The sequence below is a fragment of the Streptomyces sp. NPDC005374 genome (genome assembly GCF_042872225.1).
Classification (GTDB): domain Bacteria; phylum Actinomycetota; class Actinomycetes; order Streptomycetales; family Streptomycetaceae; genus Streptomyces.
Window position 1 is genome coordinate 57672 of record NZ_JBIAKA010000010.1, and the last position, 54218, is coordinate 111889.

General features: G+C 71.4%; 60 protein-coding genes and 1 pseudogene (2 of these 61 cut by a window edge). 33 read left to right on the forward strand and 28 right to left on the reverse strand.

What is annotated here, in order from left to right; all coding sequences use genetic code 11:
• Positions 1-153 carry the end of a LacI family DNA-binding transcriptional regulator gene (locus tag ACFYRX_RS25330; protein ID WP_389103824.1) on the forward strand. 885 nt of this gene lie to the left of the window's left edge, so 153 of the gene's 1038 nt are visible here — the last part of the coding sequence; the start codon falls outside the window, past its left edge; its stop codon occupies positions 151-153.
• 63 nt (positions 154-216) lie between these two features.
• Here the strand turns inward: ACFYRX_RS25330 and ACFYRX_RS25335 are convergent, their stop codons facing one another.
• A complete protein-coding gene (locus ACFYRX_RS25335) occupies positions 217-765 on the reverse strand; it encodes an SMI1/KNR4 family protein (protein ID WP_389103826.1) in 549 nt (182 codons plus the stop codon).
• Positions 766-941: 176 nt separating this feature from the next.
• Here ACFYRX_RS25335 and ACFYRX_RS25340 point away from each other — a divergent pair, with 176 nt between their 5' ends.
• Positions 942-1565: a PadR family transcriptional regulator gene (locus tag ACFYRX_RS25340; protein WP_389103828.1), complete on the forward strand. Its 624-nt coding sequence runs from the start codon at positions 942-944 to the stop codon at positions 1563-1565.
• A gap of 66 nt (positions 1566-1631) precedes the next feature.
• On the opposite strand, the gene ACFYRX_RS25345 is transcribed toward ACFYRX_RS25340, so the two are convergent.
• Together ACFYRX_RS25345 and ACFYRX_RS25350 are read right to left on the reverse strand one after the other, a co-directional pair.
• On the reverse strand, positions 1632-2060 hold the full coding sequence (locus ACFYRX_RS25345; protein WP_389103830.1) for an SRPBCC family protein: 429 nt from the start codon (positions 2058-2060) through the stop codon (positions 1632-1634).
• 99 nt (positions 2061-2159) lie between these two features.
• Complete coding sequence (locus ACFYRX_RS25350; RefSeq protein ID WP_389104662.1) at positions 2160-2348, reverse strand: hypothetical protein; 189 nt, start codon at positions 2346-2348, stop codon at positions 2160-2162.
• A 198-nt stretch (positions 2349-2546) separates the two neighbouring features.
• Here ACFYRX_RS25350 and ACFYRX_RS25355 point away from each other — a divergent pair, with 198 nt between their 5' ends.
• The 3 genes from ACFYRX_RS25355 to ACFYRX_RS25365 all read left to right on the forward strand — a co-directional run bounded on the left by ACFYRX_RS25355 (position 2547) and on the right by ACFYRX_RS25365 (position 5417).
• Positions 2547-3110: a Clp protease N-terminal domain-containing protein gene (locus tag ACFYRX_RS25355; protein ID WP_389103833.1), complete on the forward strand. Its 564-nt coding sequence runs from the start codon at positions 2547-2549 to the stop codon at positions 3108-3110.
• 86 nt (positions 3111-3196) lie between these two features.
• Complete coding sequence (locus tag ACFYRX_RS25360; RefSeq protein WP_389103835.1) at positions 3197-4192, forward strand: DMT family transporter; 996 nt, start codon at positions 3197-3199, stop codon at positions 4190-4192.
• Between the two features lie 313 nt (positions 4193-4505).
• A complete protein-coding gene (locus tag ACFYRX_RS25365) occupies positions 4506-5417 on the forward strand; it encodes a DMT family transporter (protein ID WP_389103838.1) in 912 nt (303 codons plus the stop codon).
• Between the two features lie 38 nt (positions 5418-5455).
• On the opposite strand, the gene ACFYRX_RS25370 is transcribed toward ACFYRX_RS25365, so the two are convergent.
• Together ACFYRX_RS25370 and ACFYRX_RS25375 are read right to left on the reverse strand one after the other, a co-directional pair.
• Complete coding sequence (locus ACFYRX_RS25370) at positions 5456-6088, reverse strand: FMN-binding negative transcriptional regulator (RefSeq protein WP_389103840.1); 633 nt, start codon at positions 6086-6088, stop codon at positions 5456-5458.
• Positions 6088-6771, reverse strand: a complete 684-nt coding sequence (locus ACFYRX_RS25375; RefSeq protein ID WP_389104634.1) for a pyridoxamine 5'-phosphate oxidase family protein — start codon at positions 6769-6771, stop codon at positions 6088-6090. Before ACFYRX_RS25375 ends, ACFYRX_RS25370 begins: the two co-directional genes overlap by 1 nt.
• Before the next feature lie 35 nt (positions 6772-6806).
• Between ACFYRX_RS25375 and ACFYRX_RS25380 the strand changes: the two genes are divergently transcribed.
• The gene (locus ACFYRX_RS25380) at positions 6807-8138 is read left to right on the forward strand and encodes an aminotransferase class I/II-fold pyridoxal phosphate-dependent enzyme (RefSeq protein ID WP_389103843.1); all 1332 of its coding nucleotides are present in this window, start codon (positions 6807-6809) and stop codon (positions 8136-8138) included.
• Positions 8139-8151: 13 nt separating this feature from the next.
• Here the strand turns inward: ACFYRX_RS25380 and ACFYRX_RS25385 are convergent, their stop codons facing one another.
• Positions 8152-8337 carry a hypothetical protein gene (locus ACFYRX_RS25385; RefSeq protein ID WP_389103846.1) on the reverse strand — a complete coding sequence of 62 codons (186 nt, stop codon included), beginning with the start codon at positions 8335-8337 and terminating at the stop codon, positions 8152-8154.
• Positions 8338-8403: 66 nt separating this feature from the next.
• On the opposite strand from ACFYRX_RS25385, the gene ACFYRX_RS25390 reads away from it, so the two are divergent.
• Positions 8404-9306 (forward strand): LysR family transcriptional regulator, encoded by a 903-nt coding sequence (locus tag ACFYRX_RS25390; RefSeq protein WP_389103849.1) that lies wholly within the window; start codon positions 8404-8406, stop codon positions 9304-9306.
• Between the two features lie 12 nt (positions 9307-9318).
• On the opposite strand, the gene ACFYRX_RS25395 is transcribed toward ACFYRX_RS25390, so the two are convergent.
• Positions 9319-9786, reverse strand: coding sequence for a pyridoxamine 5'-phosphate oxidase family protein (locus ACFYRX_RS25395; RefSeq protein WP_389103851.1), 468 nt, complete (start codon positions 9784-9786; stop codon positions 9319-9321).
• Between the two features lie 136 nt (positions 9787-9922).
• Between ACFYRX_RS25395 and ACFYRX_RS25400 the strand changes: the two genes are divergently transcribed.
• Complete coding sequence (locus ACFYRX_RS25400; RefSeq protein WP_389103854.1) at positions 9923-10579, forward strand: isochorismatase family cysteine hydrolase; 657 nt, start codon at positions 9923-9925, stop codon at positions 10577-10579.
• On the opposite strand, the gene ACFYRX_RS25405 is transcribed toward ACFYRX_RS25400, so the two are convergent.
• Positions 10566-11051: a Rieske (2Fe-2S) protein gene (locus ACFYRX_RS25405; protein ID WP_389103857.1), complete on the reverse strand. Its 486-nt coding sequence runs from the start codon at positions 11049-11051 to the stop codon at positions 10566-10568. The two genes, ACFYRX_RS25400 and ACFYRX_RS25405, sit on opposite strands and share 14 nt — an antisense overlap.
• 167 nt (positions 11052-11218) lie before the next feature.
• On the opposite strand from ACFYRX_RS25405, the gene ACFYRX_RS25410 reads away from it, so the two are divergent.
• The 7 genes from ACFYRX_RS25410 (at position 11219) to ACFYRX_RS25440 (ending at position 17266) form a co-directional block, all read left to right on the forward strand.
• Positions 11219-11974: a HipA family kinase gene (locus tag ACFYRX_RS25410; protein WP_389103859.1), complete on the forward strand. Its 756-nt coding sequence runs from the start codon at positions 11219-11221 to the stop codon at positions 11972-11974.
• On the forward strand, positions 11971-12387 hold the full coding sequence (locus ACFYRX_RS25415; RefSeq protein ID WP_389103862.1) for a DUF3037 domain-containing protein: 417 nt from the start codon (positions 11971-11973) through the stop codon (positions 12385-12387). The genes ACFYRX_RS25410 and ACFYRX_RS25415 overlap by 4 nt, the downstream gene beginning before the upstream one ends.
• Before the next feature lie 153 nt (positions 12388-12540).
• The gene (gene fabG, locus ACFYRX_RS25420; protein ID WP_389103865.1) at positions 12541-13302 is read left to right on the forward strand and encodes a 3-oxoacyl-ACP reductase FabG; all 762 of its coding nucleotides are present in this window, start codon (positions 12541-12543) and stop codon (positions 13300-13302) included.
• Positions 13303-13314: 12 nt separating this feature from the next.
• Positions 13315-14079: an SDR family oxidoreductase gene (locus ACFYRX_RS25425; RefSeq protein ID WP_389103868.1), complete on the forward strand. Its 765-nt coding sequence runs from the start codon at positions 13315-13317 to the stop codon at positions 14077-14079.
• A 189-nt stretch (positions 14080-14268) separates the two neighbouring features.
• The gene (locus tag ACFYRX_RS25430) at positions 14269-15849 is read left to right on the forward strand and encodes an ABC transporter substrate-binding protein (RefSeq protein WP_389103871.1); all 1581 of its coding nucleotides are present in this window, start codon (positions 14269-14271) and stop codon (positions 15847-15849) included.
• A gap of 90 nt (positions 15850-15939) precedes the next feature.
• Positions 15940-16623, forward strand: coding sequence for a uracil-DNA glycosylase (gene ung / locus ACFYRX_RS25435; RefSeq protein ID WP_389103874.1), 684 nt, complete (start codon positions 15940-15942; stop codon positions 16621-16623).
• A gap of 124 nt (positions 16624-16747) precedes the next feature.
• The gene (locus tag ACFYRX_RS25440; protein ID WP_389103877.1) at positions 16748-17266 is read left to right on the forward strand and encodes a hypothetical protein; all 519 of its coding nucleotides are present in this window, start codon (positions 16748-16750) and stop codon (positions 17264-17266) included.
• 12 nt (positions 17267-17278) lie between these two features.
• On the opposite strand, the gene ACFYRX_RS25445 is transcribed toward ACFYRX_RS25440, so the two are convergent.
• Both ACFYRX_RS25445 and ACFYRX_RS25450 read right to left on the reverse strand, forming a co-directional pair.
• On the reverse strand, positions 17279-17818 hold the full coding sequence (locus ACFYRX_RS25445) for a hypothetical protein (RefSeq protein ID WP_389103879.1): 540 nt from the start codon (positions 17816-17818) through the stop codon (positions 17279-17281).
• A gap of 112 nt (positions 17819-17930) precedes the next feature.
• Positions 17931-18443 (reverse strand): DinB family protein, encoded by a 513-nt coding sequence (locus ACFYRX_RS25450; protein ID WP_389103882.1) that lies wholly within the window; start codon positions 18441-18443, stop codon positions 17931-17933.
• A gap of 119 nt (positions 18444-18562) precedes the next feature.
• On the opposite strand from ACFYRX_RS25450, the gene ACFYRX_RS25455 reads away from it, so the two are divergent.
• A complete protein-coding gene (locus tag ACFYRX_RS25455; protein ID WP_389103885.1) occupies positions 18563-19468 on the forward strand; it encodes a Gfo/Idh/MocA family protein in 906 nt (301 codons plus the stop codon).
• Here ACFYRX_RS25455 and lnt read toward each other — a convergent pair.
• From lnt to ACFYRX_RS25485, 6 genes are all read right to left on the reverse strand, one after another.
• Positions 19392-20957 carry an apolipoprotein N-acyltransferase gene (gene lnt / locus ACFYRX_RS25460; protein WP_389103888.1) on the reverse strand — a complete coding sequence of 522 codons (1566 nt, stop codon included), beginning with the start codon at positions 20955-20957 and terminating at the stop codon, positions 19392-19394. The two genes, ACFYRX_RS25455 and lnt, sit on opposite strands and share 77 nt — an antisense overlap.
• A gap of 64 nt (positions 20958-21021) precedes the next feature.
• Entirely contained in the window at positions 21022-21504 is a 483-nt protein-coding gene (locus tag ACFYRX_RS25465) for a nuclear transport factor 2 family protein (protein ID WP_389103891.1), read from the reverse strand.
• Between the two features lie 83 nt (positions 21505-21587).
• Entirely contained in the window at positions 21588-22760 is a 1173-nt protein-coding gene (locus ACFYRX_RS25470; protein ID WP_389103894.1) for an FAD-dependent monooxygenase, read from the reverse strand.
• 114 nt (positions 22761-22874) lie between these two features.
• A complete protein-coding gene (locus tag ACFYRX_RS25475) occupies positions 22875-23054 on the reverse strand; it encodes a hypothetical protein (protein ID WP_389103897.1) in 180 nt (59 codons plus the stop codon).
• A gap of 500 nt (positions 23055-23554) precedes the next feature.
• A complete protein-coding gene (locus ACFYRX_RS25480) occupies positions 23555-24430 on the reverse strand; it encodes an undecaprenyl-diphosphate phosphatase (RefSeq protein ID WP_389103900.1) in 876 nt (291 codons plus the stop codon).
• A 103-nt stretch (positions 24431-24533) separates the two neighbouring features.
• Positions 24534-25004, reverse strand: coding sequence for a winged helix-turn-helix transcriptional regulator (locus tag ACFYRX_RS25485; protein WP_389103903.1), 471 nt, complete (start codon positions 25002-25004; stop codon positions 24534-24536).
• Between the two features lie 93 nt (positions 25005-25097).
• On the opposite strand from ACFYRX_RS25485, the gene ACFYRX_RS25490 reads away from it, so the two are divergent.
• Positions 25098-26267 (forward strand): thiolase family protein, encoded by a 1170-nt coding sequence (locus ACFYRX_RS25490; protein ID WP_389103906.1) that lies wholly within the window; start codon positions 25098-25100, stop codon positions 26265-26267.
• Here ACFYRX_RS25490 and ACFYRX_RS25495 read toward each other — a convergent pair.
• Positions 26264-27046 (reverse strand): TVP38/TMEM64 family protein, encoded by a 783-nt coding sequence (locus ACFYRX_RS25495; RefSeq protein WP_389103909.1) that lies wholly within the window; start codon positions 27044-27046, stop codon positions 26264-26266. The genes ACFYRX_RS25490 and ACFYRX_RS25495 overlap by 4 nt on opposite strands.
• Before the next feature lie 328 nt (positions 27047-27374).
• Here ACFYRX_RS25495 and tuf point away from each other — a divergent pair, with 328 nt between their 5' ends.
• Positions 27375-28544: an elongation factor Tu gene (gene tuf, locus ACFYRX_RS25500; RefSeq protein ID WP_389103911.1), complete on the forward strand. Its 1170-nt coding sequence runs from the start codon at positions 27375-27377 to the stop codon at positions 28542-28544.
• Between the two features lie 152 nt (positions 28545-28696).
• Positions 28697-29488 (forward strand): spermidine synthase, encoded by a 792-nt coding sequence (locus ACFYRX_RS25505; protein ID WP_389104637.1) that lies wholly within the window; start codon positions 28697-28699, stop codon positions 29486-29488.
• Here the strand turns inward: ACFYRX_RS25505 and ACFYRX_RS25510 are convergent.
• A complete protein-coding gene (locus tag ACFYRX_RS25510; RefSeq protein WP_389103914.1) occupies positions 29450-30751 on the reverse strand; it encodes an MFS transporter in 1302 nt (433 codons plus the stop codon). The two genes, ACFYRX_RS25505 and ACFYRX_RS25510, sit on opposite strands and share 39 nt — an antisense overlap.
• A gap of 186 nt (positions 30752-30937) precedes the next feature.
• Between ACFYRX_RS25510 and ACFYRX_RS25515 the strand changes: the two genes are divergently transcribed.
• Entirely contained in the window at positions 30938-31375 is a 438-nt protein-coding gene (locus ACFYRX_RS25515; RefSeq protein ID WP_389104640.1) for a DUF4442 domain-containing protein, read from the forward strand.
• Positions 31376-31627: 252 nt separating this feature from the next.
• Here the strand turns inward: ACFYRX_RS25515 and galU are convergent, their stop codons facing one another.
• On the reverse strand, positions 31628-32596 hold the full coding sequence (gene galU, locus ACFYRX_RS25520; RefSeq protein WP_389103917.1) for a UTP--glucose-1-phosphate uridylyltransferase GalU: 969 nt from the start codon (positions 32594-32596) through the stop codon (positions 31628-31630).
• A gap of 481 nt (positions 32597-33077) precedes the next feature.
• Between galU and ACFYRX_RS25525 the strand changes: the two genes are divergently transcribed.
• Positions 33078-34844, forward strand: coding sequence for an RICIN domain-containing protein (locus tag ACFYRX_RS25525; RefSeq protein ID WP_389103920.1), 1767 nt, complete (start codon positions 33078-33080; stop codon positions 34842-34844).
• A 109-nt stretch (positions 34845-34953) separates the two neighbouring features.
• Positions 34954-35604 carry a DedA family protein gene (locus ACFYRX_RS25530; protein ID WP_389103923.1) on the forward strand — a complete coding sequence of 217 codons (651 nt, stop codon included), beginning with the start codon at positions 34954-34956 and terminating at the stop codon, positions 35602-35604.
• Between the two features lie 3 nt (positions 35605-35607).
• Here the strand turns inward: ACFYRX_RS25530 and ACFYRX_RS25535 are convergent, their stop codons facing one another.
• Positions 35608-36141 (reverse strand): gamma carbonic anhydrase family protein, encoded by a 534-nt coding sequence (locus tag ACFYRX_RS25535; RefSeq protein WP_389103926.1) that lies wholly within the window; start codon positions 36139-36141, stop codon positions 35608-35610.
• Between the two features lie 105 nt (positions 36142-36246).
• On the opposite strand from ACFYRX_RS25535, the gene ACFYRX_RS25540 reads away from it, so the two are divergent.
• The gene (locus tag ACFYRX_RS25540; RefSeq protein ID WP_389103929.1) at positions 36247-37002 is read left to right on the forward strand and encodes an acyltransferase; all 756 of its coding nucleotides are present in this window, start codon (positions 36247-36249) and stop codon (positions 37000-37002) included.
• 122 nt (positions 37003-37124) lie between these two features.
• Here the strand turns inward: ACFYRX_RS25540 and ACFYRX_RS25545 are convergent, their stop codons facing one another.
• Positions 37125-37982, reverse strand: coding sequence for an EamA family transporter (locus ACFYRX_RS25545; protein WP_389103932.1), 858 nt, complete (start codon positions 37980-37982; stop codon positions 37125-37127).
• A gap of 93 nt (positions 37983-38075) precedes the next feature.
• Between ACFYRX_RS25545 and ACFYRX_RS25550 the strand changes: the two genes are divergently transcribed.
• Positions 38076-38648 (forward strand): helix-turn-helix domain-containing protein, encoded by a 573-nt coding sequence (locus ACFYRX_RS25550; RefSeq protein ID WP_389103935.1) that lies wholly within the window; start codon positions 38076-38078, stop codon positions 38646-38648.
• 20 nt (positions 38649-38668) lie between these two features.
• Positions 38669-39226, forward strand: a complete 558-nt coding sequence (locus ACFYRX_RS25555) for a YbaK/EbsC family protein (protein WP_389103938.1) — start codon at positions 38669-38671, stop codon at positions 39224-39226.
• A 2-nt stretch (positions 39227-39228) separates the two neighbouring features.
• Here the strand turns inward: ACFYRX_RS25555 and ACFYRX_RS25560 are convergent, their stop codons facing one another.
• Positions 39229-40359, reverse strand: a complete 1131-nt coding sequence (locus tag ACFYRX_RS25560; RefSeq protein ID WP_389103940.1) for a cation diffusion facilitator family transporter — start codon at positions 40357-40359, stop codon at positions 39229-39231.
• Between the two features lie 9 nt (positions 40360-40368).
• Between ACFYRX_RS25560 and ACFYRX_RS25565 the strand changes: the two genes are divergently transcribed.
• Positions 40369-40728: an ArsR/SmtB family transcription factor gene (locus ACFYRX_RS25565; RefSeq protein ID WP_389103942.1), complete on the forward strand. Its 360-nt coding sequence runs from the start codon at positions 40369-40371 to the stop codon at positions 40726-40728.
• 13 nt (positions 40729-40741) lie between these two features.
• Here ACFYRX_RS25565 and ACFYRX_RS25570 read toward each other — a convergent pair whose 3' ends face one another.
• The 3 genes from ACFYRX_RS25570 to ACFYRX_RS25580 form a co-directional block, all read right to left on the reverse strand.
• Entirely contained in the window at positions 40742-41953 is a 1212-nt protein-coding gene (locus tag ACFYRX_RS25570; protein WP_389103944.1) for a 4-hydroxybenzoate 3-monooxygenase, read from the reverse strand.
• A gap of 81 nt (positions 41954-42034) precedes the next feature.
• Positions 42035-43675, reverse strand: coding sequence for an APC family permease (locus ACFYRX_RS25575; protein ID WP_389103947.1), 1641 nt, complete (start codon positions 43673-43675; stop codon positions 42035-42037).
• 132 nt (positions 43676-43807) lie between these two features.
• Complete coding sequence (locus ACFYRX_RS25580) at positions 43808-44227, reverse strand: CoA-binding protein (RefSeq protein ID WP_389103948.1); 420 nt, start codon at positions 44225-44227, stop codon at positions 43808-43810.
• Between the two features lie 192 nt (positions 44228-44419).
• On the opposite strand from ACFYRX_RS25580, the gene ACFYRX_RS25585 reads away from it, so the two are divergent.
• From ACFYRX_RS25585 to ACFYRX_RS25605, 5 genes are all read left to right on the forward strand, one after another.
• Positions 44420-45136: a hypothetical protein gene (locus ACFYRX_RS25585; RefSeq protein ID WP_389103951.1), complete on the forward strand. Its 717-nt coding sequence runs from the start codon at positions 44420-44422 to the stop codon at positions 45134-45136.
• Positions 45133-45675, forward strand: coding sequence for a SixA phosphatase family protein (locus ACFYRX_RS25590; RefSeq protein WP_389103954.1), 543 nt, complete (start codon positions 45133-45135; stop codon positions 45673-45675). Before ACFYRX_RS25585 ends, ACFYRX_RS25590 begins: the two co-directional genes overlap by 4 nt.
• 37 nt (positions 45676-45712) lie before the next feature.
• Complete coding sequence (locus tag ACFYRX_RS25595; protein ID WP_389103957.1) at positions 45713-46339, forward strand: YigZ family protein; 627 nt, start codon at positions 45713-45715, stop codon at positions 46337-46339.
• 232 nt (positions 46340-46571) lie between these two features.
• Complete coding sequence (locus ACFYRX_RS25600) at positions 46572-47735, forward strand: exonuclease SbcCD subunit D (protein WP_389103959.1); 1164 nt, start codon at positions 46572-46574, stop codon at positions 47733-47735.
• Positions 47732-50725: an AAA family ATPase gene (locus tag ACFYRX_RS25605; RefSeq protein WP_389103962.1), complete on the forward strand. Its 2994-nt coding sequence runs from the start codon at positions 47732-47734 to the stop codon at positions 50723-50725. Before ACFYRX_RS25600 ends, ACFYRX_RS25605 begins: the two co-directional genes overlap by 4 nt.
• On the opposite strand, the gene ACFYRX_RS25610 is transcribed toward ACFYRX_RS25605, so the two are convergent.
• On the reverse strand, positions 50679-51167 hold the full coding sequence (locus ACFYRX_RS25610) for an Lrp/AsnC family transcriptional regulator (protein ID WP_389103965.1): 489 nt from the start codon (positions 51165-51167) through the stop codon (positions 50679-50681). The genes ACFYRX_RS25605 and ACFYRX_RS25610 overlap by 47 nt on opposite strands.
• A gap of 94 nt (positions 51168-51261) precedes the next feature.
• Between ACFYRX_RS25610 and ACFYRX_RS25615 the strand changes: the two genes are divergently transcribed.
• Both ACFYRX_RS25615 and ACFYRX_RS25620 read left to right on the forward strand, forming a co-directional pair.
• Complete coding sequence (locus ACFYRX_RS25615) at positions 51262-51747, forward strand: rhodanese-like domain-containing protein (RefSeq protein WP_389103968.1); 486 nt, start codon at positions 51262-51264, stop codon at positions 51745-51747.
• 72 nt (positions 51748-51819) lie between these two features.
• Positions 51820-52335: an immunity 21 family protein gene (locus ACFYRX_RS25620; protein ID WP_389103970.1), complete on the forward strand. Its 516-nt coding sequence runs from the start codon at positions 51820-51822 to the stop codon at positions 52333-52335.
• 95 nt (positions 52336-52430) lie between these two features.
• On the opposite strand, the gene ACFYRX_RS25625 is transcribed toward ACFYRX_RS25620, so the two are convergent.
• Both ACFYRX_RS25625 and ACFYRX_RS25630 read right to left on the reverse strand, forming a co-directional pair.
• A complete protein-coding gene (locus tag ACFYRX_RS25625) occupies positions 52431-54122 on the reverse strand; it encodes a DUF885 domain-containing protein (protein ID WP_389103973.1) in 1692 nt (563 codons plus the stop codon).
• Positions 54123-54155: 33 nt separating this feature from the next.
• Positions 54156-54218, reverse strand: a pseudogene (locus ACFYRX_RS25630) (Lrp/AsnC family transcriptional regulator) (its annotated part continues 143 nt past the right edge of the window); the annotation flags it as partial.

The window sequence follows — 54218 nt, forward strand, 5'->3', positions numbered from 1 at the left end:
GTCGATCTGGTCGACCCGCCACTGACCACCCTCCACCTCGACAAGCGACGGCTCGGTGAACTGGCCATCCACCAGGTCGACCGACTCCTCACAGGGGAGCTGCCGCCCCCTATCGTCCTGACGCCGACCTTGAATGTCCGCGGCACGACGTGACCCACCTTTGACCTGGAAGTGAGCGGGAGGGCGGTGGGTTGGTCCGGCCGGCGTGACGCGCGCTTACGGGCTCGCCAGCCAATCGGTGTACCAGGTTCGGAAGCCGGAGCTCATCGGTACGAAGCCGCCCCAGTCAGGGTCGAGCTGCCAGACCTCTCCTGTGTGCGGGCCGTTCAGGATGAGGCGGGTGTAGATGCCGCAGCCCTGTTCGGCCAGCATGAGCGTGCCCCGGGTCGGAGCGACGGGTGTCCTGATCGGACCGGGCAGGGGTTCTGCGAGCGGGAACGGCTCGGCGAGGCGGCCCGGCAGCCGGTCCTCCTCCCACTCGGCGTCCGCAGCCCACCCCTCGTCGGCCTCCGGACGGGGGACGGTCAACGGCAGCACGCCGTGTTCGGGCCCGGCCGGGCCGTTGCCGACCTCCGCGACGAAGGACCGGTACTCCACCGGTAGAGCGATGCCGTGCGATTCCTCGAACGCCCGGATCTCCGTCTCCGGCAGCCGGGGCGCCAGCGCGTACCCATGCGTGTGCGCCCCGAATCGCTTCCGCTCCGGGTCCCGTGCAGCCATCTCCCGTATCCGTGCGCGAACGCCGTCCTCGTCCCAGTTCGCCATCCTGCGAGCCTAACGACGACGCCCGCGCCGCGGCCGCGCGGTGCGGCTGACTACGCGACCGTGTGCTGCGATGACACTCGGCACCGACCGAAGGGCATAAGGGCCTTGCCATGCGAACAGTACCGATATATCGTTGAAGCATCGCGACAGATCAACGATGGAATGGAGTGATTGCGATGCGTTCCCATGGATTCGAGCGTGGACATGGTGGTGCCGGTCGTCAGGGCCGAGGCGGGTTCGAGGGCCTGCGTGGCGCCTTCGGGCCTTTCGGCCCGGGTGGTCCCGGTGGTCCCGGCTTCGGCGGCCCGGGGTTCGGCCCTGGGCCCTGGGGGCCGAGGGGGAGGGGTGGACCCAGGGGAAGGGCGCGGCGCGGTGACGTGCGTGCCTCGATCCTGGCCCTGCTCAAGGACCGGCCGATGCACGGCTACGAGATGATCCAGGAGATCGCCGAGCGCAGTGGCGGGGCGTGGAAGCCCAGCCCCGGCTCGGTGTACCCCACCCTCCAACTGCTGGAGGACGAGGGCCTGATCGTCAGTGAGACCGAGGGCGGCAAGAAGCTGTTCTCGCTCACCGAGCCCGGCCGCACCGCGGCCGACGAGGGTCCCGACGCGCCCTGGGAGGAAGCCTCCCGAGGCATCGACTTCGAGGCGCTCGGCGAGATCCGGCAGGCCGGTTTCGGTCTGATGGAGGCCTTCGGCCAGGTCTGGAAGACCGGCAACAAGGAACAGCGCGACAAGGCGGTGGCCGTCATCAACGAGGCCCGCAAGAAGCTGTACCTGATCCTCGCCGACGAGCACTGACAGTCGGACGGCGATCGAGAGGCGCCCCGTGGAGCGATCCGCGGGGCGCCCTCATGTGTGCCGCGCTCACTCCACCAGTCCGGCCAGCTTCCGCAGCGACTCGTTCAGGGCGGCCGTTCCCGAGTCCTTCAGTTTGCCCGCCATCAGTGAGACGGCGGCGCCCGTGAACTCCCCGTCGATGCGGACCGTGGTGGCGTCGCCGTCGGGGGCCAGGGTGTAGCGCGTGGCGACGCTCACCGCCATCGGGCCCTTGCCCCGGATGGCGAACAGCCGGGCCGGCTCCACCTGGTCGATGGTCCACTCGACCTCGGCGGGGAAGCCCATCAGCTTCATGTTCTCCTGGAAGGTTCCGCCCACTTCGAGAACGGTCGGGCCGCCCTTGGGGAAGCTGGTGTGGGTCGCGTTCCACTCCCCGTACGAGGACCAGTCCGTGAGCTGTGCCCAGACCTTCTCCGCGGGGGCCTGGATACGTGCTTCCGCGCTGATTTCGGCCATGCGACCACCTCTTCGTAGCGGGCTGTGGTGTCGCGGAAAGTAGCCGCAGCGGGGGCAACATTCAATACTGATGAACCGTCAGAACATGTGGAGGCCCGCTCAGCCGACCTTCCGTATCACCGCCGCGTCGAAAAGGTCCCACGCGCGCGGGAACGTGCTCTCGTCGTGGCAGTGCCACGCCTCCCAGAACAGGTCGGCGAGCAGTGCGTCCTCCGGGGCGTACACCCGGTACACGTACTGCTTGCCGTCCACGGCCGGCAGCGCCACCAGCCAGCTCCTGCTCTCCACGCCTGTGTGGGACGAGTGGCGTCGCACTGCGGTTGCGCAAGGGGCGTACGGCAAGGCGGCGCGCGCCGATCGGGGCGGAAAGGCGTGATCTCATCCCCAGGGAGGAGATTCCGGCGCCCCGGGTCCGCACAGCGTGGGACCCGAAGATGCTTCCCCTCGGGGATGACTCGGTCCGGCGGGGCTGATGAGGTGGGGGATGTGCACCCCCGTATCCCTCGGCAGTCGGCTCGCGAACAGGGCGGCCCGCCGGTCGGCCCCGACAACGATGCCAGGCTCAGCGCGGAACTGGCGGCGGTGGTGTCCGGTGCCCGCAGACGCGCGCTCCGGGACGGGGACCGGCAGATCGACACGGCTCATCTGCTGCACTCGCTGCTGGACGCCGACGCCGAGGTGTACGCCGTTTTCGAGCGTGAGCCCCAGTTGTCCCGGCTGCTCGGCTATCTCGTGCAGCGCAGCATCGGCTACGGACTGCGCTGGCAGGGGGCCGTGGAGGACTCCGGCGCCGTCCCCGTCGTGGCGACGGCCGAGGGCTTCTCGCCGCTCGCCGCGAGCGCGATGGAAGACGCCTGCGCCCGCGCCGGGTCCCGTGGCGGCGGACCCGCCCGCGGGCTCGACCTGCTCGCGGCGATCCTGGTGGACCCGGGGTCCCGGGCCGTGGAGGTGCTCACCCGCGCCGGAATCGACGCCCGGGACGTGTTCGTGCGGCTCGACGAACGCCGACCGGGAGGCCTCTGGGGTCGCCCGCCGCATCTCGGCCACTGAGGCGGCCCCACCGGAGGCACGGTCCAGCCGCTGAGACAGGAGTCAACGGGGATGACGCTCATGTCGTCCCCTGTCATCATGGGCCGGTGCATACGTCAGGGAGCAGCAGTGCCGGTGACGGCAAGGGAGTCGGACTCGGTCTCGCGCTGGTGTCCGCGCTCGCCTTCGGCGGATCCGGGGTCGCGGCCAAACCGTTGATCGAGGCGGGGCTCGACCCGCTCCACGTGGTGTGGCTGCGGGTCGCGGGCGCGGCCCTGCTCATGCTGCCGCTCGCCGTACGCCACCGCGCGCTGCTGCGCCGTCGCCCCGCACTGCTCGCCGGGTTCGGCCTGCTGGGCGTGGCCGGTGTGCAGGCCTTCTACTTCGCCTCGATATCCCGCATTCCGGTCGGCGTGGCCCTGCTCGTCGAGTACCTCGCACCCGCGCTGGTGCTCGGCTGGGTGCGGTTCGTGCAGCGAAGGCCGGTGACCCGCGCGGCCGCGCTCGGTGTGGTCCTCGCGGTCGGCGGACTCGCTTGTGTCGTCGAGGTCTGGACAGGTCTGAGCTTCGACGCCCTCGGGCTGCTCCTCGCGCTCGGCGCCGCCTGCTGCCAGGTCGGCTACTTCGTCCTGTCCGACCAGGGAAGCGACTCCGGCGAGGTCCCCGACCCGCTCGGCGTCATCGCGTACGGCCTCCTCGTCGGCACCGCCGTGCTGACCGTCGTGGCCCGGCCCTGGACCATGGACTTCTCCGTCCTCACGCACCGGGCCGACATGAACGGCACCCCCGTCGCGGCGGGACTGCTGCTCGGCTGGATCGTGCTCGTCGCCACGGTCGTCGCCTACGTCACCGGCGTGGTCTCGGTGCGCAGGCTCTCGCCGGCGATCGCCGGTGTCGTGGCCTGCCTGGAAGCGGTCGTCGCGACCGTCCTCGCCTGGGTACTGCTCGGAGAACACCTCTCCGCACCGCAGATCGTGGGCGGCGCGGTGGTCCTGCTGGGCGCCTTCATCGCCCAGTCCTCGGCCCCGGCCAAGGGTTCCGCGGACCCGATCGCGACCGGCGGCACCGAAAGCCGCCTCGCCGCCCGGAAGACCGCCGCCTGAGCACTCCGCAGCGCCATGGGCTGTCGCGGTGCCCGCGAGGCGGAACCGCAGGCGGGACGTCCACGTGACCCTTCAGGGCGCCACCGGAATTGCGGTGGACGCCACCCGGCCCTCCTGGACTAGGCTCCGCGTCATGCACACACGCACGCGCATCGTTTCTCCGCCGGCCGCCTGAGGCGGGCTTTCCGGAGACCACGCCCGGCCGGTCGCCGGGCACAACGGTGCTGCCCGCAGACGAAGTCCGCGGACTCCGCCACCGAGCGGGCGTCCTCTTCCGAACTTCCGCGCCTCGGCGCGACTGCGGAGAGAACACGTGTCGCATGCTTCTTCAGGCCTGCCCATCCGGCGAGGCCTCGTCTACCTGATCATCGCCGGTACCACCTGGGGCACCGCGGGAGCGGTCGCCTCCCTGGCCTACCGCACCAGTGACCTGGGCCCGGTGGCCCTGTCCTTCTGGCGCTGCACGGCGGGCCTCGTCGTCCTGCTCGGCGTCAGTGCCGTACGGCCACGCGCGCGTACGGCCGTCTCCGAGCCCGCGGGCCGCAAAGCGCTGCGCGTCGGTGCCTCGGGTCTGGCGCTCGCGGTGTTCCAGACCGCGTACTTCGCGGCCGTACGATCCACCGGCCTCGCCGTGGCCACCGTCGTCACCCTCGGCGCCGGCCCCGTCCTCATCGCGCTCGGCGCACGCCTGGCTCTGGGGGAGCGGCTCGGGCGGAGCGGAGTCGTCGCCGTCGTCGGCGCGCTCGCCGGACTCGCCGTGCTGATGCTCGGCGGCGCGGAGGCGTCCGTGCGGCTCCAGGGCGTGCTCCTCGGACTGCTCTCGGCGGCCGGTTGCTGTGTGATGACCCTGATCACGCGCGCCGCCCGGGCCGGGTCCTCCGGTACGTCCCTCGGGGTGTTCGCGGTCACCAGCGTCTGTCTGCTGCCCTTCGCGCTGGCCGAGGGACTGGTCCCGCACACCACCCAACCCGCCCTGCTCATCGTCCTGTTGGCCTACCTCGCGACCTTCCCCACGGCTCTCGCCTACGCCCTCTACTTCGCGGCCGCCGCGGTCGTCCGTTCCACCACCGTCTCCGTGATCATGCTGCTCGAACCGGTGAGCGCGGCGGTCCTGGCCGTCGTGCTGTTCGGCGAACACCTCACCGCGACCACCCTCGTCGGCACCCTGCTGATGCTGGGTGCGGTCGCCGGGCTCGCCGTGACGGAGGCACGCGTCCTCGCATGAGAAGTCGAGGGGCCCTTCTCGCCGAAGGGCCCCTTCGCTCAGGCGCGTTGCCGCCGCAGCAGATGCTCCCGCGCCGCCGCGTCCCCCGGAGCGTCCCGGCCGGCGAGCTCTCCCGCGATACGGTCCCGCACCTCCACGGTCCGCTTGCCGGCGTACTTGAACTTCGCCCGCACACCGGTCACTTCGAGCCGCAGGCCGCGGATCCCCGACAGCATCCTCCCGAACGGCACCTCGCCCGCCGCCACCTCCGCGGTGCCGCCCTCCGGCTGGAAGTGGCCGACCTGGCGGTTGAGCAGCGCGGCCTTCCCGGCCGGATCGTCCACCAGGTGGGCACGGCAACGGAGTTGGACGGCCGCGTAGAAGCTCGTGGGCACGCCCTGCTCGGGAGGAGCGTCAGGTTCGGCCTGCCAGGGGCCGGGGACGAAGGCGTAATCGTCGACCACGCTCAGCACGACCTCCGGGTTCGCCTCCAGCGCACCCCAGAGCGGGTTGGGTCGCGCGAGGTGGGTGAGGGCCTCGCCGAGCTCGGGGTCGTAGGCGAAGTGCAGGGGCTGGACGAACGGAGGCTCGCCCGCCGGGCCGTTGACGGCGAGCTGCCCGAAGTCGTGGACGGCGAGCCACTGTTGCCACTCGGCGTCGTCGCGGGCCACGTCCCAGGGGTGGATCAGCATCACAGGCTCGCCAGGTAGCCGGGGACCTCGGTGCCGGGGGCCAACTCGCCGTCGGCGACCGGGGTGTCGTAGCCCTTGCGCAGCGGGACCACGCCGGCCCAGTGGGGGAGGGCGAGGTCCTCGGGCTCGTCGTTGACCCCGCCCGTGCGGAGCTTGGCGGAGACCTCGTCGAGGTCGAGGCGGATGACGGCGGTGGCGGCGAGTTCCTTCTTGTTGGCCGGCCGGGAGTCGAGGGCACGGCCGGGCGCGACGTGGTCGACCAGCGCGTCCAGGGCGAGTCGCTTCTCCTCGGTGTCCGTGACGTCGTACGCAAGTCCGTGCACCACCACGGACCGGTAGTTGATCGAGTGGTGGAAGGCCGAGCGGGCCAGGATCAGCGCGTCGACATGCGTGACCGTCAGACACACCGCCAGCCCGGGGTCGGCCTTGCCCGTCATCCGCAGCGGGCGCGAACCGGTGGAGCCGTGGACGTAGAGCCGCTCGCCCACCCGGGCGTAGAGCGTGGGGAGCACCACCGGGGCGCCGTCCCGGACGAAGCCGAGGTGGCAGACATAGCCCTCGTCGAGTATCGAGTGGACCAGTTCCCTGTCGTACGAGGCACGGTCGGGGGAGCGCGTCGGGACGGTGCGGTCGGTCGGCGCGTAGGCGGTCGGCTCCGGCGTGGTCGCGGTGGTGCCCTGCATTGCGGTCTCCATTGCACTAGTGCATAATATGTTTTGTGCTAGGAGAATATCGGATCGAAGGTCGGCGTGCAGCGGAGATTGCGGCGAGCGTCGAGCGCGCGGTGGGTGCGGGGGAGCTGGAGCCGGGGCAACTGCTGCCGCCGATGCGGGAGTTGGCGGCTGAGCTGAGCGTGAATCCCAACACGGTCGCGGCCGCGTACCGCACCCTGCGTGAGCGGGGTGTCATCGAGACCGCCGGGCGAAGGGGCAGCCGGGTGCGGTCGAAGCCGGCGACCACGGGGCGCGAGTACATCCGGGTGGAGGTCCCGGAGGGTGTGCGGAACGTGGCGAACGGCAACCCGGACCCGGCACTGCTGCCGCCGCTGGGGCCCGCGTTCGCCGCGGCCGCCGAGCGGGGCGACCGGGAACCGGTCCTGTACGGCGAGCCGACCGTGGACCCGGAGCTGGCGCGTCTGGCACGCGGGGCGCTGGACGCGGACGGCGTTCCGGACGGTCCTCTCGCCGTCGCCTCCGGCTCCCTCGACGTGATCGAGCGCGTCCTGGCGGCCCACCTCAGGCCGGGCGACACGGTCGCCGTGGAGGACCCCGGCTGGGGCAGCCTCCTCGACCTGGTCCCGGCGCTGGGCCTGCGGATGGCCCCGATGGGCGTGGACGACGAGGGCCCGCTGGTGGACGACGTACGCAGGGCCCTGGCGTCCGGCGCGCGAGCCCTGATCGTCACCGACCGGGCCCAGAACCCGACCGGAGCCGCGGTGACGGCCACGCGCGCGCGTGCCCTGCGCGCCGTACTCAAGGACCACCCGGACACCCTCCTGATCGAGGACGACCACGGCCACGGCATCGTCGACCTCCCGCTGCACCCCCTGGCCGGCGTCACCCACCACTGGGCCTTCGTCCGCTCGGTCGCCAAGGCCTACGGCCCCGACCTGCGCCTGGCCGTCCTCACCGGCGACGAGGTCACGGTCGACCGGGTCGGAGGCCGGCACCGCCTGGGCCCCGGCTGGGTCAGCCTGATCACCCAGCGGGCGGTGGTGCACCTGTGGGCCGACGGCGTACTGGACACCACGGAGGTCGCGGCGGTGTACCGCAGGCGCCGTGACCGGCTGATCGACGCGCTGGCGGAGCGCGGAGTCGAGGCCCACGGTCGCAGCGGGCTCAATGTGTGGATCCCGGTCCCGGACGAGACCGGCGCGGTGGCCCGCCTGCTCCACGCGGGCTGGGCGGTGGCCCCGGGAGCCCGTTTCCGGATGAGCGCCCCGCAGGGGATCAGGGTGACCGTGGCTACCTTGAAGGACACCGAGGTCGCCCCCCTGGCAGACGCCGTCGCGAGGGCGTCGGGTCCGGGGCCGACCCGTGATCACGTGTAGAGCCGAGTCGCCTTCAGAGGCGCGGGGAACTGCGCGACCAGCCACCACGCATCCGCCGCAGCCGATCGCCGCGCACCACCCCACCAGACGTCCGCCGTACCTGGGTGAGGGTCGCGCCCGCGAGAACGACCACCGCCCCCACCGGCGCCGACCGGCTCAGCGACTCACCCAGCACCATGACCCCCAGAATGCCGACCACGATTCGGCCACCTGATCTCGTAGCACAAGCGAGTTTTGGAGCGAGACATCTCGTAGTATTGCTTACATGTTGAACCTGGAGCGCCTGCGCACCCTTGACGCCCTCGCCCGGCACGGCTCGGTCAGCGGTGCCGCCGACGGCCTGCACATCACGACGTCGGCCGTCTCGCAGCAGATGTCCAAGCTGGAGCGCGAGGTGGGCCAGCAGCTCCTCGCCAAGAACGGACGGGGTGTGCGGCTCACCGACGCGGGCCGCCTGCTGGCCGAGCACGCGGGCCGCATCCTGTCCCAGGTCGAGCTTGCCCAGTCCGATCTGGAGGCCCAACGCGGCCAGGTGGTGGGGGAGTTGCGCCTGGCCGCGTTCCCGACGGCCGCGCGCGGACTGTTCCCGGCCGCGCTGTCGGGGCTGCGCGCACACCATCCGGACCTGCGGATCAGCTCACGGGAGATGGAACCGGAGCCCTCGATCCTCGCCGTGCTCCGCGGTGACCACGACGTCGCGGTCGTCCTCGACTGGTACAACAAGCCGCTGCCCGTGCCCGACGGACTGGTGAAGGCCTCGATCGTCGACGACACGGCCGATGTGGCGATGCCGGCGACCCATCGCCTCGCACAGCGCGGCGAGGTCGACCTGGAGGACTTCGCCGACGACGACTGGGTCACATGGGGTGAGAGCGAGTTCTGCCACGAGTGGCTGATGCACACCCTGCGCTCCAAGGGCATCGAACCCCGCGTCTCGCACCGCGCGGAGGAGCATTCCACCCAACTCGCCCTGGTCGCCGCCGGGCTCGGGGTGTGTGTGGCGCCCCGGCTGGGGCGCGGACCGCTCCCGGACGGGGTGCGGGCCGTGCCCGTACGGCAACCGGTCAGCCGCCACATCTACGCCGTGTGGCGCGCCGACGCCGACCGCCGCCCCTCGATCCGGGCGGCGGTGCGGGCGCTCAAGTCGGCGGCGGAGCAGGCCGTCTGAGGGGGCCGGGCCTCAGGCCGGGCCCAGCTTGCGGAAGTCCCAGGAGACGATCTTCTCCGGGGCCAGTCGTATCCAGGCGTGCCTGCCGTCGTGCGGCATCTCCTCCAGGCGGAAGTTCTTGCGGGCGAACAGCGTCTCGGGCACGTCGAGTTCGGCGCACAGCTCGCCGGTGCGCGGAGCCTCGCCCACGAACTCCACGGCCCCGGACAGCTCCACGCCCTGCAGCTCGTCGTACTCCTCGCCCGTGTCGACCACTATCGCGACCCGTGGATCGCGGCGCAGGTCCGTCCAGCGCTTGCTGCGCACGACGGAGTACAGCCACATCGACGTGCCGTCCCAGGCGAACCACAGCGTGCTCACGTGCGGGGCGCCGTCGGCGGAGACGGTGGCGACCCGGCACGTGCGCTGGCTGGTGAGGAACTCGTCCAGCTCCCCCGGCGTCATCATGATCTTCCGGCCCCTGCGCTGAGTGACGGTCATACATCCCCCTCTTTGTCTCACGTCGTGTCAGAGGAGATCCTCTGACATCACGTCAGAAAAGGATGGGTCGTCTTCCGTCCCCACGCAATGGTGGCTACTGTCACCGGCTCCGGGCCACCGGCGACGAGGGGGAACCGTGCCGTCGTACGAACGACTTCGCGAGCTGCTCGATCCCGACACCACCGTCCTGCTCACCGTCGAATGCCAGCAGGGCGTCGTGGGAGCGGACAGCGCCCTGCCCGAACTCGCCCGCGCGGCACGGGATTCGGGCGTCCTCGACAACATCGCGCGGCTGGTGTCCGCCGCCCACGGAAGCGGGGTCCAGGTGATCCACGCGATCGCCGAACGCCGCCCGGACGGACGCGGCGCCAGTCGCAACGCCCGTCTCTTCCGTGCCGCCGAACGCCTGCCCGTCCAGCAGCTGGCGGGCACCGCGGCGGTGCGGGTGGTCGCCCCGATCGAGGTCGCCGAGGAGGACCTCGTCCTGCGACGGCTCCACGGGCTGTCCCCGATCCAGGGCACCGAGGCGGACGCGCTGCTGCGCAACCTCGGCTGCCGCACGCTGGTCGTGACCGGGGTCTCGGCCAACGTGGCGATCCCGAACGCCGTCTTCGACGCCGTGAACCGCGGCTACGACGTCGTCGTGCCGAGCGACGCCGTCGCGGGGGTGCCCTGCGACTACACCCCCGCGATGGTCCGCCACACCCTCGCGCTGGTCGCCACGGTCGCGACCACCGACGAGGTGCTGGCCGGCTTCGAGCGGGCCCGGCGGCCGCGGGTCACGTCAGCGTGATCGAGTCCCCGCTCACGGTGATCTGCTCGGCCGGCAGCGGCTGGGTCGCGGGACCCTTCTTGACGCTGCCGTCCTCGACCGAGAACTCGCTGTTGTGGCACGGACAGTGGATGACGCCGTTGGCCACACTGCCCACCGCGCAGCCCGCGTGCGTGCACTTGGACGAGAAGGCCTTGTAGGTGCCCGCAGTCGGCTGGGTGACCACCACGCCCTGGTCCTTGAAGATGGTGCCGCCGCCCTCGGGGATGTCGGAGGTCTTCGCCAGGACGGTGCCGCCGGAACCGCTGCCGGAGCTGGAGCTGGAACCTCCGCCGCTCGCGTTCGCACCCGCCTGGGTGCTCGAGGAGGAGTCGGACGAGTCGTCGCCCGATCCGCACGCCGTCAGCGCGGCGGCGAGTCCCGCCGCGCCCACCGCCGCCACGACGGTACGGCGGGCAGGAGCCGGAACGGGATGGGGCAGTTCGCTGGTCATGCTGACATTCCTTCCAACGCGGACGTGGTGCAGCTGTCCAGGGGTACGGTCGCCCGACACGGGTTGTTCAGACGATGTCGAGATCTAAACGTGTTCGAGATCAGGGCCGTGTAAGCCAGAGCTGTCGCTTCGCTGTCGGCCCGCAAGTCGGCCAGTAACCTGGGGCGATGCTCAAGGAAGCCATCGCGACCCGCTACATCACGCCCCTGCGTGAGGGCGGTTCACTGCCGGGGCTCGTCGAGGCCGACGACCGCGGGACGTACGTCCTCAAGTTCACCGGCGCGGGACAGGGCCGTAAGACGCTGGTCGCCGAAGTGGTGGCCGGAGAACTCGCGCGCAGGCTCGGTCTGCGGGTGCCGCGGCTCGTGACGCTCGACCTCGATCCGGACCTGGGGCTCGGCGAACCCGACGAGCGGGTGCAGGAACTGCTCAAGTCCAGCGGCGGCACCAACCTCGGCATGGACTTCCTCTCCGGGGCCCTCGGCTTCGACCCGCTCGCGTTCTCGGTCGGCCCTCAGGAGGCCGGGCGGATCGTCTGGTTCGACGCGCTGGTCAACAACGTCGACCGCTCCTGGCGCAACCCCAACCTGCTGAGATGGCAGGGCGAGGTGTGGCTCATCGACCACGGCGCGACCATGATCTGGCAGCACAACTGGCCCGGCGCGGAGAAGTCCGCCGCCCGCCCCTACGACGCCTCGGACCACGTCCTGAGGCCGTTCGCGCCGGATGTGGCCGCGGCCGCCGCCGAGCTGGCCCCGCAGGTCACCGAGGACCTGCTCGCCGAGGTCACCGCGGAGATCCCGGACGTCTGGCTGGCCGGCGAACCCGGCTTCGGTTCGCCGGACGAACTCCGGCGGACCTACGCGCGGCCCCTGCTCGCCCGCGCGAGCGTCGTCCACGAGCGGATCGAGGGGATCCAGTGACCGAGCGCCACATCATCAGGGGCGGCCGCACCGACGGCCGCGAGGTCTTCGAGTACGCCCTGCTGCGGGTCGTGCCCCGCGTCGAGCGCGGCGAGTGCATCAACGCCGGGGTGCTCGTCTACTGCCGCGCCAAGGCCTACGTCGGGATCCGCACCCATCTCGACGAGGCCCGGCTGCGGGCGCTCGACCCGGACGCCGACGTGGCCGGTGTCCGGGCCGCGCTCCGGGCCGTCGAAGGGATGTGCGCCGGTGGTGACGCGGCCGGGCAGGGCGACCGCGACGATGCCGGGCGGCGCTTCCGCTGGCTGATCGCGCCCCGCTCCACCGTCGTCCAGCCGGGCCCCGTGCACACCGGGCTCACCCTTGATCCGGCCGACGAACCGGAGCGCCTGCTGGACCTGCTGGTGAGGTAATGCCTCACACCCGGCCCGTGTGACGTTGACACCGCGTGCCATGGCTTCTAGCGTCACGTCTGTCGAAGGTACTAAGCGGTCGCTCACCAACCGGGCCGTACCTTCTCAGGGCGATTTTCCGAGGGCGATTTCTCAAGGGCGAGGAGAAGAAGAATGTCCAGCACAGAGCAGCGGGTAGCGGTGGTCACCGGTGCCGCGCGCGGCATCGGCGCCGCCACCGCCGTACGACTGGCGGCCGAGGGCCGCGCGGTGGCCGTGATCGACCTCGACGAGGCCGCCTGCAAGGACACCGTGGAGAAGATCACCGCGGCCGGCGGCCGGGCGATCGCGGTCGGGGCGGACGTCTCGGACGAGACCCAGGTACAGGCCGCCATCGCGCGCGTGGCCGACGAACTCGGCGCGCCGACCATCCTCGTCAACAACGCGGGCGTGCTCCGCGACAACCTGCTGTTCAAGATGAGCGTCTCCGACTGGGACACCGTCCTGAACGTGCACCTGCGCGGCTCGTTCCTGGTGACCAAGGCCGTCCAGAAGCACATGGTGGACGCGGGCTTCGGCCGCGTGGTCAACCTGTCCTCGTCCTCCGCGCTCGGCAACCGCGGCCAGGCCAACTACTCCGCCGCCAAGGCCGGACTGCAGGGCTTCACCAAGACCCTCGCCATCGAACTCGGCAAGTTCGGCATCACCGCCAACGCCGTCGCCCCCGGCTTCATCGCCACGGACATGACCGCGGCCACCGCCGAGCGCGTCGGCATGGGCTTCGAGGAGTTCAAGGCCGCGGCCGCCACCCAGATCCCGGTCGCGCGCGTGGGTGAGCCCGACGACATCGCCAACGCCATCGCCTTCTTCACGGGTGAGGCCGCCGGATTCGTCTCGGGCCAGGTGCTGTACGTCGCCGGCGGACCGCTCGACTAGGGAAACAGGACCATGACTTCGCAACTCCCCGAGCTTTCCGGCAAGGTCGCGCTCATCACGGGCGCCAGCCGCGGTATCGGTTACGGCGTCGCCGAGGCGTTCGTCGCGCGCGGTGACCGGGTGGTCATCACCGGCCGTACCGAGGACACCCTCAAGGAGGCCGTCGAGCAGCTCGGCGCCGAGCGTGCCGTGTACGTCGCCGGCAAGGCGCACGACGAGGCCCACCAGGCCGGCGCCGTCGAGCGCGCCATGGAAGCCTTCGGCCGCGTCGACTACCTGGTCAACAACGCCGGTACCAACCCGGTGTTCGGGCCGATCGCCGACCTCGACCTCAACGTGGCGCGCAAGGTCTTCGAGACCAATGTGATCTCCGCGCTCGGCTTCGCCCAGAAGACCTGGCACGCCTGGCAGAAGGACAACGGCGGCGCGATCGTCAACATCGCCTCCGTCGCGGGCATCGCGCCCTCGCCCTTCATCGCCGCGTACGGCGTCAGCAAGGCGGCGATGATCAACCTCACCCAGCAGCTCGCGCACGAGTTCGCGCCTGGGGTGCGGGTCAACGCGATCGCCCCGGCCGTGGTGAAGACCAAGTTCGCCTCCGCCCTGTACGAGGGGCGCGAGGCCGAGGCCGCCGCGTCCTACCCGCTGGCCCGCCTCGGCGTGCCCTCCGACATCGGCGGCGCCGCGGCCTTCCTCACCTCGGCGCAGTCCGACTGGGTCACCGGCCAGACGCTCGTCGTCGACGGCGGGATCTTCCTCAACGCCGGCGTGGGCTGACCTGCCACGCCTCGGCACGGGCGTCCGTTGACAGTGACGGCGCCCGTGTCGACGTACAAAACGCCTCATAGGCGATAGACAGCTGCATCACAGGCGTGACGATCAAGGCGCCCGTGACAGAAAGGTTGAGCGGGCCCGGCGCTGCGGTATGTTTTGCCGAATTTAGGCACGGCATTCGAGGAGCAGCGCGTGTACATGCGTAACCGATACCTGCCGCCGCTCGCGGCACTCGTGTCCATATCCACGGTGGCCGGATGCGGTGTGTTCTCCTCGGGCTCCTCCGACGACGGCAAGGCGATCGTCGTGGGAACCACCAGTGCCCCGGCCACGCTGGACCCCGCGGCCTCCTGGGACAACTCCTGGGAGCTGTTCCGCAACGTCTACCAGACACTCCTGAACTACAGCCCCGGTGGCTCCGACCCCGAACCCGACGCCGCCGAGAGCTGCGAGTTCACGGACGCGTCGAGCACCGTGTACAGCTGCACGCTGCGCGAGGGCCTGAAGTTCTCCGACGGGGACACGCTGGACGCCAAGGCCGTCAAGTACTCGTTCGACCGGATCAAGAAGATCAACGTCAACGGCGGCCCCGCGGGCCTGCTGGGGACCCTCTCCCGGGTAGAGACGAAGGGCGACCGCGACGTCGTCTTCCATCTCACCCAGCCCGACGCCACCTTCCCCCTGGTGCTCACCACGCCCGCCATGTCGATCGTGGACCCTGACGAGTACCCCGCGAACGCGCTCCGCAAGGACGGGAAGATCACCGGCTCGGGGCCCTACAGCCTCGACTCCTACGAAGAGGGCCAGAAGGCCGAGCTCGTCCGCAACGACAACTACAAGGGCATAGCGGACCTCAAGAACAAGGCCGTCACCATCCGCTACTTCCAGCAGTCGGACGAGATGGTCAAGGCCCTCAAGAACAAGGAGATCTCGGTGGTGTACCGCGGTCTCGGCGCCTCCGACACCGTGGACATCGAGGTCAACCAGCAGAAGGAGGGGCTCCAGCTGGTGGAGAACCCCACCACCGAGATCAGTTACCTGGTGTTCAACCCGAGCGACCCGTGGTCCGCGAAGCCCGCGGTCCGCAAGGCCGTCGCCCAGATCGTCGACCGCCCGGCGCTCGTGCACTACGTCTACAAGGACACCGTCGAGCCCCTGTACTCGATGGTCCCGGCCGGACTCACCGGCCACACCACCGGCTTCTTCGACGACTTCGGAGACCCCAGCGTGTCCAAGGCCAAACAGTTCCTCAGGGAGGCGGGGATCACCGAGCGCGTCCCGCTGACCCTGTGGTACACCAGCGACCGCTACGGCTCGACGACCAAGCCGGCCTTCCAGGAGCTGAAGCGGCAGCTGGAGGCCTCCGGCCTCTTCACGATCACCCTCAAGAGCCGCCCGTGGAAGACCTACGTCGAGGGCTACCAGAAGGGCGAGTACCCCGTGTTCGGGCGTGGCTGGTTCCCCGACTTCCACGACGCCGACAACTTCATCGCGCCCTTCGTGGGCCAGCAGAACGCGCTCGGCACCCCGTACGCGGCCCCCGAGATCACCGGCCGGCTGCTGCCGGAGTCGCGCGCGGAGAGCGACCGCGGGGCCGTGGGCCCGGAGATCGAGGACGCTCAGCAGATCTTCGTGGACGACGCGCGGCTGGTGCCGCTGTGGCAGGGCAAGCAGTACGTGGCCGCGAACGAGGAGATCGCCGGTCTAGAGAAGGTCATCGACCCGGCGACCATGATGACGATGTGGGAGCTGTACTGGAAGACGAGCTGGTAGGCCCCCGGCCCGGCCCTCACGGCACGGACTGTCAGTGGTCGCCTGTAGGTTCTGAAGCCTGAAGTGACCGCACATCGTGAGGACGTTGACGTGACCGACATCGCCATGCTGCCCGAGTCCTGGCGCGGGGTTCTGGGTGACGAGCTCCAGCAGCCGTACTTCAAGGAGCTGACGGAGTTCGTCGAGGACGAGCGGGCGAAGGGCCCCGTCTACCCGCCGCGCGAGGAGGTCTTCGCCGCCCTCGACGCGACACCGTACGACCAGGTGAAGGTCCTGATCCTCGGTCAGGACCCTTACCACGGCGAGGGCCAGGGCCACGGCCTGTGCTTCTCGGTCCGCCCGGGCGTCCGGACCCCGCCCTCCCTCCGGAACATCTACAAGGAGATGAAGGAGGAGCTGGGCCTGGAGATCCCGGACAACGGCTACCTCATGCCATGGGCCCAGCAGGGCGTCCTGCTGCTCAACGCGGTGCTCACGGTCCGGTCCGGCGAGGCCAACTCGCACAAGGGCAAGGGCTGGGAGAAGTTCACCGACGCGGTGATCCGCGCGGTAGCCGAGCGCCCCGACCCCGCGGTCTTCGTGCTGTGGGGCAACTACGCGCAGAAGAAGCTCCCCCTGATCGACGAGTCCCGGCACGTCGTGGTCAAGGGCGCTCACCCCTCCCCGCTGTCTGCGAAGAAGTTCTTCGGCTCCCGCCCGTTCACGCAGATCGACGAGGCGGTCGCCCGGCAGGGCCACGAGGCGATCGACTGGACGATCCCGAACCTCGGCTGACCCTTCCACCGGGCCGGTGCCGTCACGCACCCGGCCCGGTCCCGCCTGACCGGGTTTGTCGGTGGCGGCGGCTAGCGTCGGGAGGGACAAGCGACGACAGCCGACGCAGGGCCTGGAGGAAGCGGTGACGGAGCGACAGGAGCAGGCGGCGCCCGATGCCGTGATGACGCGGATCGGGCAGGTCGTCATGCTGTGTCACGCGGGGGACCGCGAGGAGGCCCGGCACCGCTACCTCGGCCTGTGGGCCGAGATCGGCGCGGACGGCGACCCGCTGCACCGCTGCACCCTGGCGCACTACATGGCCGACGCCCAGGACGACCCCTGCGACGAACTCGCCTGGGACCTGAGGGCGTTGACGGCCGCCGAGGAACTCTCCGACGACCGCCTCACCCGGCACGAGGGCGCGCTCGCCGTGCGCGCCCTGTACCCCTCGCTGCATCTGAATCTGGCCGCCGACTATGTGCGGCTCGGCCGTACGGACGCCGCCCGCGCCCATGTGCGCCGGGCCCGCAGAGCGGCGCACGTCCTCGGGGAGGACAGCTACAGCGACGGCGTACGGGCCGCGATCAGCAGACTGGAACTGCGGCTCGGCGAACGGGGATCCGGGGACGAGGGGTGGGGGCCGCCGCGGCAGCGGCCCTGACCCACCGGTGGCTCAACGGCCGTACGTCTGGTCGCAGATGGCCGCCTCCGGGCTGCCCGCCCGCCACCGGCCGTACTTCTTGCCCAGCGCGCACACATCCTGCGCATTCCTGGGAACCGACTTGGGAACCGATGCGGCCACGTCCGGGATCTCGACACGCGGTTGCCTCGGGTGCCGCACCTCCGGGTGCCGCGGTTCGGGACGGGCCGGGTGCGCGGGGTGACCCCGGTGCTCGGGACGCGCGTGCGCCGGTTGCCCGTTCCGCGGCTGCGCGGGGGCCGCGGCCCCCGGGGCCGAACCGCGCGGCGCGGTACCGCCCGGCTTCGCGGACCGGGACGGGTCGATCATGGACAGCGCCTCCTGAGCCGGGGCCTGCACGATCTGCGGTTCGGCCTGACCGTCCGGACGGGTCTCCCCGGTTCCGGGCGGCTGGGAGGACACGGTCGTCGGCGGTGGTCCGGACACCGGTGGCCGCTGGATCGTCACACAGCCGGTGAGGGCCGAGACAGCCACGGTGACCAGGAGCGTTGCGGTAGTCGTGGTTCGATGCACCCGCGCCACTCTGCTGGTTCGGGCGCCCTCGGCGACAGCGGACGAGCGGAGGTTGCCCCGCACCGGTGATCTCCGTCCCCGTACGGCGTGCTCCTGCCACCCGGTGCTGACGTCAGTCGCCCGTCGCGCCGTCGACGCGCTCGCGGATCAGGTCGGCGTGGCCGTTGTGGCGGGCGTACTCCTCGATCATGTGGGTGTGGATCCAGCGGAGGTTGAACCGCTCGCCGGTCCTGCGGTGCTTGCCCACGCTGATGTCGTCCAGGCCGAAGCGGGCCGCGATGCTCCGGGCCGTCTCGATCTCGGCCTGCCAGGTGGCGTAGGCCTCCTCCCAGGTGTCGGCCTCGGCGATGTGGAAGTCGCCGTCCGGGTCGGCCTCGCTGTAGTAGATCGGCCCCGCGTCCTCGTCGGCCATGACCCTGCGGTACCAGCTCCGCTCCACCTCGGCCATGTGCCGCACCAAGCCCATCAGGGACAGTGTGGACGGCTCCACGGCGGCCCGCCTGAGCTGGGCGTCGGTCAGACCTTCGCATTTCCAGGCGAGGGTCTGGCGGTGGTAGTCAAGCCAGCCGTCCAGCATGGTGCGTTCGTCGGCGGTGGTCGGGGGTTCGGTGCGCTTGATCGTCATGTCCGCATCCTTTCCCGGTTCGTCCGTGACCACCATCGATTTCCGGGCGCTCTCAGCGTCCCCGGCAGCCGCCGTATGCTTCCGGCAAGGCCCGGCAGACAACCGTTGGAGGAGTCCACGTGAAGGTCGGTTGCATCGGACTCGGTGACATCGCTCAGAAGGCGTACCTGCCGGTGCTCGGTGGTCGGCCAGGGGTCGAACTGCACGTGCAGACGCGGACACCGGCGACGCTGACCCGGGTCGCCGACGGTCTCCATCTTCCCGGAGGGCAACGGCACCGGGATCTCGACTCGCTGCTCGCCCAGGACCTCGACGCCGCCTTCGTGCACGCGCCGACCGACGTGCACCCCGACATCGTCGAGCGGCTGCTGGACGCGGGCGTGCCGACCTACGTCGACAAGCCGCTTGCCTACGAACTCGCCGACTCCGCACGGCTGGTGGCGTTGGCCGAAGAGCGGAACGTGAGCCTCGCCGTCGGCTTCAACCGCCGTTTCGCGCCCGGGTACGCGCAGTGCGCCGAGCATCCGCGCGAGCTGATTCTCATGCAGAAGAACCGGATCGGGCTCCCCGAGGAGCCGCGCGCGATGATCCTCGACGACTTCATCCACGTCGTCGACACCCTGCGGTTCCTGGTGCCCGGTCCGGTCGACGACGTGACCGTGCGGGCCCGCGTCGAGGAGGGGCTGCTGCACCATGTCGTGCTCCAGCTCGCCGGGGACGGCTTCACCGCGCTCGGCGTGATGAACCGGCTCAGCGGCTCGGCCGAGGAGATCCTGGAGGTGTCAGGGCAGGACACCAAGCGGCAGGTGGTCAACCTCGCCGAGGTCATCGACCACAAGGGCCAGCCGACCGTGCGGCGGCGCGGCGACTGGGTGCCGGTGGCCCGGCAGCGCGGCATCGAGCAGGCCGTGCTCGCCTTCCTCGACGCCGTGCGCGCGGGAAAGGTGCTCAGCGCCCGGGACGCGCTGGCGACCCATGAGCTGTGCGAACGGGTGGTGCGAGCGGTTCAGGAGCGGTCCGCCTGAGCCGGAGCACGCGCAGGCCGTCCACGGCACACCACGTCATGAGGATGAGCAGCGCCGCATGCAGCGGCCAGTCACCGAAGCGGACGTACAGGGTCGTCCCGGTCGCCAGCGGTACGTCGTACACGCGCGCGGTGCTGGAGTCGGTGCCGACCCACTGTCCGACGCGCTGTCCGCGCGCGTCGTAGACGGCCGAGACGCCGGTCAGGGTCGCGTGCACCATCGGGCGGCCCGTCTCGGCGGCGCGCAGTGCGGCGAGCGAGGCGTGCTGCTCGGGAGCCCAGCTCTGCTGGAACGACGAGGTCGACGACTGGGCGATCAGCAACTGGGCGCCGTCCTCGGTGAGATGGCGGCTCATGTCGGGGAACGCCGACTCGAAGCACACCATCGGGCCGACCTTCAGCCCGTGACCGACGTCCATCACGACCTGCTCGGAACCGTGCCGGCGGTTCTCACCCGCCGCCTTGCCGACCGAGGTGGCCCAGCCGAGCAGTGAGCGGGCCGGGATGTACTCGCCGAAGGGGACCAGCCGCATCTTGTCGTAGCGGTCGCCGGTGAGGCCTTCGGGGCCGACCAGTACCGAACTCTTGTAGATGCCGGGCTTGTCGGAGCGGCGGGCGTCCACGTTGACGAGGATGTCGGCGCCGGTCTCCTCGGAGAGCGCCGCGATCCGCTTCGCCAGGTCGGGCCGGTCCTCGAGGTCGAAGCCGACACTGCTCTCGCCCCAGACGATCAGGTCGACGTCCTGCCCGGCGAGGTCGCGGGTCAGCTGTTCCTCGCGCGAGAAGCGTTTGTCGGGGCCGTCGATGACGCCGGGCTGGACGACCGCGATCCGGGTCCTCCCTCCGGTGTCGGGGCGCGGTGACCACATCCAGGCCGCCGAGGTCACGGCGGCGGTGGCGACCAGGCCCGCCAGGGCGGGGACCCGGGACTCGCGGACCGTCACCAGCACGGCGAGCGCGACATTGACGGCCACCAGAAGGAAGCTGATCAGCCAGACCCCGCCGACCGAGGCCAGCCGCAGTGCCGGCCCGACCTCCCACTGGCTGGATCCGAGCACGCCCCAGGGACCGCCGAGCCCCTGCCAGGAACGGACGAGTTCGATGCCTAGCCACCCCGACGGCAGCACGGCCAGCGCCGCCGCGATCCGGCCGCGTGAGGGCGCACCGGCCAGGAAGTGCCGTACCAGCGCGCCCCACGGCGCCCACAGCGCGCCGAGCAGGGCGCCGATGACGAAGATGAACACGCTCAGGCTGGGCAGCAGCCAGTGGTGCATCCCGACCATGAACCCGAAGCCGCCCGCCCAGCCGTCGTAGGCCGCCCGTTTCGCCGTGGGAGCCGAGCGGATCAGCGCGATCCACGGGATGAGGGCGACGTAGGCGAACCACCACAGAGAGGGGGCCGGGAACGCGAGTACGGGGAGTGCGCCTGCCAGTGCCGCGACGGTTGAGCGCCGCCAGGGGGAGGCGAGCCAGTGGCCGAACGTCTTCATACGACGCCTCCTACCCCGTGAGTGTCTCCAGTGCGCGTGTGTTCGACCGCCCGAGGGTGTCGGCTCAGTTGATCACAGGTGCCGGCGCCGGGTCGGGCAGACGCCGCCACTTCTCCTGTACGACGACCTCGCGCAGCCTCCAGCCGGCGTCCGTGCGCAGCGCCGCGAAGGCGTAACGGCCGCCGCAGACGAAGTCGGGGGCGGTGGAGGCGCTGCCGTCGGCGAGGCGCATCGGGTTGATGTAGTCGGCCTGGACGCGGGCCGTGTCGCCGGTGTCCCGGTCCAGGGTCCCGAACCGGACGCGGCGGTTGACGATCAGGTGCTGCCGCATCGAGAACAGCCGCAGGCTCTCCGCGAGCCACGCCGCGACCCTGTGCGCGTCGCCCTCGACGCCGCCCGCCGAGCGGTAGTCGGCCCGCCCGTCGGAGGTGAACAGGTTCCGGTACGCCTCCCAGTCGCCGTCGTCCACGGCGACGGCGTAGTCGGTGACGAGTGCGTCGACGGCCAGCCGGTCCATCACGGTCGCGAGCTCCACACGCTGCGTCATCGGCTCAGTGTTGGGCATGGGGCGAGCCGCGCCAAGGGGCGTGCGATGACATTCGGCGGGCGGGGTGGGCAGCGGGCGGCAGGTCATCGGTCCGTCAGGACGTCCACCGGCCAGGCGGCCGAGTGGGGGCCGAACCTGTTCTCGGAGGCGAGGGCGACCAGGCGGGCGTTGCGCGCCTCCGCCTCGGGACCGTCCGGCAGGTGGTAGTCCTGGCCCGCGCGCGCGGAACTGGCCTGGACGGTCGTGGCGGCCGGGACGCGCCGGCGGACGTACCGGTCGAGCGCTTCGGGTACCTCGGCCGGTGCCGTGTCGGTCAGGCAGTCGCCGAGCACGGCCGCGTCCATGATGGCCTGGGCCGCGCCCTGGGCCTGGAACGGCACCATCGCGTGGGCGCTGTCGCCGAGCAGGGTGATCCGGCCGACGTTCCAGCGGGTGAGCGGGGCGCGGGTGTGGATGCCGTAGCGGAACACCTGGCCCGCGCGTTCGAGAACCGTCAGCAGCCGGGCGTCCCAGCCGGCGAACACGCGCAGTTGCTCACCCGGCTCCGCCCGCGCGGTCCATGACTCCTGCGCGGTCCGGTCCGTCACGAACACGGCGACGAAGTTGAGGAGTTCACCACGGCGCAACCAGTAGTGGACGATGTGGCGACCCGGCCCGAGCCAGCCGGCGTATTCCGGAAGGTCGAGGTCGGCCACCTCGGCGGCGGGGAGCAGGGCCCGGTAGGCGGCGGTGTGCGAGAACACCGCCTCGTCCGCGCCGAAGAGCCACTGCCGGGTGGCGGACCGTATCCCGTCGGCGGCCACGACCAGGTCGGCGTCGAGGTGGTCACCGCTCGCCGTGGTCACGTGTGCCGACTTGTCGTCCTGGTCGATCCCCACCACGGTGGTGTCCAGCCGCAGCGACTCGGACGGCACCGCGGCGGCCAGGGCCTGCTGGAGATCGGCACGGTGGACCTGGAGGTACGGTGCCCCGAACTCCTCCTCGGCCTCGCGGCCGATCACGTAACGGCAGATCTCGGAGCCGTCGGACCAGGTGCGGAAGCTCACGTGGGCCGGGCGGGTGGACTGTTCCGCGACGGTGTCGAGGAGGTCCAGCCGGCGCAGGACGCGGGTCGCGTTGGGGGCGAGCTGGATCCCGGCGCCGATCTCGGTGAGCCGTCGTGACTGCTCCAGGAGCGTCACCTCGTGGCCGGCCCGGCGCAGACTCAGCGTCGCGGCGAGTCCTCCGATGCCCGCGCCCACGACGATCGCTCTCATGGCATGACCTCACTTCGAGGGAGACTCGACGGTGGGCCCGGGCAGGCTATCGGAGAGAACTGCGCTGCCGTACAAGGAGTTTCGGCCTACGTGACGCGGCGACGCCGGTCCGTCTCAGGCGGCCTCGACGACGGCACCGCGGATCGCGGCCGCCCACTCGACGACCAACAGCTCGTACTCCGCGCGCTCCTGGGACGAGAGTGTGCCGCCGGCGCGCATCCAGAGCGCCCGGATCTGCTCGTTCACCTCGGCAGCAGACCGCACGGAACCAGAGGTCACGGTATCGGGGGACATGCGCACAAGCGTAGGCCCAAGAACTGACGGTCCGCTACCGGACGGCTACGCACAACGTATGTGATTGGTCACGGGTTTCGGGGTGGACGCCCTGTGATGGTGTGCGGCGATCAGTCGATCCATACGACGACGCACTGCCCTCGGCGTGCGGCCCCGCGATAGAACTCCCGCAGCGCGTCGAAGTGTTGCACCAGGTGAGCGCGTACGTCGCCGTCGAATCCGCGAGACCGTCGTACACCTCGTCGTGGTCGAGGAACCCGACGTCGCCGCCCGGGTCCCCGGAGGTGGCGCGGTCGAGCAGGGTCACTGCCGCGGGTCGGCTCCCGACCCGCGGCAGTGACGGAGGAGCCCCCCATATCACCCGGCCCGTGTCCAGACAGTTCCCGGCCGGTGGGTCCCAGTTCGGGGACGCGTCCGGCGAGCGCAGGGCGGAGGCGCGGCAGCGGACCAGGTGTTCCGGGTCGACCCGCGCGAGTTGCCGGGTGAGGGCCACGCGCGCGTCAGCCCGCGGACTCCGCCGCGTGGGGGCTCAGTACGCCCATGCCGACCAGGGCGATGATGACGATGCCGAGGGCGATGCGGTACCAGACGAAGGGCATGAAGCTCTTGGTCGAGATGTACTTCATGAACCATGCGATCACGGCGTATCCGGTCACGAAGGCGATCACCGTGGCGAAGATGGTGGGGCCCCAGGAGACGTGGTCGCTCTCCATCGCGTCCTTCAACTCGAAGAGCCCGGACGCGAGTACGGCCGGGATGGCGAGGAGGAAGGAGTAACGGGCCGCGGACTCACGCCGGTAGCCCATGAAGAGACCGCCGCTGATCGTCGCGCCGGAGCGGGAGACGCCGGGGATCAGGGCCATGGACTGGCAGAGGCCGTAGATCAGCCCGTCCTTGACGCCGAGGTCCTCGAGTTCCTTGCGCTGCTTGGGCGCGCGGTGTTTGCCGCCGGTCTCGTCGCGTGCCGCCAGACGGTCGGCGACGCCGATGACGATGCCGACGACGATCAGCATGGTGGCGGTGATGCGCAGATCGCGGAAGGGCCCCTCGATCTGGTCCTTGAACAACAGGCCCAGTACGCCGATCGGGATGGAGCCGACGATCACCAGCCAGCCCATCTGGGCGTCGTGGTCACGGCGCAGTTCCTTGTCGACCAGGGAACGGCTCCACGTCGAGATGATCCGCCCGATGTCCTTGCGGAAGTAGATCAGTACGGCGGCCTCGGTGCCGATCTGGGTGATGGCGGTGAAGGCCGCCCCCGGGTCCTTCCAGCCTGAGAAGGCCGCGGTCAGGCGCAGGTGTGCGCTGGAGGAGACGGGAAGGAACTCGGTCAGCCCCTGGACGAGTCCGAGGATGAGTGATTCAAACCAAGACATGAAGTTACGGCGTCCAAATGCTGGTCGTGTGAGGGGCGTCGGGCGTGCCACATCACCGGGCGCGGTGATCGGGGTGCGAGGGCAGCCTAGCGTTCCCGGGGTGTCACGCCGCCGTCGGGCCCGTCAGCGTCCAGCCGGCTGTCTGTGGATGGGACGTCATGTCCTCGTGGCGGACCGTGCCGCCGCAGGCGGAACAGGCGACGACGGGCACCATTTCATGACCGCAGCTGTGCTCCAGGATCATGGGCCGGTCGACACCCTCGCGCACGTGCCGGTCGCCCCACGCCATGAGCGTCAGCAGCACCGGTTCCAGTTCGAGGCCCGCCTGGGTGGGCCGGTACTCGAAGCGCTGCGGCCGCTCGCTGTAGACCCGCTTGGTCAGGATCCCGGCGTCGACGAGGCGGCGCAGCCGGGTGGCCAGGATGTCGCGCGGGGCGCCGATGTTGCGTACGAGCTGGTCGAAGCGGCCGTTGCCAAGGCAGACCTCCCGCAGGACGAGCAGGGAGTACTTCTCGCCGACGAGGGCCAGAGTGTCGGCGATCGAGCAGGGGCGAGGGTCCTTGGTGGCGGCCATATGCCCAGTGTAGGTGAGGGTTTGTTTTTCCTACTCGCAGGGCTATCGTGAGTTTGAATTTCCTACTCACCAGTAGCCGTGGAGGCCCGCACCATGCGAGACGCAGTCATCGTCGAAGCCGTACGCACACCCATCGGCAAGGGCAGGCCGAACGGCGCCCTCGCGCACGTCCACCCCGTCGAACTCCTCGCCCACACCCTGCGCACCCTCGTCGAGCGCTCAGGCGTCGACCCGGCGCTCATCGACGACGTCATCGGCGGCACCGTCGACCAGGTCGGCGAGCAGGCCATGAACACCACCCGGTACGCGGCCCTGTCCGCCGGCTTCCCCGAGACGGTCCCGGCGACCACCGTGGACCGCCAGTGCGGGTCCTCCCAGCAGGCCGTGCACTTCGCCGCGCAGGGTGTCATCGCCGGCGCGTACGACATCGTCGTGGCCTGCGGGGTCGAGTCGATGAGCCGGGTCCCGATGTGGTCGAACGTCCCCGAGGGCAAGGACCCCTTCGGCCCCGGGATCGCCGAACGCTACAAGGAGGGCCTGGTCCCTCAGGGCATCAGCGCCGAACTCATCGCCGCCAAGTGGTCGATCACACGCGAGCGGATGGACGCCTTCGCCGTCTCCTCCCACCAGAAGGCCGCCACGGCATGGGAGAAGGGCCTGTTCGACGCCGAGGTCGCGCCCCTGGACGGCGTCTCGCGCGACGAGAGCGTGCGCCCGGGCAGCACCCCCGAGATCCTCGGCGGCCTCAAGCCCGCCTACTACGACACGAACTTCGCCGAGCGCTTCCCGCAGATCGGATGGAACGTCACCGCGGGCAACGCCAGCCCGGTCAACGACGGGGCCTCAGCCGTCCTCATCATGTCGGGCGAGACCGCCGAACGCCTGGGCCTGCGCCCCCTGGCACGGCTCCACAGCTTCGCCGTCACCGGCTCCGACCCGATCCTGATGCTCACGGGCGTCATTCCGGCCACGGAGAAGGTCCTGCGGCGGGCGCAGTTGACCCTCGACGACATCGACCTGTTCGAGGTCAACGAGGCCTTCTCCAGCGTGGTCCTGGCCTGGCAGCAGGAGACCGGCGCCGACCTCGCCAAGGTCAACGTCCACGGTGGCGCGATAGCGCTGGGCCACCCCCTGGGTGCGAGCGGCACCCGGCTGACCACGACGCTGGTCCACGCGATGCGGGAACGAGGCGCGCGTTACGCCCTCCAGACGATGTGCGAGGCGGGCGGGCTGGCCAACGCGATGATCCTGGAAAGGGTCTAGTCCAGCGCCTTCTCGGGGCGGCGCAGATGGTGCCGCTTGCGCCAGGCCACCACGGCTCCCGCCAGCCCCGGCAGGGCGATCGCGGCCATGGCGATCAGGAAGGCGGGCGAGGTCGGCGCGGAAGCCCGCGCCCCGGCGACCACGTACGCGGCGGTGTTCGGAATCGACCCGAGCGCCGTCGCGACGAGGAACGGCACGACCTTCATGCGGGACACGGCCGCGCAGTAGTTGGCCGCCCAGAACGGCACCCCGGGAAACAGCCGGGCCGCCAGCATCGACCGGAACCCGTGCCGGCTCAGCTGTCCGTCCGCCGCCTTCAGCCACCGTCCCCGCAGCAGCGGCCGCAGCGCGTCCTGCCCGAGCGCCCGGCCCAGGCCGAAGGCGATCCCGGCGCCGAGCACCGTGCCGGCGAGCGCCGAGGCGAGCCCCAGCTGGGAGCCGAAGAGCGCGCCCGCCGCGAGATTGAGCAGCGGCCGCGGGACGAACGCCACCGTGCACAGGCCGTACGCGACCCCGAAGACGACCGCGGCCGCGACCCCGCCGAGCTGGGGCGGCCAGCCGTCCGAGAGCAGTCTCTGCGGCTCGAAGAGCAGAACAGTGGACGCGGCGCCCGCGAGCAGCGCGACGAGCAGGGAGAGCCGGGACCACGGCGACAGCAGCACTCTCGTCCAGCGGGTGGTGAGACCCACCGGAGCGGGGACGGGGAGAGCGAGCTGCGTGGCGATGGCCGGGGGAGTGGCCGTGGCGGTGCCCCCAGAGCGGGTGGTGGCATCGAGCATCCAGTGACGGTAACCGACACGGATGTGTGATCGCCGTATGGATGCCGTCCGTTGTGCGGACCGGCGGCCGCGGGTGGCCGCAGAAAACCGTTCGACGTGGGACGACGCATCGGACATGATCTGCGTCATGTTCCGGTACGCCTTCGCTCTCGCAGCATCCGCAGTCGCGGATGCGCCGAAGGCTGCCGTTCCCTTTTTCCCGGCCGCCGCAGACGGCGCCCGAAGCTGACCCTTCCCGGATTGTCCGGCGGACCCCGCAGGGGGAGGGTCGGAAAGTCCTCGGGGTCCCCGTTCTTCCACGAACACGAAGACGCTTCGAGGTACAGCCATGTCGAAAACCGCATACGTGCGCACCAAGCCGCATCTGAACATCGGCACCATGGGGCACGTCGACCACGGCAAGACCACCCTGACCGCCGCCATCACCAAGGTCCTGGCCGAGCGCGGCAGCGGCACGTTCGTGCCGTTCGACCGCATCGACCGCGCCCCGGAGGAGGCCGCGCGCGGGATCACCATCAACATCGCGCACGTCGAGTACGAGACCGACACCCGGCACTACGCGCACGTGGACATGCCGGGCCACGCCGACTACGTCAAGAACATGGTCACCGGAGCCGCGCAGCTCGACGGGGCGATCCTCGTCGTCTCCGCGCTCGACGGGATCATGCCGCAGACCGCGGAGCACGTGCTCCTCGCCCGGCAGGTGGGCGTTGACCACGTCGTGGTCGCCCTCAACAAGGCGGACGCGGCCGACGAGGAGCTGGTCGAGCTCGTCGAACTGGAGGTCCGTGAGCTGCTCACCGCCCACGGCTACGGCGGCGATGCCGTGCCCGTCGTACGGGTCTCCGGACTGAAGGCCCTGGAGGGGGACCCGCGGTGGACGGCGTCGATCGAGGCGCTGCTCGACGCGGTGGACACCTACGTCCCGATGCCGGAGCGGTACGTGGACGCGCCCTTCCTGATGCCCGTCGAGAACGTGCTGACCATCACCGGCCGGGGGACCGTGGTGACCGGTGCGATCGAGCGGGGCACCGTGAAGGTGGGCGACCGGGTCGAAGTGCTCGGGGCCGCCGTGGAGACGGTGGTGACCGGGGTCGAGACCTTCGGCAAGCCGATGGAGGAGGCACAGGCCGGGGACAACGTGGCGTTGCTGCTGCGGGGTGTCCCGCGGGATGCCGTACGGCGTGGGCATGTCGTGGCCGCGCCGGGCAGTGTGGTGCCGAGCCGTCGGTTCACCGCGCAGGTGTATGTGCTGTCGGCGCGGGAGGGCGGGCGTACGACGCCCGTCTCGACCGGGTACCGGCCGCAGTTCTACATCCGCACGGCGGATGTGGTGGGCGATGTCGACCTCGGTGAGGTCGCTGTCGCGCGGCCCGGGGAGCGGGTGGTCATGACCGTGGAGTTGGGTCGGGACGTGCCGCTCGAGGCCGGGCTCGGGTTCGCCATCCGTGAGGGTGGGCGGACTGTCGGAGCGGGAACCGTGACAGCCGTCTCGTAGGGGTGGCTGGTGTGCGTGGGGGGCTGCGGGCCGGTTGGTGGCTGGTCGCGCAGTTCCCCGCGCCCCTGAGGGCGCTCTCGCCCAGGCACAATGACAAGGTGACCGATGCCCTTCCCATCGCCCGTGCCGTTGATCATGGGTTCGCCAAGTTGATGCCCGATGTCGATCGGGAGCGGGCTTGGTTGTTGACCGTGGACGGGGCTCCGCAGTCGTACGTCGATCTTGATGAGCCCTTGCATCTGGAGTTCGAGTACGCGCGCAGGCTCGGGCATGTGCTGGACGTCGTGGGGGAGGCGGGGAAGGCGCTGGACGTCGTCCATCTCGGTGGGGGTGCCCTGACGTTGCCGAGGTATCTGGCAGCTTCACGGCCGGGGTCGCGGCAGGACGTCGTGGAGGCCGACCGGGCGCTGCTGGAGCTGGTCGTCGAGCAGCTGCCGTTGCCGGACGGGGCCGGGATCGTGCTGCACGCCGCCGACGCGCGGGCCTGGCTGGAAAAGGTCCCGGCGGGCTCTGCCGACGTGCTCGTCGCCGATGTGTTCGGGGGCTCGCGTGTTCCGGCGCATCTGACGTCCGTGGAGTACGCCCGCGAGGCCGCGCGTGTGCTCCGCGGCGACGGGGTCTATCTCGCGAACCTCGCCGACTCCGCGCCCTTCGCCTTCCTCCGTTCCCAACTCGCCAATTTCGCCGAGGTGTTCGAGGAGCTCGTCCTGATCGCCGAGCCCGGTGTGCTGCGCGGGCGGCGGTTCGGGAACGCGGTGCTCGTCGCCGCCCACCTGCCCCTCGACACGGCGGGCCTGACACGGCGTGCCGCGTCCGACGCCTTCCCCGCGCGAGTGGAACACGGGGGCGGACTGAGGGAGTTCATCGGCGGGGCGCGACCTGTGCGGGACGAGGACGCCATCCCGTCACCCGAGCCCCCCGACGGGGCGTTCGGCATCGGCTGAGTCGTTCGCCGCGCCCTGGGTGACCTGCTTGGTGTCGCGGCGCAGATCGCGGACGTCCGGTACGCACAGGACGGTCGCCGTGACCACGGCGATCAGGCCCGAGCAGCCCCACAGTGCCGCGGAGCGTCCGAAAGCCGACTCCGCGGGGCCCGCCAGAGCCGCCGCGAGCGGCATCAGGGCGACCGAGCCGAACCAGTCGTAGGCCGAGACGCGGGAGAGTTTGTCCTCGGGTATCTCCTGGTGCAGGGCGGTCATCCAGGAGACCCCGAACACCTCGACGGTCGCGCCGGCCACGAACATCGCCGTGCACAGGAGGGGCACCGACACCGGTACGGCGAGTGCGGCGGACGGCAGGGCCATCGGGAACACGCACAGGATGCCAACGAACAGCAGCCGGTGCGGCTTCCAGCGGGTCATGAGGAGGGCGCCGACGACCGTGCCCGCGCCGAAGAAGCCGAGGGCCACACCCCAGGGGCCCGCCCCGCCCAGACTGTCGCGGGCGACGAGCGGGCCGTACACCGCGTCGGCGGCGCCCAGGACCGCGTTGGCCACGGAGAACTGGACGACGATGCCCCACAGCCACGGCCGCCCGGCGACCTCCCGCCAGCCCTCGCGCAGGTCGGCGAGTATGCCGGCGCCCGGTTCGCGCGCCGGGATGTGGCTGACGTCGAGGAAGGCGCGGAGCGAACCGGCGAGCGCGAACGCCACGGCGTCCGCTGCGAGCACCCAGCCCGGGCCGACCGCGGCGACCATCGCACCGCCGAGCGCGGCACCGCCCAGCGCCGCGCCCTGCATCGCCATCCGGAACACCGCGAAGGCCCGGCCGGCCTGTTCGCCGCGCACCGACGACAGCAGCATGCCCTCGGCCGCCGGGCTGAAGAACGCGTGGCCGGTGCCGCCGAGCGCGGTCAGCAGCATCATCTGCCACAGCCGGGGTTCGCCGGTCAGGACCAGGAGCGCGAACGCGCCCTGGGACAGGCAGTTGAGGGTGTTGGCCGCGACCATCACGCGGTGCCGGGGCAGCCGGTCCGCCACCGCGCCGCCGATCAGCAGGAACACCACCAGTGGGAGCGTGCGCGCGGCGGCCACCAGGCCCACGTCGCCGCTGTCGCCGCCCTCCTCCAGAACTGCGAACGCGGCGGCGATCAGGGCGCCGTTGCTGCCGAGGTTCGTCACGAACGCGGCCGCGGTCAGCAGGCTGTAGTTGCGGTTCGCCCAGGCGGGGCCAGGGGCGCGGCGGGAGGAGTCGACGGAGGGGGCCACCGGCCGACTATCGCCGCCGGACGCCTGCCCTGCCAAACCTTTTACCCCGTGGCGCGGGAGGGGCGCCCGTGCGCATGTACTCGGGGTCGGGTCCCAGGTGGCGGTGACGAGACGGTGGTCACCTGCGCCGAGCCTGGTCAGCGCGTTCTACTCGTGGGTAACATCGCGTTCATGAGCGCAGAACAGATGTCGATCGGCGAGATGCTCGCCGCCACCGTGCCCATGGCCCGGACCCTGAACCTCGAGTTCCTGGAGACGAGCCCGGAGCAGGCCGTGGTCGCCCTGCCCGACCAGGGTGAGTTCCACAACCACGTGGGCGGACCGCACGCCGGGGCGATGTTCACGCTCGGCGAGTCGGCCAGTGGGGCGATCGTCCTGGCCGCGTTCGGCGACCAGCTCTCGCGCGCGGTACCGCTCGCGGTCAAGGCGGAGATCGCCTACCGCAAGCTCGCGATGGGCCCGGTGACCGCCACGGCGACCCTGGGCCGTCCGGCCGCCGAGGTCGTCGCCCAGTTGGACGCCGGGGAGCGCCCCGAATTCCCGGTCACCGTCGAGATCCGCCGTGCGGACGGGGCGGTCACCGGCGAGATGACCGTGGTGTGGACCCTGCGGCCGAACGGCTGAGCCTGATGTGGGTGTGGCTCAGTGGTTGAGTGGTTGAGTGGCTGAGACGACGTGTGGCTGAGTGGCTGAGCCGGTTCGCGTGTGTGGCTCAGTGGTTGAGTGGCTGAGCCAACCGCGGTCTGGATACCGCCGCCGGCTGCCCGGCTGCCCGGCAACCCTTCGGGGCGGATGCCCGGGCGGTACGGATTCCCGTCCGGGCGCCCGCGTTCTCGTCGCGCGGGACATTCCTCCCCACCAGCCGGTGCCCGGGGCTCAGGCCGCCGGCCGGTCCCGACCGGAACCCTCGCGGCCGTCCAGCCCCGCCACGAACTCCTTCAGCCAGCCGATGAACTCGGGGCCCAGGTCGTCGCGGTCGCAGGCCAGGCGGACCACTGTGCGGAGGTAGTCCGCCTTGTCACCGGTGTCGTAGCGGAGGCCGTCGAAGACGACACCGTGGACCGTGCCGCCGGCCGCGAGGTCCTGAAGGGCGTCGGTGAGCTGGATCTCGCCGCCGCGGCCCGGCGGGGTGCGGTCCAGCACGTCGAAGACCGCGGGGTCGAGGACGTAACGGCCGATGACCGCGTAGGCGCTGGGGGCGGCCTCGGGGGAGGGCTTCTCCACCAGGCCGGTGACGCGCACCACGCCCTTGTCCTCGGTCGGCTCCACCGCCGCGCAGCCGTAGAGGTGGATCTGCTCGCGCGGTACCTCCATGAGGGCGACCAGGCTGCCGGCGTACCGGTCACGGACGTCGAGCATCGTGCTGAGCAGGGACTCGCGCGGGTCGATCAGGTCGTCGCCGAGGAGGACGGCGAAGGGCTGGTCGCCGACGTGGCGACGGGCGCAGAGCACGGCGTGGCCGAGGCCGAGGGGCTCGCCCTGGCGGATGTGGTGGATGTTGGCCAGCCGGGCCGGGTCGCGCACGGCGTCCAGGCGTACCGCGTCGCCCTTGGCCGCGAGCGTCTGCTCCAGCTCGAAAGCGTGGTCGAAGTGGTCCTCGATGGCCCGCTTGTGGCGGCCGGTGACCATCAGTACGTCGTCGAGTCCGGCCGCGGCGGCCTCCTCCACGACGTACTGGATGGCCGGCTTGTCGACGACCGGCAGCATCTCCTTCGGCGTCGCCTTGGTCGCCGGCAGGAACCGGGTGCCGAGCCCGGCGGCCGGGACGACCGCCTTGCGGACCGCGCGGACCGCGCGGACCGTGCGGACGGGGGCGGGAGTGTCTGTGGCGTGGGGGACGATCATGTGGATCATGCTGCGTCACCCGGATGAGAGCGCACCGGGAGACGCCTGGGAGCTTCCTGTGGTCGGGCCGGACGGGCCGGGCGGGCCGGAATTTGAAGATTTCGTGTGCCAAGCATCCGGCGGATGTGCACAAGCTGACGCGCACATCCCGCTTATTTCGAATACGGGTGCGGCTACCCGCGGTAACTTATTTGAAGCGACCTCTTTTTGAACATAGGTCACTCGAACTTCTTGTTTGCTGTGCAGCAATTGTGCGAAGGTGAGCGCCCCCGATAGCCGAGTCGGAACTGACGCGGCATAGGTATGCACCAATCAGGCACCTGCTTTCCGAGGACGCGCATTCTCCGTGCCGTCCTGCGGCCTGGAAGGAATTGGTCCAGTGCAATCCGCTTACCCTCCACGACCCCCGTACCCCCCACGGCCCGGAGCGAGCCCGGGGGAGTCCGACCGCAATCTCCTGGCCAGGCTCGGGGAGAACAGCGTGGACGGCCATGCCGTCGCCCTGTTGATGGCGCGGCACTGGCGGCCGACGTACGAATACGCGGTCATCTGCCTCGCTTCTTGGTCGGGTTCGGCGTCGATGGCGGCTGCCGCGGCTTTCCATCGGGTGCTCGGGCAGGCGGGTGACGGCGCCTTGCGCCCGCAACTTCTCACGGCGGTAAGGGAGTTCGTCAAGGAGTGGGCCGCCGATGACGGTGTATCGACCGTACTGCCGGAACTCCGCAAGACGATCGGTGGCCGTGGTCTGCGCGCGGCGAGATCGGTCACCCCCGAAAGACGACTGCTTGCCGAGCGGGCATTCCGGGCCCTTCCGGGGGCTTCTCAATGCTTGCTGTGGCATGCCGAGGTCGAAGCCGAGAACATTTCGGTACCGGCCGGTCTGCTGGGCGTGGACACCGCACGTGCGAGCGCCGCGCTGGATCAGGCCCGTGAGCAATTCCGCACCGGATGCGTACGCGCCCACCGGGAACTCGCGCCGACCAGCGAATGCCGTTTCTACAACCGTCTCCTGGATGTCCCGATTCGCCGGGGCGGAGATCTGTTGCCCGATGTGCGGAAACATCTGACGGAATGCCGGTACTGCCGCCACGCGGCCGAACAGCTCAGCCATTTCGAGGGCGGTCTGGAGGTGCTGCTCGCCGAGACGGTGCTCGGCTGGGGCGCCCACCGCTATCTGGACTCACGGCCCGCGCGTGCCGAGGGCCGGCCGATGGCGGACCCCGACGGCGCGGCCCACCCCCGCCCCCGCCCCGGCGGCCGGCACCGACCGGCACCGGCCGGCCTTCCGGCCCAGCCCCGCAAGCAGGCCCGGGCCGTCCTGGTGGGCGCCGGACTGACCTCCCTCGCCCTGCTCGCCACCGTGCTCGTCGCCAAGGGCTGGACCGACGACGGGGGTGTGCCCGGCACCGGCCCCACCTGGGGCGCGGTCAGCAACAACACCGTCCGGCCGAGCCCGTCGGAGGTGTCCCAGGACGCCGGGTCACCGTCCGCCGCCTCCGTGGGCGACCCCGTCCAGGTCGGCCAGGGCAGACTTCGCAACGCCGACGTCGGCCTGTGTCTCGACACCCGCGACGGCCGGATCGCGGACGGCGCCCAGGCCGTCCTGGCCAGATGCTCCTCCGCAGGGTCCCAGCAGTGGTCGTACCAGGACGACGGACTGCTGCGCAGCACCGCGGATCCCGGTCTCTGCCTCGAATCGGACGCCGAGAAGAGGACGGTGTCGGTCGCCGACTGTCTCGCACACGCGGACGGGGTCCGCTACGACCTCACCGTGCGCGGCGAACTCCTGTTGCGCCGGGGCAAGGGGCTGCTGGTGGCACCGGGCAAGGGGGAGAGCGTCGCCGTCACGGAGCGGAACGGCTCGGAGGAACAGCGGTGGTACCTGGAGTCCGCCGACCGGAGCGCGCCGACGGGCCGGGACACAGAGTCGCCCGGGACACGGGACCCGGAGACCGGCAGCCCTTCCGGGGGGCCGGGCGGGGCGCCGCTCGCACCCCACCTCGCCCCGGCCTCGCCTCCCGCTGCCGGCGGCTCCGGCCAGGGGCCCGAGCGGAACCCCGGCCGACCGTCGGACCAGCAGGGGACACCGCCCGGGCAGTACGGGACACGGGCCGCCCAGGTCGACCACGACGACACCGGTCCGAGCGCGCCGGTCGAGGAGGCCGGGTCGGTGGTGAGCGCGGTCGCGGACACCGTGACCTCGCTGGCGGCGCCCGTCACCGCGCCCCTTCGGACCGTACTGCCGTAGACGAGGTGTGAGCCGCTGTCCCCAACGTCGGTTCGCGTGACCCGGTAGGCTGCCACGGCGTGCGCCGGTACTCGGCGCACGCCGGGAACGCGACTCAGGAGGAACGGCGTTGCACGTCCAGGAATGGCTCGACACCGTGCCCCCGGTCGCCGTCTACGCCCTGGTGGGCCTGGTCATCGGCCTGGAGAGCCTGGGCATCCCGCTGCCCGGCGAGATCATCCTGGTGTCGGCGGCGCTGCTGTCCTCGCAGCACGCGGGGATCAACCCCTGGGTGCTCGGTGCGTGCGCCAGCGTCGGAGCGGTGGTCGGTGACTCCATCGGCTATGCGATCGGCCGCAAGGGCGGGCGGCCGTTGCTCACCTGGCTCGGCAACAAGTTCCCCAGACACTTCAGTGAGGGCCACGTCGCCACGGCGGAGCGGTCCTTCGAGAAGTGGGGGATGTGGGCAGTGTTCTTCGGCCGCTTCGTCGCTCTGCTGCGGATCTTCGCGGGACCGCTCGCCGGTGTGCTGCGGATGCCGTACTGGAAGTTCCTGATCGCCAACGTGCTGGGCGGGATCATCTGGGCGGGCGGCACCACCGCGGTCATCTACTACGTGGGCATCGTCGCCGAGTCGTGGCTGAAGCGGTTCTCGTGGCTCGGGCTGGTGCTCGCCGTACTGATCGGGCTCACCTCGATGCTCGTGCTCAAGCGCAAGGCGGCGAAGGCGACGGCCCAGCTGCAGGCGGCCGAACCGGAGACCGTCCCGGCCGCCGACTGACCCTCACCGCGTCCCGTGCACCTCGTCGTGGGCCTTCGCCAGGTCCGCGTAGAGGGTGCCGTTCAGGGTGACTCCCTGACGCTCCTCCTCCGTCAGTTCCCGCCGTACCTTCGCCGGAACGCCCGCCACCAGTGAACCGGGCGGCACCCGCATGCCCTGCGGCACCAGTGCCTGCGCCGCCACCAGGGAACCCGCCCCGATCACCGCGCCGTTCAGCACCGTCGCGCCCATGCCGATCAGGCAGTCGTCCTCGACCGTCGCGCCGTGCACGACCGCGTTGTGGCCGACGGAGACCCGCTCGCCGATCGTCACTGGGAAGCCGGGGTCGGCGTGCAGGGTGCAGTTGTCCTGGACGTTGCTCCGGGCACCGACTGAGATGCGTTCTACATCGCCCCGGGCCACCGCGCCGTACCAGAGGCTCGCCCCCGCATGCAGGGTCACGTCTCCGATCACCGACGCCGTCGGTGCCACGAAGGCCGTCTCGTCGATCTTCGGTTCTCTGCCACCGATGCCCGTGATCAAGGCCCTGTGCGCCATTTCGCCTCCCACTCGCGGATATCCCGAACCGTACGCCACCCGGTGGGGCGAAGATCACAAGCCCTCGGACTCATACGGACGGCGCGCGCTCAGTACGGTGTGCTCGTGCCGAAGAGCAAGAACACGTTCTCATCCTGGCGGGGCCGTCTCGTCCAGCGTGCCGTCCACGCGGGCTGGGCCTGGGTGCAGCGCACGGGCTCCGTGACCGCCGAGCGCCCGGGGCGCTTCCGCTTCGGCGCGCTGGGTGCGCACAGCCGCCTGGCCTTTCCGCTCGGCACGGTGTTCGGAGAGCCGTGGATCCATGTCGGGTCCCACTGCATCGTCGGCGAACAGGTCACGTTGACGGCGGGTCTGATGCCCGACCTGGACCTCGGTCCTGAGCCGATCCTGCGCATCGGCGACGGGGTCGTGCTCGGGCGCGGCAGTCACGTCATCGCCGACACCACGGTCACCATCGGCAGCGACTGCTACTTCGGACCGTACGTCTACGTGACCTCCACGAATCACTCCTACGACGATCCCCACGAGCCCATCGGCAAGCAGTGGCCGCGGATGGAGCCGGTGGAGATCGGCCCGGGGTGCTGGATCGGTACCGGGGCGGTGATCCTGCCCGGCGCGCGGATCGGGCGGAACGTCGTCGTGGCCGCCGGGGCCGTCGTGCGGGGTGCGGTGCCCGACCACGCCGTGGTGGCGGGGGCGCCCGCCAGGGTCGTACGGCGATGGACCGCCGAGGAGGGCTGGCAGCCGCCGCTGCGGACACCGGCGCCGGTGCCGATACCTGCGGGGGCCACGGCGGAGCAGTTGAGCGCGCTGGCGGGGTTGGACGAGGAGGCCGCGGCGAGGTTGGCTGAGCTGGACTGAGGGTGCCTCAGGGGGTGCCGGGTCGGGTTGTCTTGCGGCTGCGGGCCGGTGGGGGCTTGTCGCCCGCGCGGCGGAGCCGCACATCGATACAGCCTCGCGCCCCTGAAGGGGTGGGTGCAGTGTCAGCCTGTTGCCAGGAGCAGTGTGCCGAGCAGGGCCAAACCCGCGCCTGTTGCCTGGAGGGTTCGTAGGCGTTCGTTGAGGAAGCCTCGGGCGGCCAGGGCTGTGACGATCGGGTAGAGGGAGGCCAGGACCGCGGCCACCGTCACCGGGCCGAGTCGGGCTGCCATCGAGTACGTGCCGTTCGCCGCCACGTCCGCCAGGCCGACGAAGGCCAGTGCGGGGAGGGCTCGCCAGGGGAAGCCGGTCAACGGGAGGGCGGGGGCGCCGCGTTTCACCGACACGTACAGGGCCGCTCCGCCCACCGCCACGTTGACCAGACGCTGCACGAACAGAGCCAGGAACAGGCCGGTGACAGTCGTGGACGCCTCCGCGATCAGGGCGAACACCGTACCGAAGCCGAGGGCCGCGACCAGGGTGAGGACGATCGCCCGACGTTGTACGGGAGCGCCCCGCAGCTGTGGGCCGCCTGCCAGGACCACTCCGGTGACGGCCACCGCGATGCCCGCGGCCTGTACCGGTCCGGGGCGTTCGCCGAGGAAGAGTCCCACGCCGACCGGGACCGCCACACTCAGTGTGCCCAGCGGGGACACGACCCCCATCGGGCCGAGCGCGAGTGCCTTGTAGAAGCAGATCAGGGCGACAGGCCCGGCCAGCCCGGCGCCGACCGCGAACCACAGGCGGGGCCCGGCTTCGCTCCAGCCGCTGCTCGCCGTCACGATCACGCCGAGCACCGCCGCCGCGATCGTCTGCGAGACGACCACCACCGTCAGCGCCGGAAGTCGTCGGGCCAGTACTCCGCCGCCGAAGTCGGCCAGGCCCCACAGGAGGCTGGTGGCCAGGGCGAAGAACGCTGTCACTGTCCGCCTCGCAGTACAGTTCGGTGAACGATCGGGTGCACCCCACCGTAGTTCATTCAGGTGGACCGTGTCATACAGAATATTGGACGTGAAGTGGCGGACCTCGACCTGCTGACCCAGTCCCTGGCGCGCAACGTCAAACGCTGGCGGACCGAGCGGGGCTTCACCCTGGACGCGCTCGCCGCCCGTGCCGGGGTCAGTCGCGGCATGCTGATCCAGATCGAGCAGGCCCGGACCAACCCGAGCCTGGGCACGGTCGTGAAGATCGGCGACGCCCTCGGGATCAGCATCACCACGCTGCTCGACTACGAGCAGGGCCCCAAGGTCCGGATCGTCCCGCCGGAGCAGGTGGTGCGGCTGTGGAGCACGGACGCGGGAAGCTGGAGCCGGCTGCTCGCGGGCGCGGAGGCCCCCGGCCCGCTGGAGATGTGGGAGTCGCTGATGATGCCGGGCGAGAGCAGCCGCTCGGATCCGCACCCGGCCGGCACGGTCGAGATCCTGCATGTCACGGAGGGCGAACTCACCCTGACAGTCGACGGGATCGAGCACCGGGTCCCCGCGGGGTCGAGCGTCACCTTCGAGGCGGGCGCCGAACACGAGTACGCCAACCGGGGTGACACTCCCGCCCGGTGGATGCTGGCCGTCTCGGTACCAGGCGTGTCCTGAGCGGCTGTTAGCGTGCCGCCATGGACGCGCCCATCGGACACTTCGACCGTGCCACCCCCGCTCCCGACGCCCTCGACGAGCTGACCGGCCCGGTCGCCGACGCCGTACGCCACTGGGCCGGCAGCGTCCCCGCCGAGCAGATCGTGTACGTCGACACCGACCCGGAGTGGGCCGACACCGCGGTCTTCGTCGAGCACTACGGCCGGGAGCTGCTGGAGCGGTCGGCGAACTGTGTCGTCGTCGCCGGCAAGCGGGGTGGCGAGAGCACCCTTGCCGCGTGCCTGGTGCTCTCCACCACCCGGGTCGACGTCAACGGCGTCGTCCGCCGCCGACTCGGCGCCCGCAAGGCCTCGTTCGCCCCGATGGACACAGCGACGGCGGAGACCGGCATGGAGTACGGCGGCATCACCCCGATCGGACTGCCCGACGGCTGGCCGGTGCTGGTCGACCCGGCCGTGGTCGACCTGCCGTACGTCCTGGTCGGCAGCGGACGTCGGCGGGGCAAACTGCTGGTGCCCGGGAAGGCCTTCGCGGAGCTGCCGGGCGCGGTGGTGCTGGAGGGGCTCGGCGTCGCCTGAGCTCAGGCCGGAGCGTGGTGGGCGAGGGCGTGATGCGGATCCGCCTCGCCCGGCACCGGCGCCGGATCGGCGTGCACGAGCGCCGCGGTGAGACGCGGTACCGCGTGCAGCAGAGCGTGCTCGGCCGCCACGGCGACCGCGTGCGACCGGCGTACCGTCATCTCCCCGTCCACCACGACCGCCACCTCCGCGCGCAGCCGGTGCCCGATCCAGCGCAGCCTCAACTCGCCGACCCCGCGCACCCCTTCGACGTCCAGCAGCGCACGCTCCGCCTGGTCCACGAGGTTCGGGTCGACGGCGTCGAGCACCCGCCGGAACACCTCGCGCGCCGCGTCCCGAAGTACCAGTGCGATCGCGGCGGTGATCGCCAACCCCACGATCGGGTCGGCGAGTTGCCAGCCGAGGGCCGCGCCGCCGGCACCGAGCAGCACGGCCAGTGAGGTGAACCCGTCGGTGCGGGCGTGCAGTCCGTCCGCCACCAGCGCCGCCGAGCCGATGTCCCGGCCCACGCGGATGCGGTAGCGGGCGACCCACTCGTTCCCGGCGAAGCCCACCAGGGCGGCCACGGCGACCGCGGGGAGATGCGCCACGGGACGCGGATCGAGCAGCCGGTCGATCGCCACCCATCCCGCGAAGGCCGCGCTCGCGGCGATCGTCAGCACGATCACGATGCCCGCGAGATCCTCGGCGCGGCCGTAGCCGTACGTGAACCGACGGGTGGCCGCGCGCCGGCCCAGCACGAAGGCGATGCCGAGCGGTACGGCGGTCAGTGCGTCCGCCGTGTTGTGCACCGTGTCGCCGAGCAGTGCGACGGACCCGGACACCGCCACGACGACCCCCTGCGCGAGGGCCGTCGCCCCGAGCACCGCCAGCGAGACCCACAGGGCGCGCATGCCGCGGGCGGAGGACTCCAGGGCGGAGTCCAGTTTGTCGGCGCTCTCGTGGGAGTGCGGGGTGAGGAGGTGGGTGAGGCGACGGCGGAAGCCGTGGCGCCGGTGTTCATGCGCGTGCTCGTGCGCATGCGGATGGTCGTGTCCGTGCTCGTGCGTGTGGTGATGCCCGTGGTCGTGGTCGCTCACGTGGTGCCCCTTCCGGTGCGCGCGGGAGTGGACGTGCCGCGCCCACGGAGCCATTATGTGCGTATGAGCGCACGCATGCACCTATCACCTGCGAACGATGCGCACCCGCGCAGCCCCGGCGAGGAACAGCTCGCCCTCGCCGCCGAGATCCTGGCCCTGCTCGGCGACCGCACCCGCCTCACCCTGCTGCACGCCCTGGCCGGGTCGGAGGCCGACGTCACGACCCTCACGGAGACCTGCGGAGCGGCCCGTCCCGCGGTCAGCCAGCACCTGGCGCGGCTGCGGCTGGCCGGACTGGTGAGCACACGGAAGGAGGGGCGCCGGGTGATCTACGCGCTGCGCGACGGTCACCTGCGCAGACTCGTCGACGAAGCCCTCAACGTGGCGGACCACCGGCTCAGCGACCGGCCGGTGCACGACTGAGGCAACCGGGGGATCAGTACGCGGACGCCGTACCGAGGTACTGCTCGGCGAAGGCCGCGGCCGCGGCGGGCGAGGTGAACAGGCGGCGGAGGCGGGCGAAGGTGGTGCCCGCCCGGTACTCGTCGCCCGACGAGGTGCCGTGGTAGACCTCGGAGAGCCACTGGGAGAACTCCTGGTAGTCCCACACGCGCCGCAGACAGGCCTCCGAATAGGCGTCCAGGCCGCCGCCGTCGCCCTTGTCGAGGTAGGCCACGAGAGCGTCGCCCAGCAGGAAGGCGTCGTGCAGGGCGAGGTTCATGCCCTTCGCCGCGATCGGCGCGGTGAGGTGGGCCGCGTCGCCGGCGAGGAAGAGGCGGCCGAAGGTCATGGGCTCCACGACGTAGTTGTGCATGTCGAGGACGCGCTTCTCGATCAGCCGGCCCTCGGTGAGCGGCGGGCTGCCGTCCGCGCCGAGGCGCTGCTGGAGTTCGGCCCAGACCCGGTCGTGGGACCAGTTCTCGGGGTCGTCGCCCGGCGGGCACTCCAGGTAGTAGCGGGTGACCTCGGGGCTGCGGGCCATGTGCCCGGCGAAACCGGCCGGATGGATGCCGAACAGGACGCAGTCGGACGACGGCGGCGCCTCCGCGAGCAGCGCCAGCCAGCCTATGCCGTAGTCGTGCCGGGCTATGCTCGCGCTCTCCGGGAGGGCAGTGCGGCTCACCCCGCGCGCCCCGTCGCAGCCCGCCACGAACTCGCACTCCACCAGCTGCCGTTCGCCCGTCTCCGCGTCGATGTACGACACGGAGGGCCGGGCCGTCTCCAGGTCGTGCAGTTCGACGTCCCGGACGCCGAAGCGGATCTCGCCGCCTCGCACGTCGGCGTACTCGCGCACCAGGTCCGTCACCAACAGCGGCTGCGGATACACGAAATGGTGCTGTCCCGTCAGCTCGCCGTAGCCGAAGCGGAAGCGCTCGCCGGCGAAGCGGAACTCGCACTCGGTGTGCAACTGGGCCCGCTCCAGCAGGGTGTCGGCGAGGCCGCGCTGCTGGAGACCGCGCACGGCCCACTCCTCGATGACACCCGCGCGCGGCCGCTGCTCGATGAACTCGCGGGTCTCCACCTCCAGGACGAGGCAGTCCACGCCCGCGGCTCGAAGGATGTTGCCGATGGTCAGGCCGGCGGGGCCGGCGCCGACGATGACGACGGGAAAGCGCTGTGGCGCACCGGAGTCGGGGTTGGGGGTCACCCGGTCATTATGTCGACGCCCCGGCGGGGCCGGGCAGGGGCGCCGGGTGCCTCCACACGCGGAGGCACCCGGTCCGCCCGCTCAGTGCGCGGGCGCGTCGGTGACGACGACCTCTTCGATGCTCCGCTCGATGTCCTCGGTGGAGGAGGCGGTCGCCTTGGCCCAGTAGTAGATCACCAGCGAGAAGGCGGCGATGACCAGCAGGTCCCACCACAGCCCCAGGTGTCCCTGGCCGCCGAAGCCGCCCTGCCAGGAGATGAGGCCGAGGCCCAGCAGGTACACCGGCAGCCACTGCGCCGCCTTCCAGTCCAGCCGCGGTGCGTCGGGCAGTCCGGCGTTCACCGCATACCAGGCGTACCCGCCGAGCAGCAGGTAACCGATGACGATGGCCACGCCGAGCCGCCACAGGGTGTCCCAGCCGGCCCAGTAGATGATGAAGTTGGCCACCACGAACGACAGCGGGGCGATCACCTTGCCGGCGGGCAGCCGGTACGGACGTTCGCGTTGCGGCAGCCGTTCGGTGAACACGCCGTACGCCAGCGGCGCGCCCGCGTACATCAGGACGCTCGCCGAGGTGATGAAGCCGACCAGCTCCTGCCAGCTGGGGAAGGGCAGGAAGCAGACCACACCGGTGACGAAGGACATGATCAGCCCGAACCACGGCACGCCCCGCGCGTCGGTGCGGGCGAACACCTTCGGCAGGTAGCCGTTCTTGGCCAGGCCGAAGGACACGCGGGAGGTCGCGGTCGTGTAGATCAGGCCGGTGCCGCCAGGGGAGATCACCGCGTCGAGGTACAGCACCGCGCTGAGCCAGCCCAGCCCGACCAGGGTGGCCAGACCCGCCCAGGGGCCGCTGATGCCGTCGTAGTGCAGCTTGGCCCAGCCGTGGGCGAAGGCCGTGTGCGGCAGGGCGGCGATGAACACGAGCTGGAGCAGGACGTAGATCACGGCGCCGATCGCGACCGAGCCGAGGGTCGCCCGGGGCAGATCCCGCTTGGGGTCACGGCTCTCGCCCGCGAGCTGGATCGCCTGCTCGAACCCCAGCAGCGCGAAGATGATGCCGCTCGAACTGATCGCGCTCAGCACGCCCTTGGCGCCGAACGGCGCGAACCCCTCCGAAGTGAAGTTGCCCGGGTGGAAGTTGCCGGCCGCGATGACGAAGATGGCGACCAGCGGCACCGCGATCTTCCACCAGGTGGCGGCGCTGTTGGTGAACGCGAGCGCCCGGACGCCGAAGAAGTTGACGGCGACGAACACGGCCATGAGGAACACGGCGACCACGAGACCGCCGGCGGTGAGTGTGCCGTCGGTGTGCTGGAAGCCCCGAGCCCAACTCCAGTGCCCGGCGTACCCGATCATGGCCTCGACCTCGATCGGCGCCACGGTCGCCGCCTGGAGCCAGGAGAACCAGCCGAACGACATGCCGGCCAGGCCGCCGAACGCGTAGTGCGGATAGCGCGCGGTACCGCCCGCGACCGGGAACATCCCGCCGAGCTCCGCGTGGACCAGGGCCAGCAGGACGATCGCCACCGCGCCGATGATCCACGAGATGATCGCCGCGGGGCCGGCCACCACGACCGCCTTCTCGGCGCCGTACAGCCAGCCCGAGCCGATGATGGAACCGACCGAGGCCCACATGAGCCCGATCAGTCCCACGTCCCGCCGCAGACCGCCGCCCGGCGGCGTCCCCTTTATTCCAGGTGCTGAATCGACGCTTACCATAAATTAAGGGGCCTCTCACGAAATACTTGCATTCGCTGATCGAGCAGCCCCAGATTACGAAGCAACCGCCTTCTGGTTAAAGGCGGTTGTCGTAGATTTGACTTCTTCGCGGGAAATTCCTTGCGAGTGATTTCAGGAATTCGTCGGGCCCAGTCGGGGAAACTCGATCGCCGGGCACTTGTCCATCACCATGTCGAGGCCGGCGGCACGGGTGCGGTCGTACGCGGCCTCGTCGATGACGTCCAGCTGGAACCACACGGCCTTGGCCTCGATGGCGGCGGCTTCGTCGGCGACCGCTCCCGCGAGGTCGCTGTTGACGAACACGTCGACCACGTCCACGTCGAAGGGGATCTCCGCGAGGGAGGCGTACCCCTGCTCGCCGTGCACGGTCTCCGCCTTGGGATGGACCGGCACGATCCGCTTGCCGTAACGCTGCAGCACCTCGGCGACGCTGTAGGCCGCGCGCCGCTGGTTCGCCGACAGTCCCACGATCGCCCAGGTGTCGCCGAGTTCGGTGAGGATCTTGCGGGTCGTTGCTGCATCGCCGTACACGGGGGCCTCCGGGGGACTCGACAAGGGCGTTCACGGGCGGCAACAGCCTGCGCGGCACAGTGATTCCGCAGCGCCCCGGACCCGAAGCATGCGGCCGCCCACGACGTGGCACGACTGGTTGAATCCTGTACCCGTGACCGAAATACGGGTCGGTTCCCCGCACGGAGGCCCCCGCCCGCCTACGCTCGCCCCGTGCTGCGCATCACCGACGCCCGAACCGGCGACCCCGTCGAAGCCGCCCCCGCCCGCAGGGGCCTGACCCGAGTCGAAGCCCATGTGCCGGGCTACGACGTCTCCGCCCTCCGTGTCCTGCTGGTCGCCGACGTCCTCGTCCGGACCCTGGAGCTCGGCGGCACCCCGGTGTGGGCGCTGCTCACCGGCGGCCGGGAACAGGCGGAACTGCACGCGGGCGCCGCGGCTCTCGGGACCCGGCCCTTCGAGGACCGCCGGGACGTCGGCCCCGGATGGGGCGAGGCTCAGGTCGTCCATGTGGTCGGGGAGGGCGGCGCGGCCCCGGGCGGGGTACAGGTGGCCGTCGCACCCGTCGTGACCGCGGGCATCCCCGAGGACGCCGACTTCGCCGTGGTCCGCCTCGCCCTGCTCGCCTCGCCCCGGGGCACGCCCGCACGGCTCGACGGGACCGCCCTCACCGAGGCCCACGAGACCCTCGTACGCTGGCGTCGGGCCGTCGCCGCCTGGGCACGGCAACCGTCCCGGCCCGTCCCCGACGAGGTGCGCGGACGGCTCCGCACCGCCTGGGAGGACGACCTGGACGTACCCGAGGTCCTGCGCGTACTGCGGTGGGTCGAGGAGTCGGAGCTGCCGGAGGGCGCCCGTTTCGAGACATACGCCTACGCGGACCGGCTGCTCGGTCTCGACCTCGCCCGCGACCTGGGAACACCGGCGTGAACGCGCCCACCGGAGCGGGCCCGCCGCGCCGCCTAGTCGTCCTGAGACACGCCAAGTCCGCCTGGCCCGAGGGCGTCGCCGACCACGAACGCCCGCTCGGGCCCCGTGGCCTCCGGGACGCGCCGGAGGCGGGCCGTCACCTCGCCGGGTCCGGCCTGCTCCCCGACCTCGTTCTGTGCTCCACGGCCGTACGCGCCCGGCACACCTGGGAGTTGGCGTCCGCTCAGTGGGACACCGAGCCGCCGGTCCGCCTCGACCCCGAGCTGTACGGGGCCGACGTACCGGAGTTGCTGGCGACCGTGCACGCGACGCCGCCCGAAGTCGTGACGCTGCTGCTCGTCGGGCACAACCCGGGGCTGGAGGAGCTGGTCCTCACGCTGGCCGGGGACGGCGTCGAGGGCGCGCTGGACGAGGTCCGGCTGAAGTTCCCGACCTCGGCGATCGCGGTGCTGGACTGGCACGGAGCCTCCTGGCGGGACCTGGCCCCGGGGGCGGCGCTCCTCACGTCCATGTCGGTGCCGCGGGGCCGGAGGATGTGACGCCGGGGCCTCGGCACCGACGGATTAGGCTGGCCGGATGCAGGACGAGTACCGCACGGTGGCCCACGCGGGCGTGCACGAGACCGAGGTCAACCGCTCGCGCTTCCTGTGCGCCCTCGCCCCGGCGGCCACCGAGCAGGAGGCCCAGGACTTCGTCGCGGCCGTCCGCAAGGAGCACTCCGACGCCACCCACAACTGCTACGCCTACGTCATCGGCGCCGACGCCGCGATCCAGAAGGCGAGCGACGACGGCGAACCCGGCGGCACCGCGGGCGTCCCCATGCTCCAGATGCTGCTGCGCCGCGACATGCGGTACGTCGTCGCCGTCGTCACCCGCTACTACGGCGGCGTCAAGCTCGGCGCGGGCGGCCTCATCAGGGCCTACGGCGGCTCGGTCGGCGAAGCTCTCGACACGCTCGGCACCCTCACCCGCCGCCGGTTCCGCCTCGCCACGGTGACCGTCGACCACCAGCGCGCGGGCAAGGTGCAGAACGACCTGCGCTCGACCGGGCGCGAGGTGCGGGACGTCCACTACGGCGAGGCGGTCACCATCGAGATCGGACTGCCGGACGCGGACGTGGTGGCGTTCCGGGGATGGCTGGCGGACGTGACGGCGGGGACGGCGGGGTTCGAGCTCGGCGGGGAGGCGTACGGGGACGCGTGAGCCAGGGGGACGGCGGCTCCGGTGCCGGACTCTCCGGCCGCGTCGGTCACTTTCGTTCCAGCGCGGCAGGCCGCAGCTCGAGCTGATTGACCCGGTGCCCCCCGCCCGGCTCGCGGCAGCTGATGAGGGGGCGGTATGCGTTAGCGTGGCCGGTGTTGACGGCGAGCCCCGTGCTGGTTCGTGCTGATTTCAGAGGCGCAGTAGGGGTAGACGTGCAGTTCGGGGCGGTTTGATGAGAATTCTGCACACGTCCGACTGGCATCTCGGCCGGGCGTTCCACCGGGTGTCCATGCTCGGGGCGCAGGCCGAGTTCATCGGTCACCTCGTGACGACCGTGCGGGAGCGCGAGGTGGACGCGGTGGTCGTGTCGGGAGACGTGTACGACCGCGCGGTGCCGCCGCTCGCCGCGGTCGAGCTGTTCGACGACGCCCTGCACCGGCTCGCCGACCTCGGCGTACCGACGGTGATGATCTCCGGGAACCACGACTCCGCCCGCCGTCTGGGCGTGGGCGCGGGACTCATCGACCGAGCCGGCATCCATCTGCGGACCGAACCGGCCGCCTGCGGGACGCCGGTCGTACTCGCCGACACGTACGGCGATGTGGCCTTCTACGGTCTGCCGTACCTCGAACCCGCCCTGGTCAAGGACGAGTTCGGGGTGGCGAAGGCGGGTCACGAGGCCGTGCTCGCCGCCGCCATGGACCGCGTCCGCGCCGACCTCGCCACGCGCGCGGAGGGCACGCGGTCCGTCGTCCTCGCCCACGCGTTCGTCACCGGCGGCGAGGCCAGCGACAGTGAGCGGGACATCACCGTCGGCGGGGTGGCCGCGGTGCCCGCCGGTGTCTTCGACGGCGTCGACTACACCGCCCTCGGGCACCTGCACGGCAGCCAGACCATCACCGGGCGCGTGCGGTACTCCGGTTCCCCGCTGCCGTACTCCTTCTCCGAGGCCGACCACCGCAAGAGCATGTGGCTCGTCGACCTGGACGCCGGGGGCGCGGTCACCGCCGAGCGCCTCGACTGCCCGGTGCCGCGTGCGCTGGCCCGGATCAGGGGGACGCTGGAGGAACTCCTCGCCGATCCCGGGCTCGTGGACCACGAGGAGGCGTGGGTCGAGGCGACCCTCACCGACCCCGTCCGCCCGGCCGAACCCATGGCCCGGCTCTGCGAGCGCTTCCCGCACACCCTGAGCCTCGTCTTCGACCCCCAGCGGTCGGCGGACGACCCCGACGTGTCGTACGCCAGGCGGCTGGCCGGACGCAGTGACCAGGAGATCGCCGAGGACTTCGTGGCGCATGTGCGGGGAGCGGGACCCGACGAGCGTGAACAGGGCGTACTGCAGGACGCGTTCGACGCGGTGCGCGCGGACGAGGTCGTCCGGGAGGTGGCCCGGTGAGGCTGCACCGGCTGGACATCACCGCCTTCGGGCCGTTCGGCGGCTCACAGACGGTCGACTTCGACGAGCTGTCCGCCGCGGGGCTGTTCCTGCTGCACGGGCCGACGGGAGCCGGCAAGACGTCGGTGCTGGACGCCGTGTGCTACGCGCTGTACGGCTCCGTGCCGGGGGCCCGGCAGAGCGGTCAGGGGCTGACGCTGCGCAGCGACCACGCCGGCGCCGCCACCCGCACCGAGATCCGGCTCGAACTCACCGTCACCGGGCGCCGGTTGGAGATCACGCGGCAACCTCCGTGGGAACGCCCCAAGAAGCGCGGCGCCGGAACCACGCTGGACAAGGCCCAGAGCTGGCTGCGCGAGTACGACGCAGCCACCGGGAACTGGAAGGACCTGAGCCGCTCCCATCAGGAGATCGGCGAGGAGATCACCCAGCTGCTCGGCATGAGCCGCGAGCAGTTCTGCCAGGTCGTGCTGCTGCCCCAGGGCGACTTCGCGCGCTTCCTGCGGGCCGACGCCGAGGCGCGCGGCAAGTTGCTGGGCCGCCTCTTCGACACCCACCGCTTCGCCGAGGTCGAGAAGCGGCTGGCCGAGCGCCGCCGTGCCGCCGAGGCGCAGGTGCGCGAGGGGGACGCCGCGCTGCTGGCCGACGCGCACCGCATGCAGCAGGCGGCCGGCGACGCCATGGAGCTGCCCGGGCTGAACCCCGGTGAGCCGGGCCTTGCCGAGGCCGTCCTGAGCGCGGCCGCGGTCGCCCGCAGTACCGCCCGGGAGCAGCTGACGATCGCCCACTGCGCCCTGAGCGCAGCCGAGTCCGGTCAGGCCGCCGCCGAGCGCGCCCTCACCGACGTACGCGAAGTCGACCGGCTGCAACGGCGGTTCGCCCAGGCACGCGAGCGTGCCGCGCTGCTGGAGAAGCGCGCCGACGGCTACCACCAGGCGCAGGCCCGGATGGAGCGGGCCCGCAAGGCGGAGGCGGTGGCGCCCGCGCTGGACCTGCGGGAGGCCGCCGAGGCCGAGCACCGGCAGGCAGCCGTGGCCGAGGCACGCGCGCGCGGACTGCTGCCGGAGACCTTCGCGGGAGCGGGGGCAGCCGGACTCGCGGCCGCGGCCCGCCGGGCGGCCGAGGAGCTCGGCGGTCTGGACCCGGCCCGGCGCGCCGAGCAACGGCTTGTCGAACTCGTCGCGGAGCGCACCGAGTTGGACCGTCAGGAGCGGTCCGACGAGGACGTGCTCCAGGAGGCCGAGGCGTGGCTCACGGGGTGGGAGGGGGCCCGTACGGCTCTCCTCGGCGGTGTCGAGTCCGCCCAGGAGGCGGCCACCCGCGCCGAACAGCTGGCCGTACAGCGAGAGCCCGCCCGCAAGCGGCTCGCCGCCGCACGGCAGCGCGACCAGTTCGCCCGCGACACCGACGACGCCCAGCAGCAGGTGATCGAGGCGACGGACCGCGCCCTGAAGGCCCGCGCCGAGTGGCTGGACGTCAAGGAGCGGCGACTGAACGGCATCGCCGCCGAGCTGGCCGCACAGCTCACCGACGGCGAGCCGTGCGCGGTCTGCGGAGCCCCCGAACATCCGGCGCCCGCCCGCAAGGACGCCGGGCACGTCGACCGGGAGACCGAGGAGCGCGCGCTCGCCACCTCGCAGCGCGCCGACGAGCAGCGGGCCGAGGCCGAGCGGCGTCTCGGGTTCGTGCAGCGGGCGCTGGCCGCGGCCCAGGGCGAGGCCACGGACGCGTCCACCGAGGAACTCGCCGCCCAGGCGGACGAGTTGGAACGCGAGTACACCCGGGTGCGCGGCCTCGCCTCCGCCCTGCACACCGCGACGGAACAGCTGCGGCAGGCCGAACGGGAACGCGAGCGGCGGCTCACCGTGCGGCAGGAGGCCGCCGTGCGCACCGCCTCCCGCGGTGCCCGCCGTGACGCGCTGGACCGGGAACGCACCCTCCTGGAAGCCGAGTTGACCGAAGCGCGAGGCGCCGCCGACAGCGTGGCCGTCCGTGCCGCCCAGTTGGAGCGGCAGGTCGCGCTGCTCACCGACGCCGCCGACGCCGCCCGCGTCGCGGAGGACACCGCCCAGCGGCTCAAGGACGCCGACGCCAGGCTCGCCGACGCCGCCTTCAGGGCCGGTTTCGACACCCCGCAGGCCGCGGCCGCCGCCCTCCTCGACGAGGCGGCCCACCGCGATCTCCAGCACCGGCTGGACGCCTGGCAGACCGAGGAGGCCGCCGTGCGGACCGTCCTCGCCGAGACCGACACCGCCGAGGCGGCCCGACGGCCACCCGCCGACCTCACGTGCGCGGAGCGGGCCGCCTCCGACGCGGGCCGCCGGGTCCGCGAGGCCGCCTCCGCGCTCGACGCGGCCGCCCGGCGCTGCACCGAACTCGACCGGCTCTCCACCCGCTCGGCCACCGGCCTGCGCCAACTGGCGCCGCTGCGTGAGGAGTACGACCGGGTGGCCCGGCTGTCCACGCTCGCCGCGGGCACCTCGGCGGACAACGAACGCAAGATGCGTCTGGAGTCCTATGTGCTCGCGGCCCGGCTGGAGCAGGTGGCGGCCGCCGCGACCGCACGGCTGCAGCGCATGTCGTCCGGCCGCTACACCCTCGTCCACTCCGACGACCGCGCCGGCCGCGGCCGCAGCGGTCTGGGACTGCACGTCGTCGACGCCTGGACCGGGCGGGAACGGGACACGGCCACGCTGTCGGGCGGCGAGACGTTCTTCGCCTCGCTCGCCCTCGCGCTCGGCCTGGCGGACGTCGTGACGGACGAGGCGGGTGGGGTCCGGCTGGACACGCTCTTCATCGACGAGGGCTTCGGCAGCCTCGACGACCAGACCCTGGACGAGGTCCTCGACGTACTGGACTCACTGCGGGAGCGCGACCGCAGCGTCGGCATCGTGAGTCACGTGGCCGATCTGCGGCGGCGTATCCATGCGCAACTGGAGGTCGTCAAGGGGCGTTCGGGGTCGGTGCTGAGACAGCGGGGAGCGGGCTGAACCCCAGTGGCCGCCGGGGGAGCGGTGACGAGTACACGACGCTCGTGGTCACCGAGCCCAGCGTGCTGATCCTGCCCGACACCTCCTCCAGGTGGCGCATCGAGCGCGCGGCGACCTTGATGACGAAGCAGTCGTCACCGGTCACATGGTGGGCCTCCAGGATCTCGGGCGTCACGGCGACCAGGTCGTGGAAGGGCTTGTAGTTGCCGTTGGGGTAGCGGAGGCGGACGAACGCCAGGATCGGCAGGCCGAGCCGGTCGGGGTCCACGACGGCGGCGTAGCCCTGGATGACGCCCGCCTCCTCCAGGCGCCGCACGCGCTCGGTGACCGCGCTGGACGACATGGACACGGCACGGGCGAGCTCGGCGAAACTGGCCCGGCCCTCCCGCTGGAGGACGTCGAGGATGCGCCAGTCGGTGGCGTCCGGGGAATACGCGGTCATGCCCGAGAAATAGCAGGGGAATCCCCGGCCGATCAAGTCCCACGCCGTGGAATCTCCCTTAAGGTTCCTGTTCGCGGACCATAGATTTCTGGCCATGACGACAACCGACTCGATCACCGTGAACCCCGTCCTGCGCGTCGCCCCCGCCGCGCCGGCCCAGGCCGCCGCCTACTTCCGTGCCGAACTCGCCTTCCACGCCGACGTCTCCGACGTCGCCGCCGCGCTGTCCGCCGGCGGAAACCCCGGCTTCGTCGTCCTCGACTCCCGCTCCACCGCCGCCTGGGACCAGGGGCACGTCCCGGGCGCCGTCCACCTGCCCACCGCGCTCATCGCCGAGCAGGCCGGACAGCTCCTCGACCCGTCCGTGCCGGTGGTGGCGTACTGCTGGGGCCCGGGCTGCAACGGTGCCGCCCGCGCCGCGCTCGCCCTCGCCGAACTCGGCTACCAGGTGAAGGAGATGCTCGGCGGCTTCGAGTACTGGGTGCGTGAGGGCCTGGAGTTCGAGACCTGGGAGGGCCGCGAGCGGCGTGCCGCCGACCCGTTGACCGCACCGGCGGACTCGGAGGACTGCGGCTGCTGAAGGCCCGGGGATCCGGGCGGGGTTTCTGTGCAGGTGCAACCTTGCGGTTCCTGTGCGTGTAGGTTCTGCCGCATGGTGCGATACGCGGAGCCGGGCGCGGTGGAGTGGGTGGAGTCGGGCGGCGGTCCGCTCATAGCGGTGCCGGAGACCGTGCTCCCGTTCTGGGCGGGCGCCGACGGCGACGAGACGGCCTCGGACTACGACCGGGCCTGTGAAGTCGACGGCTGTGTGGGCCTGTTGCCGGTCGGCGACGCCACGGCCCTGGTCCTCGGGGACGAGCCCGCCTCGACCTCCTACCTCCCCGGCCACGACACCTTCGTACGGTGGAACGCCGCCGACACCGAGGACGAACTCCTCGCCGAGGTCCCCGCCGCTCTCGCCACGGCCGCCTGGGAGGCCGAGGTGAACTGGACGGTGCCCGGCCCGGTCGTCCTCTTCGACGCGGCCTGGCCGGGCAACGACTCCGTGAACACCGACCACCTCAAGGTCTCGCTGATCCCCGGCCGGTACGCGGTACGCGTGGCCGACGTGCGGCCCGGGCCGGAGATCTGGCTGGGGCTGGTGCAACTGCGACGGTTGCCGGACTGAGGCACGGGCACGGGCACGGCCGGGTCGGGTCGGGTCACCCGAGAGGTACCGACCCGCGGGGCGCCGACCCGAACGGCGCCCCGCGGCGACGACCGTCAGAGCTGTGACAGCTCGTCCACCAGGTCGTCAAGGCCCAGCGAACCCTGCGACAGCGCCGCCATGTGCCAGGCCTTGAGGTCGAACGCGTCGCCGTGCCGCTCGCGGGCCTTCTCCCGGCCCAGCAGCCAGGCCCGCTCACCGAGCTTGTAGCCGATCGCCTGCCCGGGGATCGTGAGATAGCGGGTCAGCTCGCTCTCCACGAAGTCCGCCGGACGGCTGCTGTGCGCGCCGAAGAACTCCTGCGCCAGCTCGGGCGTCCAGCGCTCGCCGGGGTGGAAGGGGGAGTCCGCCGGGATCTCCAGCTCCAGGTGCATGCCGATGTCGACGATGACCCGCGCGGCCCGCATCATCTGCGCGTCGAGGTAGCCGAGCCGCTGCTCCGCGTCCGTGAGGAAGCCGAGCTCGTCCATCAGCCGCTCCGCGTACAGCGCCCAGCCCTCGGCGTTGGCGCTGACCCCGCCCACCGCGGCCTGGTAGCGGGAGAGGTTCTCCGCGACATGCGCCCACTGGGCGAGCTGCAGGTGATGGCCCGGGACGCCCTCGTGGTACCAGGTCGAGACGAGGTCGTAGACCGGGAAGCGGGTCTGGCCCATCGTCGGCAGCCAGGTGCGGCCGGGGCGCGAGAAGTCCTCCGACGGAGGCGTGTAGTAGGGCGCCGCCGCACCACCGGGCGGGGCGATGCACGACTCCACCTTCCGTACCCGCTCGGCGAGTTCGAAGTGCGTGCCGTCGAGCGAGTCGATCGCCTGGTCCATCAGGCCCTGGAGCCAGTCGCGGACCTCGTCCACGCCCTCGATGTGCTTGCCGTGCTCGTCGAGGTGGGCGAGCGCCACCCACGGCGTCTCGGCGCCGGGCAGGATCTTCTCGGCCTCCTGCTTCATCTCGCCGAGCAGACGGTGGTACTCGGACCAGCCGTACGCGTACGCCTCGTCGAGGTCGAGGTCCGTGCCGTTGAAGTAGCGCGCCCAGCGGGCGTACCGCTCACGGCCCACCGTGTTCGGGGCGCCCTCGATGGTCGGTGTGTACACGTCCCGCATCCAGTCCCGCAGTTCCACCACGGAGGCGGTCGCGGCGCGGGCGGCCTCGTCCAGCTCCGCGCGCAGCGCCTCCGGACCGGCCGAGGCGAAGTCCTCGAACCAGCCCCGGCCCGCGCCGTCGGTGTCCGCCCACTCCGTGAGCTGTCCGACGAAGGTGGCGGTCGGTCGCGGCGCCGCGTACAGCTTGCGCTCCAGACCGAGCGCGAGGGACTCGCGATACCCCGCGAACGCGGCCGGCACGGCGCGCAGCCGCTCGGCGATCGCCGCCCAGTCCTCGTCGGTCCCGCTCGGGGTGACGGTGAAGACCTCGCGGATCGAGTGTGCGGGGGTGGCCATGTTGCCGACCGCGCGCAGGCCCTCGTCGGCCTCGTGCACGGCGAGTTCGGCCGTCAGGCGTTCACGCAGCAGCCGGCCGCACCGGCGCTCGCTGTCACTGTCCGCGCCGGCCTGCCGCTCGGCCTCGTCGAGCTTGGCGAGCGTGGCCCGCTGAAGCTCGGCGAGCGCCTCCTGGCCCGCCGGTGAGGTGTCGGGCAGCCTGCTCGAACTCTCCTTCACGCCGAGGTAGGTACCGGTGACCGGATCGAGGGCGATGAGCTCGTCGACGTACGCGTCGGCGACCTGACGGGGCAGCGGGCTCTGGGTGTCAGACATGCGGTCCATCCTCATACGGGGACCGCGCGGGAGTCACCCCGATTCCGCTGTCGGCGTGGCATACGGAAGCAGGGGCCCGCACTCCCGCTGCTGGAA

What these genes read in the sequence shown, in the direction of transcription:
- ACFYRX_RS25335 (WP_389103826.1), bottom strand. Translation starts at nt 765, where the DNA reads ATGGCGAACTGGGACGAGGACGGCGTTCGCGCACGGATACGGGAGATG.
- ACFYRX_RS25340 (WP_389103828.1), top strand. Translation starts at nt 942, where the DNA reads ATGCGTTCCCATGGATTCGAGCGTGGACATGGTGGTGCCGGTCGTCAG.
- ACFYRX_RS25345 (WP_389103830.1), bottom strand. Translation starts at nt 2,060, where the DNA reads ATGGCCGAAATCAGCGCGGAAGCACGTATCCAGGCCCCCGCGGAGAAG.
- ACFYRX_RS25370 (WP_389103840.1), bottom strand. Translation starts at nt 6,088, where the DNA reads ATGCTGATCCACCCCTGGGACGTGGCCCGCGACGACGCCGAGTGGCAA.
- ACFYRX_RS25375 (WP_389104634.1), bottom strand. Translation starts at nt 6,771, where the DNA reads ATGCAGGGCACCACCGCGACCACGCCGGAGCCGACCGCCTACGCGCCG.
- ACFYRX_RS25390 (WP_389103849.1), top strand. Translation starts at nt 8,404, where the DNA reads ATGTTGAACCTGGAGCGCCTGCGCACCCTTGACGCCCTCGCCCGGCAC.
- ACFYRX_RS25395 (WP_389103851.1), bottom strand. Translation starts at nt 9,786, where the DNA reads ATGACCGTCACTCAGCGCAGGGGCCGGAAGATCATGATGACGCCGGGG.
- ACFYRX_RS25405 (WP_389103857.1), bottom strand. Translation starts at nt 11,051, where the DNA reads ATGACCAGCGAACTGCCCCATCCCGTTCCGGCTCCTGCCCGCCGTACC.
- ACFYRX_RS25410 (WP_389103859.1), top strand. Translation starts at nt 11,219, where the DNA reads ATGCTCAAGGAAGCCATCGCGACCCGCTACATCACGCCCCTGCGTGAG.
- fabG (WP_389103865.1), top strand. Translation starts at nt 12,541, where the DNA reads ATGTCCAGCACAGAGCAGCGGGTAGCGGTGGTCACCGGTGCCGCGCGC.
- ACFYRX_RS25425 (WP_389103868.1), top strand. Translation starts at nt 13,315, where the DNA reads ATGACTTCGCAACTCCCCGAGCTTTCCGGCAAGGTCGCGCTCATCACG.
- ACFYRX_RS25450 (WP_389103882.1), bottom strand. Translation starts at nt 18,443, where the DNA reads ATGACGATCAAGCGCACCGAACCCCCGACCACCGCCGACGAACGCACC.
- lnt (WP_389103888.1), bottom strand. Translation starts at nt 20,957, where the DNA reads ATGAAGACGTTCGGCCACTGGCTCGCCTCCCCCTGGCGGCGCTCAACC.
- ACFYRX_RS25465 (WP_389103891.1), bottom strand. Translation starts at nt 21,504, where the DNA reads ATGACGCAGCGTGTGGAGCTCGCGACCGTGATGGACCGGCTGGCCGTC.
- ACFYRX_RS25470 (WP_389103894.1), bottom strand. Translation starts at nt 22,760, where the DNA reads ATGAGAGCGATCGTCGTGGGCGCGGGCATCGGAGGACTCGCCGCGACG.
- ACFYRX_RS25475 (WP_389103897.1), bottom strand. Translation starts at nt 23,054, where the DNA reads ATGTCCCCCGATACCGTGACCTCTGGTTCCGTGCGGTCTGCTGCCGAG.
- ACFYRX_RS25480 (WP_389103900.1), bottom strand. Translation starts at nt 24,430, where the DNA reads ATGTCTTGGTTTGAATCACTCATCCTCGGACTCGTCCAGGGGCTGACC.
- ACFYRX_RS25485 (WP_389103903.1), bottom strand. Translation starts at nt 25,004, where the DNA reads ATGGCCGCCACCAAGGACCCTCGCCCCTGCTCGATCGCCGACACTCTG.
- ACFYRX_RS25490 (WP_389103906.1), top strand. Translation starts at nt 25,098, where the DNA reads ATGCGAGACGCAGTCATCGTCGAAGCCGTACGCACACCCATCGGCAAG.
- ACFYRX_RS25495 (WP_389103909.1), bottom strand. Translation starts at nt 27,046, where the DNA reads ATGCTCGATGCCACCACCCGCTCTGGGGGCACCGCCACGGCCACTCCC.
- tuf (WP_389103911.1), top strand. Translation starts at nt 27,375, where the DNA reads ATGTCGAAAACCGCATACGTGCGCACCAAGCCGCATCTGAACATCGGC.
- ACFYRX_RS25505 (WP_389104637.1), top strand. Translation starts at nt 28,697, where the DNA reads ATGCCCGATGTCGATCGGGAGCGGGCTTGGTTGTTGACCGTGGACGGG.
- ACFYRX_RS25515 (WP_389104640.1), top strand. Translation starts at nt 30,938, where the DNA reads ATGTCGATCGGCGAGATGCTCGCCGCCACCGTGCCCATGGCCCGGACC.
- galU (WP_389103917.1), bottom strand. Translation starts at nt 32,596, where the DNA reads ATGATCGTCCCCCACGCCACAGACACTCCCGCCCCCGTCCGCACGGTC.
- ACFYRX_RS25535 (WP_389103926.1), bottom strand. Translation starts at nt 36,141, where the DNA reads ATGGCGCACAGGGCCTTGATCACGGGCATCGGTGGCAGAGAACCGAAG.
- ACFYRX_RS25555 (WP_389103938.1), top strand. Translation starts at nt 38,669, where the DNA reads ATGGACGCGCCCATCGGACACTTCGACCGTGCCACCCCCGCTCCCGAC.
- ACFYRX_RS25560 (WP_389103940.1), bottom strand. Translation starts at nt 40,359, where the DNA reads ATGGCTCCGTGGGCGCGGCACGTCCACTCCCGCGCGCACCGGAAGGGG.
- ACFYRX_RS25565 (WP_389103942.1), top strand. Translation starts at nt 40,369, where the DNA reads ATGAGCGCACGCATGCACCTATCACCTGCGAACGATGCGCACCCGCGC.
- ACFYRX_RS25575 (WP_389103947.1), bottom strand. Translation starts at nt 43,675, where the DNA reads ATGGTAAGCGTCGATTCAGCACCTGGAATAAAGGGGACGCCGCCGGGC.
- ACFYRX_RS25595 (WP_389103957.1), top strand. Translation starts at nt 45,713, where the DNA reads ATGCAGGACGAGTACCGCACGGTGGCCCACGCGGGCGTGCACGAGACC.
- ACFYRX_RS25600 (WP_389103959.1), top strand. Translation starts at nt 46,572, where the DNA reads ATGAGAATTCTGCACACGTCCGACTGGCATCTCGGCCGGGCGTTCCAC.
- ACFYRX_RS25610 (WP_389103965.1), bottom strand. Translation starts at nt 51,167, where the DNA reads ATGACCGCGTATTCCCCGGACGCCACCGACTGGCGCATCCTCGACGTC.
- ACFYRX_RS25615 (WP_389103968.1), top strand. Translation starts at nt 51,262, where the DNA reads ATGACGACAACCGACTCGATCACCGTGAACCCCGTCCTGCGCGTCGCC.
- ACFYRX_RS25620 (WP_389103970.1), top strand. Translation starts at nt 51,820, where the DNA reads ATGGTGCGATACGCGGAGCCGGGCGCGGTGGAGTGGGTGGAGTCGGGC.
- ACFYRX_RS25625 (WP_389103973.1), bottom strand. Translation starts at nt 54,122, where the DNA reads ATGTCTGACACCCAGAGCCCGCTGCCCCGTCAGGTCGCCGACGCGTAC.